General features: G+C 50.7%; 48 protein-coding genes (1 of these 48 only partly in view). 13 read left to right on the top strand and 35 right to left on the bottom strand.

The genetic code is table 11. The features are described from left to right. Positions 1-92: 92 nt before the first annotated feature. The 3 genes from GWK09_RS10410 to GWK09_RS10420 form a co-directional block, all read right to left on the bottom strand. Entirely contained in the window at positions 93-680 is a 588-nt protein-coding gene (locus tag GWK09_RS10410; RefSeq protein WP_163693328.1) for a superoxide dismutase family protein, read from the bottom strand. 75 nt (positions 681-755) lie between these two features. After that, complete coding sequence (locus GWK09_RS10415) at positions 756-1,451, bottom strand: DUF2490 domain-containing protein (RefSeq protein ID WP_163693329.1); 696 nt, start codon at positions 1,449-1,451, stop codon at positions 756-758. 26 nt (positions 1,452-1,477) lie between these two features. Then, on the bottom strand, positions 1,478-4,687 hold the full coding sequence (locus tag GWK09_RS10420; protein WP_163693330.1) for a WD40/YVTN/BNR-like repeat-containing protein: 3,210 nt from the start codon (positions 4,685-4,687) through the stop codon (positions 1,478-1,480). A gap of 120 nt (positions 4,688-4,807) precedes the next feature. Here GWK09_RS10420 and GWK09_RS15090 point away from each other — a divergent pair, with 120 nt between their 5' ends. Then, positions 4,808-5,164 carry an SdpI family protein gene (locus tag GWK09_RS15090; RefSeq protein ID WP_163693331.1) on the top strand — a complete coding sequence of 119 codons (357 nt, stop codon included), beginning with the start codon at positions 4,808-4,810 and terminating at the stop codon, positions 5,162-5,164. Between the two features lie 51 nt (positions 5,165-5,215). On the opposite strand, the gene GWK09_RS10430 is transcribed toward GWK09_RS15090, so the two are convergent. From GWK09_RS10430 to GWK09_RS10475, 10 genes are all read right to left on the bottom strand, one after another. Beyond that, positions 5,216-5,731, bottom strand: coding sequence for a hypothetical protein (locus GWK09_RS10430; RefSeq protein ID WP_163693332.1), 516 nt, complete (start codon positions 5,729-5,731; stop codon positions 5,216-5,218). A gap of 94 nt (positions 5,732-5,825) precedes the next feature. Continuing rightward, positions 5,826-7,106 carry a metal-dependent hydrolase family protein gene (locus tag GWK09_RS10435; RefSeq protein WP_163693333.1) on the bottom strand — a complete coding sequence of 427 codons (1,281 nt, stop codon included), beginning with the start codon at positions 7,104-7,106 and terminating at the stop codon, positions 5,826-5,828. Then, positions 7,107-8,480: an amidohydrolase family protein gene (locus GWK09_RS10440; RefSeq protein ID WP_163693334.1), complete on the bottom strand. Its 1,374-nt coding sequence runs from the start codon at positions 8,478-8,480 to the stop codon at positions 7,107-7,109. 101 nt (positions 8,481-8,581) lie between these two features. Continuing rightward, on the bottom strand, positions 8,582-10,210 hold the full coding sequence (locus GWK09_RS10445; RefSeq protein ID WP_163693335.1) for a M1 family metallopeptidase: 1,629 nt from the start codon (positions 10,208-10,210) through the stop codon (positions 8,582-8,584). 10 nt (positions 10,211-10,220) lie between these two features. Next, positions 10,221-11,546, bottom strand: a complete 1,326-nt coding sequence (locus tag GWK09_RS10450; RefSeq protein ID WP_163693336.1) for a DUF2268 domain-containing protein — start codon at positions 11,544-11,546, stop codon at positions 10,221-10,223. A 9-nt stretch (positions 11,547-11,555) separates the two neighbouring features. Further along, complete coding sequence (locus tag GWK09_RS10455) at positions 11,556-12,890, bottom strand: M28 family metallopeptidase (RefSeq protein WP_163693337.1); 1,335 nt, start codon at positions 12,888-12,890, stop codon at positions 11,556-11,558. Next, a complete protein-coding gene (locus GWK09_RS10460) occupies positions 12,887-13,213 on the bottom strand; it encodes a hypothetical protein (protein ID WP_163693338.1) in 327 nt (108 codons plus the stop codon). The genes GWK09_RS10455 and GWK09_RS10460 overlap by 4 nt, the downstream gene beginning before the upstream one ends. A 21-nt stretch (positions 13,214-13,234) precedes the next feature. Further along, entirely contained in the window at positions 13,235-13,516 is a 282-nt protein-coding gene (locus GWK09_RS10465) for a TMEM175 family protein (protein WP_163693339.1), read from the bottom strand. Continuing rightward, positions 13,513-14,445 carry a TolB-like translocation protein gene (locus GWK09_RS10470; protein WP_163693340.1) on the bottom strand — a complete coding sequence of 311 codons (933 nt, stop codon included), beginning with the start codon at positions 14,443-14,445 and terminating at the stop codon, positions 13,513-13,515. Before GWK09_RS10470 ends, GWK09_RS10465 begins: the two co-directional genes overlap by 4 nt. After that, positions 14,402-16,618 (bottom strand): bifunctional alpha,alpha-trehalose-phosphate synthase (UDP-forming)/trehalose-phosphatase, encoded by a 2,217-nt coding sequence (locus GWK09_RS10475; RefSeq protein WP_163693341.1) that lies wholly within the window; start codon positions 16,616-16,618, stop codon positions 14,402-14,404. The genes GWK09_RS10470 and GWK09_RS10475 overlap by 44 nt, the downstream gene beginning before the upstream one ends. A 101-nt stretch (positions 16,619-16,719) precedes the next feature. Here GWK09_RS10475 and GWK09_RS10480 point away from each other — a divergent pair, with 101 nt between their 5' ends. Next, complete coding sequence (locus tag GWK09_RS10480; RefSeq protein ID WP_163693342.1) at positions 16,720-18,519, top strand: glycoside hydrolase family 15 protein; 1,800 nt, start codon at positions 16,720-16,722, stop codon at positions 18,517-18,519. Here GWK09_RS10480 and GWK09_RS10485 read toward each other — a convergent pair. Continuing rightward, a complete protein-coding gene (locus tag GWK09_RS10485) occupies positions 18,509-19,942 on the bottom strand; it encodes a pyridoxal phosphate-dependent decarboxylase family protein (protein WP_163693343.1) in 1,434 nt (477 codons plus the stop codon). The two genes, GWK09_RS10480 and GWK09_RS10485, sit on opposite strands and share 11 nt — an antisense overlap. 155 nt (positions 19,943-20,097) lie before the next feature. Here GWK09_RS10485 and GWK09_RS10490 point away from each other — a divergent pair, with 155 nt between their 5' ends. After that, complete coding sequence (locus GWK09_RS10490) at positions 20,098-22,119, top strand: dipeptidyl-peptidase 3 family protein (RefSeq protein ID WP_163693344.1); 2,022 nt, start codon at positions 20,098-20,100, stop codon at positions 22,117-22,119. Positions 22,120-22,189: 70 nt separating this feature from the next. On the opposite strand, the gene GWK09_RS10495 is transcribed toward GWK09_RS10490, so the two are convergent. The 7 genes from GWK09_RS10495 to GWK09_RS10525 all read right to left on the bottom strand — a co-directional run bounded on the left by GWK09_RS10495 (position 22,190) and on the right by GWK09_RS10525 (position 35,188). After that, positions 22,190-24,004: an acyl-CoA dehydrogenase family protein gene (locus tag GWK09_RS10495; protein ID WP_163693345.1), complete on the bottom strand. Its 1,815-nt coding sequence runs from the start codon at positions 24,002-24,004 to the stop codon at positions 22,190-22,192. Between the two features lie 24 nt (positions 24,005-24,028). Beyond that, a complete protein-coding gene (locus GWK09_RS10500; protein WP_163693346.1) occupies positions 24,029-25,219 on the bottom strand; it encodes an acetyl-CoA C-acyltransferase in 1,191 nt (396 codons plus the stop codon). Between the two features lie 2 nt (positions 25,220-25,221). Beyond that, complete coding sequence (locus GWK09_RS10505; protein ID WP_163693347.1) at positions 25,222-27,627, bottom strand: 3-hydroxyacyl-CoA dehydrogenase/enoyl-CoA hydratase family protein; 2,406 nt, start codon at positions 27,625-27,627, stop codon at positions 25,222-25,224. Between the two features lie 12 nt (positions 27,628-27,639). Next, on the bottom strand, positions 27,640-28,092 hold the full coding sequence (locus GWK09_RS10510; RefSeq protein WP_163693348.1) for a MarR family winged helix-turn-helix transcriptional regulator: 453 nt from the start codon (positions 28,090-28,092) through the stop codon (positions 27,640-27,642). 163 nt (positions 28,093-28,255) lie between these two features. Next, complete coding sequence (locus tag GWK09_RS10515) at positions 28,256-30,028, bottom strand: AMP-dependent synthetase/ligase (protein ID WP_163693349.1); 1,773 nt, start codon at positions 30,026-30,028, stop codon at positions 28,256-28,258. A 174-nt stretch (positions 30,029-30,202) separates the two neighbouring features. Continuing rightward, positions 30,203-33,856, bottom strand: coding sequence for a phosphoribosylformylglycinamidine synthase (purL, locus tag GWK09_RS10520; protein ID WP_163693350.1), 3,654 nt, complete (start codon positions 33,854-33,856; stop codon positions 30,203-30,205). Between the two features lie 117 nt (positions 33,857-33,973). Beyond that, a complete protein-coding gene (locus GWK09_RS10525; RefSeq protein WP_163693351.1) occupies positions 33,974-35,188 on the bottom strand; it encodes an RsmB/NOP family class I SAM-dependent RNA methyltransferase in 1,215 nt (404 codons plus the stop codon). A gap of 70 nt (positions 35,189-35,258) precedes the next feature. Here GWK09_RS10525 and GWK09_RS10530 point away from each other — a divergent pair, with 70 nt between their 5' ends. After that, on the top strand, positions 35,259-36,287 hold the full coding sequence (locus GWK09_RS10530; RefSeq protein WP_163693352.1) for a WD40/YVTN/BNR-like repeat-containing protein: 1,029 nt from the start codon (positions 35,259-35,261) through the stop codon (positions 36,285-36,287). A 68-nt stretch (positions 36,288-36,355) separates the two neighbouring features. Here the strand turns inward: GWK09_RS10530 and GWK09_RS10535 are convergent, their stop codons facing one another. The 8 genes from GWK09_RS10535 to GWK09_RS10570 form a co-directional block, all read right to left on the bottom strand. Then, positions 36,356-36,703 carry a DUF6515 family protein gene (locus GWK09_RS10535; protein ID WP_163693353.1) on the bottom strand — a complete coding sequence of 116 codons (348 nt, stop codon included), beginning with the start codon at positions 36,701-36,703 and terminating at the stop codon, positions 36,356-36,358. A 107-nt stretch (positions 36,704-36,810) separates the two neighbouring features. Next, the gene (locus tag GWK09_RS10540; protein WP_163693354.1) at positions 36,811-37,251 is read right to left on the bottom strand and encodes a hypothetical protein; all 441 of its coding nucleotides are present in this window, start codon (positions 37,249-37,251) and stop codon (positions 36,811-36,813) included. Then, positions 37,235-37,759, bottom strand: coding sequence for a hypothetical protein (locus tag GWK09_RS10545; RefSeq protein WP_163693355.1), 525 nt, complete (start codon positions 37,757-37,759; stop codon positions 37,235-37,237). Before GWK09_RS10545 ends, GWK09_RS10540 begins: the two co-directional genes overlap by 17 nt. A 33-nt stretch (positions 37,760-37,792) precedes the next feature. After that, the gene (locus GWK09_RS10550) at positions 37,793-38,335 is read right to left on the bottom strand and encodes an RNA polymerase sigma factor (RefSeq protein ID WP_163693356.1); all 543 of its coding nucleotides are present in this window, start codon (positions 38,333-38,335) and stop codon (positions 37,793-37,795) included. Between the two features lie 115 nt (positions 38,336-38,450). After that, a complete protein-coding gene (locus GWK09_RS10555; RefSeq protein WP_163693357.1) occupies positions 38,451-40,274 on the bottom strand; it encodes an ABC transporter ATP-binding protein in 1,824 nt (607 codons plus the stop codon). Further along, the gene (locus GWK09_RS10560) at positions 40,274-41,983 is read right to left on the bottom strand and encodes a phospho-sugar mutase (RefSeq protein WP_163693358.1); all 1,710 of its coding nucleotides are present in this window, start codon (positions 41,981-41,983) and stop codon (positions 40,274-40,276) included. The genes GWK09_RS10555 and GWK09_RS10560 overlap by 1 nt, the downstream gene beginning before the upstream one ends. Before the next feature lie 28 nt (positions 41,984-42,011). Beyond that, entirely contained in the window at positions 42,012-42,986 is a 975-nt protein-coding gene (locus GWK09_RS10565) for a glycosyltransferase family 2 protein (RefSeq protein ID WP_163693359.1), read from the bottom strand. Positions 42,987-43,040: 54 nt separating this feature from the next. Next, positions 43,041-43,547: a DUF4199 domain-containing protein gene (locus GWK09_RS10570; protein WP_163693360.1), complete on the bottom strand. Its 507-nt coding sequence runs from the start codon at positions 43,545-43,547 to the stop codon at positions 43,041-43,043. Between the two features lie 162 nt (positions 43,548-43,709). Between GWK09_RS10570 and GWK09_RS10575 the strand changes: the two genes are divergently transcribed. The 3 genes from GWK09_RS10575 (at position 43,710) to mtaB (ending at position 46,661) form a co-directional block, all read left to right on the top strand. Further along, positions 43,710-43,961 carry a type B 50S ribosomal protein L31 gene (locus tag GWK09_RS10575; RefSeq protein ID WP_163693361.1) on the top strand — a complete coding sequence of 84 codons (252 nt, stop codon included), beginning with the start codon at positions 43,710-43,712 and terminating at the stop codon, positions 43,959-43,961. Positions 43,962-44,071: 110 nt separating this feature from the next. Beyond that, positions 44,072-45,247, top strand: coding sequence for a GlmU family protein (locus tag GWK09_RS10580; RefSeq protein ID WP_163693362.1), 1,176 nt, complete (start codon positions 44,072-44,074; stop codon positions 45,245-45,247). A gap of 85 nt (positions 45,248-45,332) precedes the next feature. Continuing rightward, on the top strand, positions 45,333-46,661 hold the full coding sequence (gene mtaB, locus GWK09_RS10585; protein WP_163693363.1) for a tRNA (N(6)-L-threonylcarbamoyladenosine(37)-C(2))-methylthiotransferase MtaB: 1,329 nt from the start codon (positions 45,333-45,335) through the stop codon (positions 46,659-46,661). Between the two features lie 29 nt (positions 46,662-46,690). On the opposite strand, the gene GWK09_RS10590 is transcribed toward mtaB, so the two are convergent. Next, positions 46,691-46,984 (bottom strand): GNAT family N-acetyltransferase, encoded by a 294-nt coding sequence (locus tag GWK09_RS10590; RefSeq protein ID WP_163693364.1) that lies wholly within the window; start codon positions 46,982-46,984, stop codon positions 46,691-46,693. Between the two features lie 173 nt (positions 46,985-47,157). Here GWK09_RS10590 and GWK09_RS10595 point away from each other — a divergent pair, with 173 nt between their 5' ends. Further along, entirely contained in the window at positions 47,158-47,820 is a 663-nt protein-coding gene (locus GWK09_RS10595; RefSeq protein ID WP_163693365.1) for an alpha/beta fold hydrolase, read from the top strand. Between the two features lie 46 nt (positions 47,821-47,866). Next, entirely contained in the window at positions 47,867-48,826 is a 960-nt protein-coding gene (locus tag GWK09_RS10600; protein WP_163693366.1) for a lytic transglycosylase domain-containing protein, read from the top strand. 2 nt (positions 48,827-48,828) lie between these two features. Here GWK09_RS10600 and GWK09_RS10605 read toward each other — a convergent pair whose 3' ends face one another. Both GWK09_RS10605 and GWK09_RS10610 read right to left on the bottom strand, forming a co-directional pair. Continuing rightward, on the bottom strand, positions 48,829-49,344 hold the full coding sequence (locus GWK09_RS10605; RefSeq protein ID WP_163693367.1) for a DUF2892 domain-containing protein: 516 nt from the start codon (positions 49,342-49,344) through the stop codon (positions 48,829-48,831). A 4-nt stretch (positions 49,345-49,348) separates the two neighbouring features. Further along, a complete protein-coding gene (locus GWK09_RS10610) occupies positions 49,349-50,230 on the bottom strand; it encodes a DUF6263 family protein (RefSeq protein WP_204260423.1) in 882 nt (293 codons plus the stop codon). Positions 50,231-50,385: 155 nt separating this feature from the next. Here GWK09_RS10610 and rpmH point away from each other — a divergent pair, with 155 nt between their 5' ends. Both rpmH and carB read left to right on the top strand, forming a co-directional pair. Continuing rightward, on the top strand, positions 50,386-50,544 hold the full coding sequence (rpmH, locus tag GWK09_RS10615) for a 50S ribosomal protein L34 (protein WP_163693369.1): 159 nt from the start codon (positions 50,386-50,388) through the stop codon (positions 50,542-50,544). A gap of 103 nt (positions 50,545-50,647) precedes the next feature. Further along, positions 50,648-53,500 (top strand): carbamoyl-phosphate synthase large subunit, encoded by a 2,853-nt coding sequence (gene carB, locus GWK09_RS10620; protein WP_163693370.1) that lies wholly within the window; start codon positions 50,648-50,650, stop codon positions 53,498-53,500. A gap of 42 nt (positions 53,501-53,542) precedes the next feature. Here the strand turns inward: carB and GWK09_RS10625 are convergent, their stop codons facing one another. Together GWK09_RS10625 and GWK09_RS10630 are read right to left on the bottom strand one after the other, a co-directional pair. Beyond that, complete coding sequence (locus tag GWK09_RS10625) at positions 53,543-54,082, bottom strand: YceI family protein (RefSeq protein ID WP_163693371.1); 540 nt, start codon at positions 54,080-54,082, stop codon at positions 53,543-53,545. Beyond that, the gene (locus GWK09_RS10630) at positions 54,079-54,450 is read right to left on the bottom strand and encodes a hypothetical protein (RefSeq protein WP_163693372.1); all 372 of its coding nucleotides are present in this window, start codon (positions 54,448-54,450) and stop codon (positions 54,079-54,081) included. Before GWK09_RS10630 ends, GWK09_RS10625 begins: the two co-directional genes overlap by 4 nt. Before the next feature lie 207 nt (positions 54,451-54,657). Here GWK09_RS10630 and GWK09_RS10635 point away from each other — a divergent pair, with 207 nt between their 5' ends. Then, positions 54,658-55,515 (top strand): DUF5777 family beta-barrel protein, encoded by an 858-nt coding sequence (locus GWK09_RS10635; RefSeq protein ID WP_163693373.1) that lies wholly within the window; start codon positions 54,658-54,660, stop codon positions 55,513-55,515. Positions 55,516-55,525: 10 nt separating this feature from the next. On the opposite strand, the gene gndA is transcribed toward GWK09_RS10635, so the two are convergent. Beyond that, entirely contained in the window at positions 55,526-56,938 is a 1,413-nt protein-coding gene (gene gndA, locus GWK09_RS10640; RefSeq protein WP_163693374.1) for an NADP-dependent phosphogluconate dehydrogenase, read from the bottom strand. 176 nt (positions 56,939-57,114) lie between these two features. Here gndA and zwf point away from each other — a divergent pair, with 176 nt between their 5' ends. Next, a protein-coding gene (zwf, locus tag GWK09_RS10645; RefSeq protein ID WP_163693375.1) for a glucose-6-phosphate dehydrogenase crosses the window boundary here: on the top strand, positions 57,115-57,671 show its 5' end (the start). Its footprint extends 976 nt past the window's final position; 557 of the gene's 1,533 nt are visible here — the first part of the coding sequence; the start codon lies at positions 57,115-57,117; its stop codon lies beyond the right edge, outside the window.

Below are 57,671 nucleotides of genomic sequence, written 5' to 3' on the forward strand. Positions count from 1 at the left end.
GTAACTCCATGTGAGTTCACAGGGTCATTCGTTTTACAAGGCATTAAAAAAGCCGTCTGATGACGGCTTTTCTATTTTTTGGGTAAGGTCCTTTATTTGATGATACCTGTACAACTGATCCTGGCTCCTGCCGCCCCGCTGGGCTGTGACACGAAGTCATCCACTCCCTGGTGTACGATCACGGCTTTTCCGGTAATGTTTTTAGTTGTATCCTCACAGCTCAGGCACCAGAGGTCGGTTGTGAACTCCACGGTGGCATTGCCATCGGCATCGGCGGTGAAATTCCCTATATCCCCCCTGTGATAGCCTTCGCTCATTCCCCATTTCCCGTGGGGTTCGGAAGTAGGGTTCCAGTGGCCCCCGGTGGAGGTCCCATCGGCTGCTGAGCAGTCGGCCTTCTCATGGATATGAATGGCGTGCTCCCCGGGAGTGAGACCTGAAAAACTCGCTTTCATCATGACCTTGCCATCTTTTTCAGTAAATGAAACCTCTCCTGCTACCTTGCTGTCGCTCTTGGGTTCCATCTTAAAGGCGATGGTCTCTTCCATCACTTCTTCTTTGACCATTTCCACCGCCTCATCCATTTCTTCAGCGGCTTCACTGGCCTCCTTCTTTGCTTCTTTACAGCCAAATCCGAGGATCAGTAGAAGGCTTAATGCAGATAATTTCAATATTTTCATGGTACGTGTTTTTTAATTCAACTCCTAAAGTTACGTAAAAATAAAGGCGGAGTCAATCTACAACTCCGATCCTTTTCATTTCTTCTTCCTCAGGTCCGGGTTGAAGAAGAGGGCCACCTGGAGTCGGTCGAAATCGATCCTGCTAAAGTGGTTCTTCAGATATCCCACCTGTAAACTGCTGTTTTCTGTGATATGCACTCCTAAGGCAACATAGAGACGGTTTTGATTAAAGATATCATCCTGTAAATTGAGAAACACCTCATCATAGGCGTTGAGGAAAAAGGTATCGGTCAGGGGGAGGGTCACCTGCAGTCGGTACCTCGCCCTGTGTTGCGTATCCGTGAAATCACCAAAATCAATGAACCGCTGTTCCAGGCGATACCGGTGTTCAAAAAGGAACTCCCCGACCTTATTCTTCAAAATGAACTGCTGAAAGATCCTGTGCTCTTTGGAATCTATGTCCCCTTCGAATTCTTCAAACGTATTGTCGGTGAGGATATAGGCGTATCCCAGGGTGGCGATGGCATCGGGATTGATGTGGTAGTTCAGACCGGTCCGCAGCAGGAGCTGGTTAAAATTTCCCTGGGTCTCGAAATACCGGAACTGGGCTTCCGAATGGATACTGAGTTTATCGGAAACCTGATTTGTGCCAAAGTACATATACCAGGCCCCCCAGTTTTCTTCTCCAGTTTCCTGGGCTCCTACCAGTCCGGAAACGAGCAATATGAGGGCAAGGACAATGTACTTTATGGATCTTTTACGTTCACTCATGGTAACGGGTTCTTGGTTCTCACTTATCAATCGAGTGTGAAGCTCGAAGTATCTTTGAACAGGTTCAGGTTCAGGGGTTCTATCGTCTGCCTATAGGTCTTCCAATCCTCATTGAAAAACGCATTGGTCTTATCCAGGGCACTTTTCAGTTCGGCTTCGGCAAAATTCATGAGTTGCGTCTCCGTAGAAGTGATCCCGGTTTTTCTGGAGCTCACATACTGGCTTGCGATCCCTATCCTCCTGGTAACGGTCATCTCGGGATTTCGGGTGATCCCCTGTCGCTTGTCCTCTTTTCCCAGAAAGAGGTCGATGAGTCCGTCGATCTTTTTGACGATCTCTTTGGAGGATTTGATCTCTTCCTTGAACTTTTCCTTGTCGAGGTCGGTGAGATCTTTCTGGTATTTCTCGGCGATCTTCTTGCTCTCCGCAAGCTGTTCTACCGCATCCGCGGCTGTTTGCATGAATCCTTCCAACTTCTTGGCGGCCGTGTAAACCTCCTCGATGGCGTTCCGGGATACTTGAAGTCTGGGGTCTGAGGCGACCGTGATCTCGGTTTCATCCCTGTGATCTCCGAGGGAGACCACTACCCGGTATTTCCCGGGTTTTACGTCAACCCCACCAGACTCCCGGGTTCGCTTGCGCAGGGTACGGGAAGGCCTGTCCGGGCCTTTTTCGTCCATTCTCCAGTAAACCCTGTGAAAGCCGGCTTTTTCAGGAGTTTTGTACTTCAGGGTCCGGATCAGGTCCTCTCCCCTGAAGATCTCTACCACTACGGAATCTTTTGTCTTTTTGGAGGTCTCTGAGTCCTTATCCTCTTCACCTTCCTCAGCAGTATCCTTTCCGTTCTTTTTGGCTTCCTCCTTTTTCCCTTCCTTCAGGAAATAAGTGATCATCGCTCCTTCTTCCCGGTTCTTGGCATTGAAGATGGCATCAGCGCCAAAACGGCTCCCCGAAGGCTGCTGATAGGCTGCCTGATAGGCCACCGGAGGATCAAAGACCGCGATGGGTTTGCTTAGGACCGCGGGGTCTGCGGCTACGGCCCTTAGGGGTCGGATATCATCCAATACCCAGGCAGCACGTCCGAAGGTGCCTATGACGAGGTCCTGTTCACGGGGATGTATCGCCAGGTCCTTGGTGGAAACCGTTGGGAATCCTTCGGTCCATTTTTGCCATGTACCCGCACCATTAAAGGAAACATATAGTCCGTCATCCGTACCCAGGAACATCAGCTCAGGATTTTCGGGGTCTTCTATGATGGAGAGGGTGTAACTCTTGACATCGTTCCCATCGACGATGCGCTCCCAGGTCTTTCCGTAATCCCTTGTCCTGTAGGCGTAGGGGGTATAGTTGAACCTTCGGTAGTCATTGGCGATCAAAAGGGCTTCCCCTTTGTTCTTAGCCGAGGCCCTGATCTGCGCGATCCAGCTGCCCTTAGGCAGGCCTTTTAGATTCTGGGTCACTTCCGTCCAGCTGGATCCCCCGTTCATGGTAATATGCACCCTGCCGTCATCGGTGCCTACCCAGAGCATATCCCTCTCGGCCGGGGAAGGTTCTATAACTAATATAGTACAGTGGTTCTCGGCCCCGGTGGCATCCATGGTGAGTCCGCCGCTCTCGCTCTGTTTGAGTTTCTCCGGATCATTGGTGGTGAGGTCCGGGGAGATCACTTTCCAGGTGAGGCCTTTGTCCGTGCTTTTGTGGACAAACTGGCTGCCGAAATACACAGTGCTGTTGTCAAAAGGATCCTGTCCTATCCCCGCGTTCCAGTTGAAGCGCAATTCAGTCCCGGCATCAGGAGGGGTGGGGCGTACCGTATAATTGTTCCCCGTGATATGGTCATACCGACTGACATTCCCCTGCTGACTCATGGCATACCCGAAACGGGAATCATCCAAGTCGGGGACCACATCGAAACCATCCCCGAATTCGATCTCCTGCCAGTAACTGTTTCGGATGCCCTGGTCTTTCCAGACATAGGCCGGACCCCTCCATGAGCCGTTGTCCTGCATGCCCCCGTAGACGTTGTACGGATATTCGTTGTCTGTGCTGATGTGGTAGAATTGCCCAACGGGAAGGTTGCCGATAAATTGCCAGCTCTCACCCCGGTCACGGGTGATGTTGAGTCCCCCGTCATTTCCGTCGATCATGTAATTCCCATCCTCCGGGTGGATCCACCAGGCGTGATGGTCTGGGTGGACACCATTGTTTACCCTGTAGGCCGGCATCAGCTCAGAAAAGTTCTTTCCACCATCTATAGAGACGTTGACATAGGTAAAGACGGAATACACGCGATTCTCGTTCTGAGGATCTACGTAGATCTCGGAGTAATAGAAGGGCCTGTTTCCGATATCTTCCTTGTCGTTGATCTTTTTCCAGGTAAAACCCCCGTCTTCGGACCTGTAGAGGGCGTTCTTTTTCGCCTCCACCAGGGCATAGACCACATTGGGCCTGCTCCGGGCCACGGCGATCCCGATCCGGCCCAGTTCCCCTTTTGGCAGGCCGTCATCTTCCGTTATCTTCTTCCAGTGTTCCCCTCCGTCGTGGGTCATGTAGAGTCCGCTTCCGGGACCCCCTGATTTAAAGAACCAGGGATCCCTTTTGTGTTCCCACATGGCTGCGAAGATCTTGTTGGGGTTGGTCGGGTCCATGACCATATCGGCCACCCCTGTGCGGTTGTTTACAAAAAGGATCTTATTCCAGGTCTTCCCCCCATCCGTCGTCTTAAAAACCCCTCGTTCCGGATGTTCTCCCCAGGGTGATCCGATGGCGCCCACATAGACCGTATTCGGATCCGTGGGGTCTATGATGATGCGATGTATGTGTCGGGTTTTTTCCAATCCCATCAGGGTCCAGTTCTTACCCCCGTCCAGGGACCGGTATACACCGTATCCGCCATTAAGGCTGTTCCTGGGGTTCCCTTCTCCTGTACCCACCCAGATCACTGAGGGGTTACTTTGCTGAATGGCGACAGCCCCAATGGAAGCGGTGACTTCCTTATCGAATACCGGATCCCATTTGATCCCTCCTGAGGTGGACTTCCACAAGCCGCCCGAAGCGGTTCCCGCAAAGATGATGTCGGGGTCGCTCTGTACCGCATCAATGGCAGTGACCCTGCCACTCATGCCGCCGGGTCCTATATTCCGCGGTTTAAGGTCCTGCACCAGGTCCATCGTAAACTCTTGGGCAATCAGGGAAAGGGATGCCAGGAGCATCAGGGGTAGTAGTGTTCTTTTCATTTGGTGTAACTTATATAGACAAGGGCTAAATATACCAAAAAGGCCCCGGGAAATTCTTAAAGAGTTGTTAATGAAGATCCCGTTTCATTCACCTAATTTTGTACAAAAGACATAGAGATCGTGCAGCCTCTCTTCGGGATGAACCCCATTTTTTTATTTCTGGCCATTACCGGCATCACCTTCGTATTCCTGGGTGCGATCCTGAGAAAGTACCCGCCGAAAAGGATCAACCACTTATACGGATACCGAACCAAAACCTCCATGCAATCTCAGGACCGATGGGACCACGCCCAGGTCTATTCTGCCAATGAAATGATCAAACAGGGTGCGATCATGGGCGTCCTGGGCTTGTCATTGGCAATTATCACGGATATGGATGAGATCACCAGCGTCGTGATCTTTGTCCTTTTACTGGCGATGTGTTGTGTGGCCCTGTTCCTCCGGACCGAGCGTAGTCTGAGGAAAAAATTCAAATAAAAAAGTGCCTTACCGGGTGGTAAAGGCACTGTCTTTAAGGACAATGAAGCCCTAATTTTGCATGAGATACATCATAATTCCTGAGAAATCCCCATAGGCCTGTTGATAAATGATCTTGCCTTCTGGGTTGAAATCAAAGGACTCGTACAATTTGATCCTGCCTGAACGGGCCTCGGTGGAATCCGTGGCGGGGAGGGTCACTTCCCATTCAGAATAATGCCTTACGGACCCGTCCATTTTCCGGGTATCCGAATTCACTCCTGGCAATAAAGTGGGCGGATCGGTTACCAATCGAAAATCAAAGGTGTTCCACATTTCCTTGTCGTACACCTTCATTTCTTCGAGGCTTACGGAATCCTTTTCCGCACCAAATTCGGTACTGAGCATTACAAAATCAGGGGCGTACATAGAGTAGTCCAGGTTCTCGTTCTGCCATCCTTTCAGATTGGCTAATACGGTTTTGGAGTTTGCTTCAAAAGCTTCCTTGGCCGCTTTTTCTTCCTGACTCTCTGCCTGGCAGCTCAAGAGTAGGACACTGAGAAGGGCAATAGCCCAAAGTTTTTTCATTTTACTGGTTATTAATTGGTTATATTGATAAAAGTAGGGAATAATTCCATCACTTCCACATGTATTTCCGGACCCGGATGGGCGAACCGTACGCCTATGGTTTTTTAACCAACATTCCCCCTTTCATGACAAAGGCGACCTCCCTCATCAGGCTGATATCCAAAGTAGGGTCCCCTTTAACCCCAATTATATCGGCCATCATGTCCTTTTTAATCTCGCCCAGTCCTTCCAGGTGGAACACCCCGGCATTTATGCGGGTTGCTGATCTGAGGGCATCCAGGGCAGGCATGCCGTATGCCACCATCAATTCGAGTTCCCGGTAGTTCTCCCCGTGTGCATATACTCCCACATCTCCTCCGAAAGCGATGGTCACTCCGGATTCGAGGGCGATTTGGAAGGACCTTTTCTTATTTATGATCCGTTCGGTGTCCGGATCCCTGAGCGGATCCCATCCCCTGTAGCGTTCAATGGCATGTCCGGCCGCCAGGGTAGGGCAGAGGGCCACTTTTTTCTGTCTCATCAGATCGAATACCTCCCGGGTCCCCCCGTCACCGTGTTCTATGGTCTCCACTCCTGCCATGACCGCTCTTCGCATTCCTTCCGGGGTGCTGGCATGGGCCACGACGTATGATCCGGCGGATGTGGCCGCATCCACCATGGCCTTCAGTTCTTCAGGCAGGAAAGTAGGCTGGGAGGCAGCGCCTGCCTTCCAGCGGTAATCGGCGTATACTTTTATAAAATCCGCCCCGTTCCCCAGTTGACGTCGGACGGCCCTGATAGCCTCGTCCTTTCCACTTACCGCTTCCGCCCCCAATGGGACCACAACCCCATCGTGAAAGCCTTTAGGACCATAGGCCCCCGTAGCGACGATGGCCGGACCTGCCACCAGTAAACGCGGCCCGGGAATGATCCTTTCCTCTATGGTCTTTTTTAAGGCGATATCAGCGTATCCCGCCCCTTCAGAACCCAGATCGCGCATGGTCGTGATCCCGGCCATCAGCGATTTTTCGGCGTGTACACCTCCCCTGATCGCACGTTCAGCAGGTGATTCGACCAACACCTGGTCATTCCAGGAAGTCTCATTGTACGGATGCAGGAGGAGGTGAGAATGGCCTTCTATGAGCCCGGGAAGCAGGGTATACCCCTCCAGGGAGATCTGCTCTGTACCGGGTTTGGCCTTCCAGAGATCTTCCGGTCCGGCGTAGCTGATCCTTTCGCCCTCGATCTCCACAACCCAGCCTGTGTGCAGGGTCTGTCCGTCAAATACGCGGTCTGGCTTTAAGAGGATCTGTCCCACACTGGCCTGTACACAAAAGAATAAAATGGCCAAAAGCCCTGTTTTCTTTAATACACTTAGTAATTTCTCGGTTTTCATCTATCTTTCTTTAGCGCGGGTTGCGATCACATTGAGTTTTTTGTCCAGGGTCTTTCTATCGAGCCACTTTCCCCTGACCATGACGCCCTCTATTTTTTTTAAGGCCTCAAGATCCTGAAGCGGATTCTCCCTAAGGAGGATGAGATCGGCCTCCAGGCCATCCGCAATCCTTCCAAATTTGTCCTCCTCATCAAAGAAAAGGGCAGGGTTTAAGGTCCCGCTTTTCAGGATCTCCTGTTTACTCATCCCCGCAGCCTCCATTCCGCGTATCTCGTGGTGGATGGAAAACCCGGGGACGTTAAACAATTGGGGAGCGTCTGAGCCCAACAGTATACCATATCCGCCATCGCTCAGCGCTTTGATCAGTTGTTGGCGAATAGAATGGAATTTCTCCCATCCCTCTTTAGTGAATCCTGTGGCGGGTGCAGTGGATTGTTCCTTTCGTATCTTCCAATTGGTCAGCGTGGTCACCGGCATGTATTTCATTTCTGGCTCAGCGAGCAGTGCTTCCGCGGATACAGGGGCAAACCATCGCTCAAAAAGGCTTTGTGTGGGTACGATCCATACTTTGTGCTCCCTCGAAAGGTTTACCAGGGAAGGGATAAGAGCCGGATCGGCCAGGGTCGTGAAGTTATATCCAAAGAACCCATTGGCTGTTGGGTCTGCGTTCATATCCTCCGGGACCAAACCCTCCAGGAAACCATCTACATGATCGATAGAGGCATACCCGCTCATTAGGGCGTGTCTGATCCCGACATCCACAGGTACGTGCCCGGCAAAAGGGATCCCGGTCTCACGGGCCGTGGCCACGAGTACATCAAAGACCTCCCTTTTGATCCCCGGGTGTATTTTCAGAAAATCATACCCGTCCTTCTGGTACTGGGTCACTTTTTCCCTTGCCTCTTCCGGAGTTTGAACGGAATTACCGTTGAGGGACGGACTGGAAGTGAAGATCCTGGGCCCCAGGACCTCTCCACTCTCTACTTGTTCTCTGAGTTCCAAATGGGAAGGGTGCCCCAGCATCCCCCTTATGGTCGTGATCCCGTTGGCGAGGTAAAGCAGGAGGGTCTCCTCCACACTTTCCCGGCTGGCGGGAGGAGAGGGGATATGGGCGTGCATCTCTGCCAGGCCGGGCATGAGGAACATCCCACGCCCGTCGATCACGGTTTTGTAGGATGAATCTTCCGGCTTTGAGGTTGTGATCCCGATGATCAACCCGGCATCGATCTCCACGAAGCTATGATCGTGCAGACTGCCATCTGAGGGATCCACCAGGGTCACATCGGCGATCAGGAAATCCTTCTCTGATTTAGGCTTAGGTTCACGGCATCCAAGCGCAAATAGTGCAATAAGGAGGAAGATATTGATTTTCATAGGTTAAGGGTTTTCGATTGCTTCCCCATACCCGGGGTAGCCCAGAAAGGTAAAAAGAATTCCGGACAGCCCTTTCAGAAACCTTTAAAAATCAAACAAAATCAGTCGCGGAGCTCCATAGGAACCACCAAGAAGTTTGGGTCTGTGATCATCTTCTCAATGCCCTCGATCTTTTCCGTTTTCCAGTCGGTTTTGGGGAAGAGCCAGTGAGACTCATCATCTGCATAGACCCGAACAGGCATATCGAATCCGGGAACCACCCGGGTGTAGCGGTAAGTGATCTCCCCTTCTGAAAGGCGGTACTCCAGGACGGGGATCATGGTCGTACGCAGGTATTGTTCAAAGAATTCGGTAAGGTCGATGCCCGATCTGGCACTGATGTAATCCTCAACCTGTTGGGTGGTGACCGTCTGGTGATAGAACTCTTCGTTCAACCCCCGGAGGATACTGCGCCACTTCTCATCATCTTCCAGCAATTGCCGGAGGGTATGAAGCATATTGGCACCTTTGTAATACATATCGCTGGAACCTGTCTTGTTGACTCCATATGGCCCGATCACGGGCCTGTCGTTGCGAATTTTTCTCCTTGTTCCTATTACGTACTCAGCAGAGGCTTGTTTCCCAAAGTGGTAATCCAGGTAGAGGTTTTCCGAATAGGCGGTAAAACCCTCATGAACCCACATGTCTGCTATGTCCTTGTAGGTGATGTTGTTGGCGAACCACTCATGCCCGGCTTCGTGTATGATGATAAAATCGAATTTCAGGCCCCAGCCGGTACCGGAGAGGTCCATCCCGAGGTAGCCGTTCTGGTATTTGTTCCCATAGGTCACCGAACTCTGGTGTTCCATCCCCAGGTAAGGGACCTCCACCAGTTTGAAGCTGTCCTCGTAAAAGGGATAGGGCCCGAACCAGTGTTCGAAGGCCTCCAGCATCATCGGAACCTGTGCAAATTGCCTTTTGGCATCCTCGAGGTTATCGCGAAGGACATAATAGGACAGGTCCAGCTTCCCCTTCTCCCCTTCATATGTGTTCTCAAAGTGCACGTAATCCCCAATATTGACGTTCACCCCGTAATTGTTGATGGGGTTGCTCACATACCATTCATAGGCGATCTGCTCCCCTTTGTTCACAGTATTTTTGAGTCGGCCATTGGCCACACCTATCAATCCTTTGGGCACCGTTACACTGATAGCCATACTGTCTACCTCGTCGTACATATGGTCTTTGTTGGGCCACCATACACTGGCACCCAGGCCCTGGCAGGAGGTCGCGATAAATGGCGTCCCGTTTCTGTCCTCCTTCCATGAAAATCCCCCGTCCCAGGGTGCGTTCACTGCTTCCCTTGGCTTTCCAGAATAGGACACCTCGATTTCTGCCACAGACCCTGCTTCCTGTTTTTCCCTCAGGGTGATAAAATGGGCATTTCCCTTTGAACAATAGTCCAATGGCACTCCATTTTGGGTTATGACCCCTATTTTCAGAGGGGGCTGAAGGTCTATCTGCATGACCTGACTTTCTTCCAGGACTTTGTAGCGGATCCTGTTTTTCCCTTCGATATATTTCTGGGCCGGATCAACGGTCACCTGTAGGTCGTAGAACAACAGGTCCCACCAGGCCCTTTCTGGGGTGATGCTCCCTCTCAGAGTGTCCTGCTGGGTGAAGACCCGACCTTGAGTATACGCGCAGGGAATGGAAACGGCAAGGAGGAGAAGAATTACACACTTTTTCATAGGGTACGATTTATATATCTGGGTCTTCTTCCATTAGGTAGCTGAAATCACTTCCCTTAAGAATGGAGGTCATGTCGTCCGTATTCAGGAGATCTGCCAGGGCACGTCTTTTGTCCGGCGCATTGCGGTAATAGGATCTGGTGATGAGGTAACCCATGGCATATCCCAGATCGGCAGGTCTGTCCTCTATGGAACCTCCGTTGTAAAGCCAAAGAGAGAGGTCATCCGAAAAGAGGTCCTCACGGAGTTGCCAGGCCACCTGTTTGAGGTTTTCCGGCTGACTCAGATAACTCAGTTGGGCTGATTCCACGGGAATTCCGGATGCCAGTTCCCTGAGAAAATCACATACGCCTTCTTCAATAACTTTATAGAGGACTGTGTCTTCGTGAAGCGTATCCGAATAATTCTGCTGATAATGCATGAGTTCATGCAGGATGAGCTGGGGAAGGGAATTGAATTCCATAATAGCCTCCTGCTGCCAGTCGTTCAGCTCATTCACGGGCATGGAGGAAGACCTTCCGAACATGTCGCCCCCTATAAAAAGGCCAATTTCAGAGGCAGTTCCGCCCGAGTTCAAAAGACCCGGCACAACGTAGACCTTGGGAAAGACAGCCTCCGGATACAGGGTCTTGAAGTTCTTCAGGGCTTCCAGGGTCTTGTCGCGTAGGGCCATCAGGCTGTCCCTTTGCATCCTGGTCTTCAGATAGGTATAATACTTTGGAGCCCCATTGATCATCTGGCCGAACATCTGATCTGTGCTGTAATACCGAATCGCATAATAGTCCCTGATCTCAGGTGGACCTTCCAGGATATAGGCTTTGAGGATCTGCCGTGCACTGTCAGGGTGGGCCACGGCTTCCTCAAAATACGGCCAGAAAAGATCCATGGCCCTGGATTCTACATCGAAGTTAGACACGTTCCTAAGGATGGCCCTCAGAGAGTCCAGCCTGGCGTTCAGCCTTTTGTATTCAGGGTTGTCTATCCCTTTCAGCCCCTGGAATTTTCCAAGAATGCCAGGGTTGGCCATGCCGCGGTCAATAGCATTGTGGAGGTGGGAAACAGCAGAATCCTTATTGCCCGAGAGCAGGTAGAGGGAAGCGGCCTCCACAAAGAGTTCGGAAGACTGGAGGTCGGTATTGGCCTCAGTGATCTTTCTGGCCAGCTGGGCGTATTTGCCTTTGTTTTCCAGTTGTTCGTAATCCCTGAAAACGATATTGAGGTCCGGAAGTGCTCCCAGATCTTTTTTCGCGGTCCTGTTTTCCTTTTGCTCCAGGCAACCCAGGAAGGCCAGGGCAGTGATGCCTCCTAATAAAAAACGCCTGGTGTTGAATTTCATCAGGATCTCCTAGTTTCTGAAAATGCCGTTGGGGAAGACCACGGGACTTTCAAAGCCCGTTGCACTTACTGCCGACACTCCAAAGAAATAATTGTCTATTACGATACCATCGAGAGTGAATTCGTTGACATTCCCCACATATCGGGAGTAATCCCAGGTAGGGGAGGTGGTATCCCTCCAGTAGATCTTATATCCGGCAGCACCCTCCGAGGCACTCCATTTTAATTTGGCGGAAGGTTCCACTATACCGCCGATCTGGACCTCCTTGGGTGCGGGCGGTGCCCATGCAAGGGAGGCCAGGTTGATCGCATTGACCGCCGTAAGTTTGGCCGCGTACTCAAAATTGACGTGCTCCAGTACATCCCCATAAGCGATCCCATCCTCAACCCTGATATCCTGGTGTTGCTGGGTGTAATTCTCGTGGGCCTCCATGATCCGGATCCCTGCAAAACCCTGGTCGTTGAAAGGGCGGTGGTGCCCTCCTCTCCCGAACCTGTCGAGGCGGTAGATCATCATGGGATTCATTTCGGGCATATAGGTTTTGGTCGTCTTATGGACGTATCGGGCCAGCTGGCGGGAGATCCCATCCACCTCACCTCCGTAAAACCTCCTGGCGCCGCGCTCCCGGTCTGTTTCCGTAGGCGGAACCGGTTCCGAAAAGATCCTGAAATCCCTGTTGCTCACAACCCCATCGACACCTTTTATATTGCCGATCATGTCATTGTTGAGGATGCCTATGATTTCCCAGCCTTTTTCCTTGGCGTATTCCGCCAGGAATTTGCCCCCGAAGAGCCCTTGTTCTTCTCCCGAAAGTCCGACGTAGATAACGCTGTTCTCAAAACTGTACTTCGATAAGACCCTTGCCGCCTCGATGGTGCCGGCCATGCCACTGGCATTGTCATTGGCCCCCGGGGAGACATCCGTATAATTCGTCGGATCGCTGACCCTGGAATCAATGTCCCCGCTCATGATGATATAACGGTTAGGGTATTTGGTCCCTTTTTGCAGAGCCACCACATTGACCACCATGACGTCTTTCACAATCCGCTGGTTTTCACCCTTTTTCACGAGACCTTTCTGATAGAAAACCTCCAAACAACTATCGCAATCCCCGGAGATCTTTTCAAATTCCCCTTTGATCCATCGGCGGGCTGCTCCGATGCCCCTCGTACTCGAGGTGGTATCGCTCAGCGTATGCCTGGTGCCGAACCCGACCAAGGTCGTTACATCTGCTTCGATCCGATCGACAGAAACTGCATTTACAATGTCGTAGATATCCTTTGAAGATTGGGAAAAAGTTGCGGTTGAGACCAACAGCATCAGGGTAAAAAGGTATTTTCTCATGATATATTTTTTCTGTATTTCTTTTCGAACCAGGTCGCATGTGCAAAACAAAAGGGTCCCAGGACCGCGTAAAAGAAACCCGGAGCTCCAAAGGTAATACCTACTTTTAATATTCCGAGGATCACAGACAAAAATGCAGTGATCACATAGAGGCTGAAATGCTGGGAATAGAATAGGAGATCCAGGGAGGAATTCACGCTCCTGGTTCTTCTGTAGGCCCTGCGGTACATAAGGGCATAACACAGGAAGATCATTGCAAATCCAAGGCCGTACATCACAAAGAGATAAGCGAGTTCATCCCGCGTGATGGCCTGGACCCCCATCCAGGAGATGATCAGGGATTTTTATGGGAAGACATAGTACAGTACGACGAACAGGAGGACGGCGTTGTAAAAAATGATCCAGTCGTCTATATATGATGTCCGTCTGAAGAAGTTGTAGTGAATCTTCCAAAGGATCACCAGGACAAAAAAGCTGACGCCAAAACTGATAAGTCCGGAAGCCTTTGCCCCAAACCATTGAAGGCCGTCATTCATGTCCAGATTGACCACCATCAAAGTGGCCGCGAAGGCAAATACGCCGTCACTAAAGGCCTCTACCCGATTTATATTGTGGGGGAACTTCACGGTTTTTCCTTTGTTTTATCCGGGATCTCCCCTACGATCGCCAGGAGCCCGGAGGAGGGATCACGCGCTATTCTCGTGATACGACAGATCTCTCCTTTGGGAAGGATCCGGAAAATACTCCATGTTTCAGAATTACCCGGTTTGAATTGCAGGATCGTATGGTCAACACCGGCCAAAATGGTTCCATCGCTCAGCCAGCAAACGTCTTCCACACCCGGAGGCAGGTCTGTGATCACCTGGGTGGCACCAGAGACCGGGTCTGTGGATTTCAATTGGCGTTTCCCATCCTCCTTGTTCACAAAGCTCACCAATCCGGAGCCCGGAATGAGGTGGAGGGAACGGCCTACATTTTTCTGGAAGGTATAATTAGTTCCGTCCTTCAAGTTGGAGACAACGAGGTCCATACGGTCTTCTACCAGGACTGAAGAAACCAGTATTTCAGGGCTATACCAGACGTGGTAGCCCACCTTGAGGTCTTTGACCAGAGTTTTGGGTTTTCCTGTATCCCAGTTGTATCGGTACAGACGTTGATGGCCGTCCTCATCGAGCCGAATCGCCGAGAAATCCTCGCTTTCCGGAATTCTTAAAGGGGAGTATTCCCCTCCGCCCGGGGTGTTTGTTTTCCAGGTGAGGCTGCCATCGGATAGGGTGTAAACGGCCACATCCGTCTGTCCATTCCTGTTGGAAGAGAACAGGATCATCCCATTCGAATAAAAGGAAGGCTGATTGTCATAACCGGCATTGTTAGAGAGGTTTATGACCTCACCGGGATTTACCTGCTCTGAGGTTTCGCGGAGGTTCAGGAGGAAGACCTCTGTATCTGCCTGGGGGAAGGTCAGCGCCGGTATGGCCGTAATGAAGGCCAAAAGGCAGAACCTGTTGAGGTCAGACCTTCTTATCGGTAAAACGGGAGAGGAGATCACGGACATTTTTGATGCTGTCTAGATAGTATTTCGCCTGGGTCTTCTGCCGGCCCACTTTTACAGTGACGGCGGAATCGGGCAGTTCCTGAAACATGAATTCATCGGTCCAGTCGTCCCCGATCGCGAAGACAAAATCGTACTCTTCACGGGTAAAAATACGCATTGCCGCCCTTCCTTTGTTCACATTGCTGCTTTTTATCTCCAAAACCTTGTTCCCATTCAGTACACTGAGGTCATCATTGGCGATCAGACTTCTGAGGACGGTATTGAGTTCCGAGGCCCGCTTTTGTCCAAAATCGGGGTCCGTATTCCGGTAATGCCAGGCCAGGGAGTAGTTCTTCTGCTCAATAAAACTCCCCGGAGTTCGGTCCACAAAGGATTCCAGGACGGGATATATCTTCTCCATCCAGTCCTTTTTGACGTTCTCCAGCATCACAAAATCCTCTCCTCCTTCTGAGAGCCATACCCCGTGTTCGACGATCATATTGTATTTCTTTTTCAGGAACCAGCGCCCGAAGGTCTCCTTGTCCCTGCCGCTGATCAGATAGACATCGGTATCCTGTAAGGCGTTCAGTGAATCGAGTAGTCTGAAGAGATCCTCGTCCGGAGATGCTTTTTGGGGATCGTTGTGGAAACCTGCCAGGGTGCCGTCATAGTCCAGGAAAAGAAGTCTTTTCCCGGATCCCCGGTATTCCTTCATGATGGTGTTGGTGAGGTCCACCGAAAGCCTGCGGGTGACGTAGGCCGGGTCCTTGTCGCGCTGATCCGTCAGGGATCGCATAAAATCATTCGCCCACTTTTCCACGTTGTATCGCTCCAGCCTTTTCTGGAGGACCTCATTCCTGTCCTTTTGTTCCTTTACGGGCATTTGTATCGCTTTGTGAATGGTATCTGCGATCTGTTCGAAATTGTTAGGGTTGATGAGCAAAGCTTCATTCATCTCGTTAGCCGAACCAGCCATTTCGCTCAGTATAAGGACTCCGGACCGGTCCGTTCTTGTGGCGATATACTCTTTGGCCACGAGGTTCATGCCGTCCCGAATAGGGGTCAACCAGGCGATATCACAAGACGTATAGAGGTCGATGAGGTTCTCGAAGGGCATTGAGCGGTAGAAATACCATATGGGAGTCCAGCTTACGGTGGCCAGCTCCCCGTTGATCCGTCCCACGAGCTCATCGATCTCCCTTTTGAGGAGCTGGTACTGGGGAACATTGCTCCTGGAGGGCACGGCCAGGATGATGAGGCGCACCTTCTCCTTGTACTGGGGGTATTTGTTTAAAAAGTACTCATACGCATTGAGCCGTTTTGCGATCCCTTTGGAATAGTCGAGCCGGTCTATGGAAAGCAGGAACTTGGCATCCGGAGTGGATTCCTTGTGTTTGTTGAGCCGGCTCTGCAATTCGGATTGCTCCTTTTTGGGCAGGTCCCGGTGCTTTTTTGCCGCCTGGCTGAACTTTGCGTAATCGATCCCCATGGGAAAGGAATCCACCTTCACGATGCGGTCATCGAGGTAGATATCGTTAAAGCTGACCTCCAGCCCGAGGATGCGCCTGATGGAACTCAGGAAATGCCGTTCGTAATCGTAGGTGTGAAAACCGATGAGGTCTGATCCAAGCAATCCCATCAGGACCTCTTCCCTCCAGGGGAGGGTCCGGAAGATCTCAAAAGAAGGGAATGGGATGTGGAGGAAGAAACCAATAGAGGTCTCCGGCCGTTTCTCCCGGACCATCTGAGGTACGAGCATGAGTTGATAGTCGTGTACCCAGATAATATCATCGTCATCGGCCTGTTCCAGAATAGCATCGGCAAACTTCTGATTCACCGCCTTATAGGTCTCCCAGCTGGAGAGTTCGAATTCGGAATATTCCAGGAAATAATGGAAGAGGGGCCAGATGGTGCGATTGCTGAACCCGTAGTAAAAGCCATCCACTTCCGCAGAGGTCAGTTTTACCTTTGAGGATCCGTGCTTTGCCAGGGCAGAATCGATATCCTTTTCAAGCTCCTCCGGGATCTCTTCTTCCGTGAGGCCGCTCCACCCGATCCACAGGCTCTCACCTTCTGAGTGCACTGATTTCATCCCTGTTGCCAGTCCGCCCACACTAGGAATAGCGCTGATGCGTCCGTTGTCAATCTGCAATTGAACAGGCAATCTGTTTGAGATAATGATAGTTTTAGCCATAAATCGAGTGTTTTTGCCCTTTTTTCTTATTAATTTCTCTAAATTTCGGCAAATTGAAGCGTAAATCCAATGAAACCAGGATTTTTACGGGATTCTTATTTATGGACAACTTAGATTACGGAATTATAGGAAATTGCAGGAGCGCCGCCCTGGTATCGAAGACAGCCTCCATCGAATGGTGTTGTCTGCCCGAATTCGACTCCTCCTCGGTGTTTGCCAAACTACTCGACGACAAGATCGGGGGCAGCTTTGGGATACAGGTATCTCCTGAATACAGTATCAAGCAACGCTACAAGAAGCATACGGCCATCCTCATCACCAGATTTGAAGAGGGAGACCACGTTTTTGAGGTACACGATTTTATGCCCAGATACGTCAAAGGACCCTCCCAGTACTACGCACCCCCGGAAATCGTGCGTTTTGTCAAGCACATTTCAGGCAGGCCTAAATTTACGGCACAGTACGAACCCAGGCTGGCCTACGCAATGGGCAGGACGGACACCTATGTTAAGAAGAATTTTGTCGTGAGCCTCACTCAGGGAGAGAAGTTCGAAACGGTATTCCTCTATACCTCATTCAATAAGAATGCGGTGGTGGAAGGCCGGGAGATAGAGGTCTCAGAGGATGGGTACTTCCTGCTGGCTTACAATGAGAAGATCTTCCAGCCCAGCACCAGGAAGACTTACCTCGAACTGGAAAGGACCAAGGTATACTGGCTAAACTGGAGTAATAAGACCCCGAATTACAAAAAATACAACGCACAGATCAACCGAAGTGCCATCACCCTGAAATTGCTCACCTACAACAAGACCGGGGCAGTTCTGGCCGCCGCCACTACGTCTTTGCCGGAGACCATAGGGGAGGTACGGAACTGGGATTACCGTTTCTGCTGGATACGGGATGCCTCCATGGTGATCAAGGTCATGGCGGATCTGGGCCATACCAATGTGGCCAGGAGATACCTTCAATTCATCGTGGACCTGATCCCGGATAAGGACGAAAAGTTGCAGATCATGTACGGGATCAACAAGGAGAAAAAACTCACGGAGAAAACCCTGGATCACCTCAGCGGCTACAAGGGCTCTAAGCCTGTGAGGGTGGGCAATGCAGCGTACCAGCAAAGACAGAATGACATCTACGGTATCCTGATGGATGTGCTCTATGCCCAGTTGAACAAATTCAGCATGGACCTGGAGAACGGGGAAGAATTATGGGGGATCACCAAAGGGATCGTCTGGATCGTCTCCAAGCACTGGAGGGAACCCGACAAGGGGATCTGGGAATTCCGAACAGAGGACCGCCATTTTACTTTTTCCAAGGTGTTATGCTGGGTGGCCATCGACCGCGCCATTAAGGTGGCAAGGATCTTCCGCAAGAACCGAAAGATAGAGAAATGGAATGCCCTGGAACAGGAGATCCGGGAAGACATCCTCACCCATGCGTGGAATGATGAAAAAAAGGCCTTTACCCAATCCTACGGCTCTCCGAACCTGGATGCCTCCGTCCTCCTGATGGAATACTATGGCTTTATCCCGGCGAAGGACCCCAGGTTTATCAGTACGGTAGAGGCCATAGAAAGGGAATTGAGCAATGACGGATTGCTGTATCGTTATAAGAATAAGGACGACTTTGGATTGCCCTCTTCATCCTTCACCATCTGCACCTTTTGGTTTATCAACAGCCTGTTCAAAATAGGGGAGGAGGAGAAGGCACAGGCCCTTTTCGACAAGGTGCTGGGCTACGGCAACCACCTCGGTCTTTTCAGTGAGGATATCGATTTCAAGACCAAACGGCTTCTCGGGAACTTCCCCCAGGCGTATTCTCACCTGGCCCTGATACAATGTGCTATCAACTTTTCCCAGAAGGCCACGGAACAGCGGGTCCTGGAGTCTATGCAGTGATCCTTCTGCCTTTTTCCTTTACCAGGGCCAGCAGGGCTTCCAGGTCACTGGTAGTGGTAAAAGGGTTCATGATGGTACACCTGAGATACTGCACCTTTTTGATCCTGGTCTGAACAATGTAAAATTCACCTTCTTCAAGTAATTCCTTCCTGATCCCTCTGTTGATCTCATCGAGTTCAGCAGCATTGAGACCTTGTTGGGTATAGCGAAAGCAAACGATGTTGGAATGAGGCCTGACGGCCAGTTCGAGCGCCGGATCCGCTTCGATCATCCCGGCCAGTACCCTTCCCAGGTCGTAAAGGGCGGTCACATTCTCGTCAAAGAGTTCTTCCCCATAGGTTTTCCACAGCAGGAACCATTGAAGGCTCATCATGGTCTTGGTGCATTCGAAGGTGCGTTTGGCCAGGTTAAACCAGTCCTCTTCTTCCGAATGCTGCAGGAGGTATTCAGCTTCCTGGCTGAAGGTAGTGTGCGAATGATGCCCCTCCCTGAAGAGGAGGGCAGTGGTGATAGTAGACATCAGCATCATCTTATGCCCGTCGATCACGACGGAGTCTGCGCGATGTATCCCTCTGACCGTCTCTTTGTATTTCCTGGAAAAAACCGCGGCTCCTCCATGGGCGGCATCGACGTGGAACCACATCCCCTTTTCTGAGCAGAAATCGGCGAGGGTATGGAGGTCGTCGTACACACCTGTCGCCGTGGAGGGAGCACTTCCAACCAGGGCAAAAACCTGCAAGCCTTTCTTCCTGGCGTCTTCGTAATAGGCATTCAATACGGAAGTGTCCATGGAAAAATCCGGCCTGACCGGTACTTTGATGATCCCTTCGGAACCGAGCCCCATAATCCTGGCCGCCCGGTCTATGCAGTAGTGCGCTTCCTCTGAGACCATGACCGCGAGCCTGTTTCCATGGCCGTTTAGCCATACATCTTCCTCGAGCTTGGCTTTCCTGGCAGACAGCAGGGCGGTTAAATTGGCCAGTGTTCCCCCGGAGGTCAATAGCCCCCGCGCCTTATCGTCAAATCCTATTTTCTCAGCGAGCAGATCGGTAATGATGCGTTCCATGGCCGAGGGAGCCATCCCCATCTCGTATACGGCCATGCCGTTGTTGAGGAGGGAACTCACGAGCCCGCACAGCGCTGCCTGGGGTGCCGGGGCACAGACCTGGTGCCCGATATATCTGGGATGATGTACATGGGTAGTGCGCTTTAAGACCTGGGGGAAAAAATCGGAACGCGATTGATCCTTGAAGAATTCCATCCAGAAATCCCTTTCGTCTTCAGGCTTTTGGTAATGGATCACCTTTTCTGCCGATCCACTCAGGGTGGCACGCAGGTGATCGGCCATGAGGTCGATCAGTTCATGTCCCTGCTGCCGTAATCTGTTCGGATCGTACACCTTTTGTAAAACAGGAGTCTTCATAAACCGGTAAATCTTGAATTCAGGGATAAAGGTAGACCTAAGGCGTCATTTCAACTTCAAGGAGGTGTGAAATTTTTTAAGAAGACCTCGAAAAAGGCCGGAATTGCTTCCTAAATTTCTACATTTGGGGATCAACGACAAACAGCTATTACATCATGAGATTACCTAGATTAATGATTGCCATACTGGCCATTGGGCTTTTTTGGTCCTGCGCGGATAAAGAAACCCAGGAAACCCCTCAGGGGTTGGAATCCGCCTCATTCGAATACCTGGTAGACCGGTTTGCCGATATCCAGGTCCTGAGATATCAGGTGCCCGGGTTCGACGAACTGAGCTTCAACCAGAAAAAACTCGTGTACGCACTTACCCAGGCCGGACTGGCGGGCCGTGACATCATGTGGGACCAGAACTACAGGCATAACCTCCATATCCGGAGGGCACTGGAGAAGATATACACCTCATTTGACGGGGACCGGTCTTCGGAAGACTGGAAGGCCTTTGAGACCTATTTAAAAAGGGTGTGGTTCTCCAACGGTATCCACCACCACTATTCCAATGACAAGTTGGAACCGGGGTTCTCACCTGAATTTCTGAGCATGTTGCTGAAGGCTACGGGCACGGAATTGAACGGGGAACCCTTTGAGGTGATCTTCAACGATCAGGATGCCAAGAAGGTCAATAAGAAGAAAGGCATTGACAATATAGCGGAATCTGCTGTTAATTTCTACGATCCGGGGATCACCACTGCTCAGGTACAGGCCTTTTATGCCACGGCAGATAAAGGACCGGAAGGACGACCTGTAGAGACGGGCCTGAATTCTAAGCTCGTCCTGCGCGACGGGAAGATCGTGGAAGAGGTGTACAAATCAGGAGGGCTGTACGGCTCGGCCATAGATGAGATGATCAAGTGGTTGGAGATGGCCAAGGGTCTGGCTGAGAACGAGCAGCAGGCCAAAACTTTGGAATTGCTGATTGAATACTACAGGACAGGCAGCCTGGCTACCTGGGATGAATACGCCATATCCTGGGTCAATTCCCGGGAAGGAGATATCGACTGGATCACCGGCTTTGTGGAGGTGTACAACGATCCCCTTGGCTACAAAGGATCTTATGAGACCATCGTACAGATCAAGGATTTTGAGATGTCCAAACAAATGGCGGTACTTTCGGAGAACGCCCAGTGGTTCGAGGACCAGTCGCCCCTGATGGAGGAACACAAAAAGAAAAACGTTGTGGGGATCTCCTATAAGACGGTGAACGTAGCCGGAGAAGCCGGAGATTCTTCCCCCAGCACGCCCATCGGGGTCAACCTGCCCAACAACAACTGGATCAGGCAGGAGCACGGGAGTAAATCGGTCTCCCTGGGGAATATCATCGATGCCTATAACAACGCAGGGGAGGCCGGCAGGTTAAAGGAATTCGCCTTTAATGAGGAAGAGATCGCCCGGGAGGAGAAATATGGGACATCGGCCTCAAAACTCCTGACTGCACTCCACGAGGTAGTAGGACACGCATCCGGCCAGCTGAACGAGGGCGTTGGCCAGCCCAAGGAGACCCTGAAGAACTACGCCTCTACCATGGAAGAGGGGAGGGCCGACCTGGTGGGGCTCTATTACCTGATGGACCCCAAACTACAGGAGCTCGGCCTTACCGATAACTGGGAGGAACTGGGCAAGACCGCCTACGACCGATATATCCGAAATGGGCTGGTCACGCAGCTGATCCGGATCGAACTGGGAGATGATGTGGAGGAAGACCACATGGTAAACCGCCAGTGGGTCTCTGCCTGGGTCTTTGAGAAAGGACAGGCAGACAATGTGGTTGAAAAGGTGGTCAGGGATGGAAAGACCTATTACCACATTAACGATTATGCCAGACTGAGGGAACTGTTTGGCCAGCTGCTGAAGGAAACCCAGAGGATCAAATCGGAAGGGGATTTTAAGGCGGCACAGGATCTGGTAGAGGGCTATGGTGTAAAGGTAGACCAGGAGCTGCACGCAGAAGTACTCCAAAGGAACTCGGCCTTTAAAACGCCTCCCTATAGCGGTTTTGTAAATCCGGGAATCGTTCCGGTAGAGAACACGGAAGAGGACATCGTGGATTTCAAACTCGAATGGCCGGAGACCTTCGAGGAACAGATGCTATCCTATTCAAAGAAATACAGCTTTCTGAAGTAACCTTGGGTTTACTACAAAATAAAACCGCCCTGCTGGGCGGTTTTTTCTTTTCTCATATGGTAGCTCGAAACTATCCGTCAAAGGTGTAGCGATTGTCTGCTGCGACCTTATCTGCGATCTTGTTCCTCAGGGCGACCACGTTGGGGGGATTGGTGTACTTGGTATACCGTTTTAATCCCATGAGCATCATTCGCTGCTCATCCCCTTCAGCAAAGGAAACGATGGCTTCTTTCCCTTTTTTGATCACCAGGTCGACCGCCTCGTATAAGTAAAGCCGCGTCATGGCGATCTGAATCTCCTGGGCCGCCTCACCCTCCCGTTTGGCATTCTTCTCGGTCCTGAGCAGGGTCGATTCGGCCATATAGATTTCGATAAGGATATCCGCTGCGGCCAGAAGCACTTGCTGGTGTGATTCCAGGTCCGGGCCGAATTTTTGTACGGCGCTGCCCGCTACCATCAGGAATACTTTTTTGAGTCGGGCGATCAGATCTTTTTCCTCTGCGAACAACTCCGAAAAATCAGGGGTCTCGAAGGAGGGGATGCCCATGAGTTCTTCCCCGACGGCTGTCGCCGGACCGAGGAGGTCCACATGGCCCTTCATGGCCTTTTTTACGAGCATTCCAACTGCGAGCATACGGTTGATCTCGTTGGTCCCTTCGTATATCCTCGCGATACGAGCATCCCTCCAGGCCTTCTCCATAGGGGTGTCTGCGCTGAAGCCCATCCCCCCGAAGATCTGAATTCCTTCATCCGTCGTGTTCTGAACATCCTCAGAAACGGCTACCTTCAGGATAGAGCATTCGATGGCGTATTCCTCTACGCCCTTGAGTTCTGCTTCCTGGTGGCTATTTCCCTCTGCCACGCGAATGGCGATCCTGTCCTCTATGTTTTTTGCAGCGCGGTAACAGGCAGATTCTCCGGCATAGACATTGATAGACATCTGTGCGATCTTGGCCTTGATGGCCCCGAAATTCACGATGGGTGTTTTGAACTGTATGCGCTCATTTGCATATTTCACCGCTTCCGTGGTGACCCGGCGTTGTGCCTCCAGACATGCCGCAGCCAGCTTGATACGCCCCACGTTTAGTGCATTCATCGCGATCTTGAAGCCGTTGCCCCTTTCTGAGAGCATATTTTCCACGGGTACTTTGGTCTCGTTAAAGAATACCTGGCGGGTAGAGGAGGAGTGTATACCCAGCTTCTTTTCTTCTTCCCCTAGAGAGATCCCGTTCTTGGGGTCGTTCTCTACGATAAACCCGGTTATGTTCTTGTCGTCTTCAATACGCGCAAAGACGATAAAGAGGTTGCAGAACCCGGCATTGGAGATCCACATCTTTTGTCCGGTGATACTGTAATACTTCTTGTCTGCGGAAAGCACTGCCTTAGTCTTGCCTGAATTGGCATCAGACCCGGCTCCCGGCTCTGTAAGGCAGTACGCCCCAAACCACTCACCGGTGGCCAGTTTGGGAACGTATTTTTGCTTTTGTTCTTCCGTTCCGTACAGGGTGATGGGCAGAGTACCTATCCCGGTATGGGCTCCGAAGGCCGTGCTGAAGGACCCCGTAGCCCCCGAGATATAGTCGCATACGAGCATGGTGGAGACAAAGCCCATTCCCATACCGCCATAGGCTTCAGGCACTGCAATGCTCAGGAAGCCCAGTTCTCCTGCTTTTCGCATGCACTCCTCGGTAAAGGCGTAGTCTTTTTTTTCAAAACGCTCCCAATGGGCCCAAATTTCCCTTTCTACGAATTCTTTGGTGCTCTCGCGCATCATCCTTTGTTCCTCGTTGAGGTCCTCGAGGGTGAAAACATCCTCGCACTGGGTTTCTTTGACGAGGAACTGTCCTCCCCTGAGAATATCTTTTTTCAATGTTTCAGTACTCATGGTCGTATATAATTTGAAGGTGTTCTAATTTAAGAATTCAAAGATCCCGGCGGCGCCCTGTCCCGTTCCCACGCACATGGTAACCAGGCCGTGTTTTCCTTTCATCTTCCTTTTGCGCATCTCGTCAAAGAGCTGGACGGATAATTTGGCTCCGGTACATCCCAGCGGATGTCCCAGGGCAATAGCCCCACCGTTGACGTTGACGATTTCAGGGTTCATGTCGAGTTCCCTGATCACGGCGAGCGACTGGGAAGCAAAGGCCTCATTGAGTTCGATGAGCTCGAGCTCGGACTGTTTCATCCCAGCCTGCTTCAGGGCTTTGGGTACGGCTTTGACCGGACCGATCCCCATGATCCTGGGTTCCACCCCGGCAGCGGCGTAATTCACCAGGCGGGCGATGGGTTCCAGGTTGAGTTCCTTTACCATTGCTTCACTCATTACCAGGACAAAGGCGGCACCGTCACTCATCTGTGAAGAATTCCCGGCGGTGACGCTTCCCCCGGCGGCAAATACCGGTTTCAGTTTCGCCAGAACCTCCAGGGACGTATCGGCCCTCGGCCCTTCATCCTCTTTGACGGTGTAGGTGGTACTTTCCTTTTTACCCTTGGCGTTTACAAAGGTGTGTTCCACTTCAATGGACACGATCTGATCTTCGAACTTGCCTTCCTTCTGGGCTTTCAGGGCCTTCATATGGGAATGGTATGCAAATTCATCCTGGTCTTCGCGGGACACCTTAAATTGCTTGGCTACCGCCTCTGCGGTAAGACCCATTCCCCAGTAGTAGTCTTCATTCCCCTCCTTGGCTACCGAATAGTCGGGAGTAGGCTTGTACCCTCCCATCGGGATGTAACTCATGCTTTCGGCTCCCCCGGCTATGATGCAATCAGCCATCCCTGCCTGGATCTTGGCAGTAGCTATCCCTATGGTCTCCAGGCCAGAAGCGCAGTACCGGTTTACGGTGACCCCGGGAACATCCTCGATCTTCAACCCCATCAGGGAGATGAGGCGAGCCATGTTCAACCCCTGTTCTGCCTCGGGCATCGCATTTCCTACGATCACGTCATCGATCCTCTTTTTGTCTAGCTGGGGCACTTCCTTCATCAGGTACTCAATGGTCTCAGCGGCCAGTTCATCAGGGCGCTTAAAGCGGAACAAACCCCTTGGGGCTTTTCCGACGGCTGTGCGGTATGCTTTTACGATATATGCTGTCTTCATGTCTAGTTTCTAAGGGGTTTACCGGTTTTTAACATATGCTGAATCCTCTCCAGGGTCTTTCTTTCCGTGCAGAGCGACAGGAAGGCTTCCCGTTCCAGGTCGAGCAGGTATTGCTCGCTCACGTAACTCGTTTCTGAAAGGTCTCCACCTGCCATCACATAGGCCAGCTTGTCAGCGATCTTTTTGTCATGCTCTGATATATAGTGTCCGGCCTCCATGGAATCCGTCCCTACCAGGAACATACCCAGGGCCTGTTTCCCCAGGACTTTTACATCTGTCCTTCGGATGGGCTGGGTGTATCCGGCTTCGGCCATAAGCTTGGCATAGGCCTTAGCGGTAGCGATCTGCCGGTCCTTGTTAACCACGACGACATCCTTTCCTTTTTGCAGGATACCCAGGTCATAGGCCTCATAAGCAGAAGTACTTACCTTGGCCATCCCTATGGTCAGGAAGTATTCCTGAAGGACGTTGAGTTCCACATCGTTCTTGCGGAACGTGTCAGAGGCCCTCAGTGCCATTTCCTTGGACCCCCCACCTCCCGGGATCACTCCAACACCGAATTCCACGAGTCCGATATAGGTCTCAGCCGCAGCCACTACTTTGTCTGCGTGAAGGGAGAGCTCACACCCTCCGCCCAGGCACATACCGTGGGGCGCTGCCACAGTGGGGATGGAGGAGTACCGCATGCGCATCATGGTATCCTGGAACATTTTTATAGCCATGTTGAGCTCGTCGTATTCCTGCTCGACCGCCATCATGAAGATCATTCCTATGTTCGCTCCCACGGAGAAATTGGCGGCCTGGTTTCCGACCACCAGCCCCTGGAAATCTTTTTCGGCCAGGTCGATCCCCTTGTTGAGACCGGCCAGCACGTCCCCTCCTATGGTGTTCATCTTGGACTGGAACTCCACATTGAGGATACCGTCGCCGAGGTCTTCGATGACCACCCCGCTGTTGCGGAAGACCTCTTTGGTTTTGCGTATGTTGTCCAGGATGATAAAGGCGTCCTGTCCGGGCACCTTTTCCATAGCTTTTTTCTGAATGTCGTAATAGTAAGTGGCGCCTTCCTTTACGGAGTAGAAGGAAGAGATACCGGCCGACTTCATCTCATTTACCCAGGGGGCCGCTTTCTGACCTTCCGCCTTAATGAGTTCGAGTCCTTTGTCCAGGCCTATGGCGTCCCATATCTGGAAGGGTCCGTGTTCCCAGCCAAACCCTGCTTTCATGGCGTCATCGATCTTGTACAGCTCATCGGAGATCTCGGGGATCCTGTGGGTCACGTATGCGAACAACACCCCGAAACTCTTCCTGTAGAAGTCCCCAGCCTTATCTTTCCCCCCGACGAGGATCTTAAACCGGTCGATCACCTTATCCACCGTCTTGGTCAGCTCCAGAGTGGCGAACTTTGCACTCTTTTTGGAACGGTATTCCATGGTGTTCAGGTCCAGGGTCAGGATCTCACTGCCCCCTTTGGGATCGTTCACTTTTTTGTAAAATCCCTGGCCCGACTTACTCCCATACCACTTATTGTCTGCCATGGTCTTAATGAATTCGGGGAGCTTGAACAACTCATGGCGTTCATCTTTCGGGCAGTTGTCATAGATGCCATTGGCCACGTGCACCAGGGTGTCGAGACCTACCACATCCACAGTACGGAAAGTAGCCGATTTCGGCCTGCCGATCACCGGACCCGTCAGCTTGTCGACCTCCTCAACGGTAAGGTCGAGTTCCTTTACCGCGTGGAACAGGCTCATGATACTGAAAATACCGATGCGGTTCCCGATGAATGCCGGAGTGTCTTTAGCTACCACAGAAGTTTTTCCGAGGAACTGTTCTCCGTATCCATTGAGGAATTCCAACACCTCTGGTTTGGTCTTTGGACCTGGAATGATCTCGAAGAGTTTCAGATACCTCGCGGGGTTAAAAAAGTGCGTGCCGCAGAAATGCTGTTGGAAATCCTCAGACCGGCCCTCACTCATAAAATGTATGGGGATACCGGAAGTGTTGGAGGTGATAAGTGTCCCGGGTTTGCGGTACTTTTCGAGGTTTTCGAACACTTGTTTCTTGATGTCGAGTCGCTCTACCACCACCTCTATGATCCAGTCTACCTGACCCACTTTAGCGATGTCGTCTTCCAGGTTACCTGTAGTGATCCTTTTCGCAAAATCCTGGTTGTAAATAGGAGAAGGTTTGGATTTCAGGGCCGCTGTGAGGGAGTCGTTCACCAGCCGATTGCGTACCGACGGGTCTTTCAGGGTGAGTCCTTTGGCTTTTTCCCTGTCATTCAGTTCGCGGGGTACGATGTCCAGCAAAAGGACCTCCACGCCTATATTGGCAAAATGGCAGGCGATACCGCTGCCCATGATGCCCGATCCGATGACTGCTACTTTTTTGATATGCTTATTCATCCATTCGTTGAGTTAGTTCGTCGTTGATTCGTTTTTAAAGATCTTCTTCTCAGAGACCACCTGGTTGATAGTTTCCATGACCTCAAAGAAAGCTATGAGTTGATCCGCCGATAATTGCTCCCTCACCACTTCGTTAAACCGGAGTACTACATCTTTGGAATCTTTCCTTTTTTCGAGGCCGAAAGGAGTGAGGTAAATGAGTACCCCTCGTCCGTCGTCCGGATTGGGCCTGCGTTCGATCAGCCCTTTCTCCTCCATACTTTTCAGGATTCGAGATAAACTGGTCGCTTCCATTCCCATTTTGGGCCCCAGAGAGGTAGAGGGGGTTCCTTTTTTGGGATCAATGCTCAGGAGGGCAAACCCCACTGCCATGGTCGATCCGAATTTTTTGGCCTCCTCGTTGTACATCCGGGCCACTGACTGCCATGTGGCCCTGAGGGCGTAATCAATTGTTGTCTCTTGCATTAGGTCACGATCTCCTACAAATATACACAAATTTATTATGCACGCATAATAAATTTGTGAAAATAAAGAGAGGTTTCAGGGCTGCTCAGTAGGGATCAACCCGACTGGATGACCTTAAAGACAGGATTGTATGCCGGAGGGGAATACCGCAGATCTTAATGGGCTAGTTATGGCCGTAGATATCGTTATAGAGGGCGATGTATTTCTCCTTGATGATCTTTCGCCTGAGCTTCATGGTGGGGGTGAGGTGCCCGCCTTCAACGGTCCATGGTTCTTTGGTAAGTTTGAAGGCTTTCACTTTTTCCCATTTCGCAAAGTGTTCATTCGCTTCGTCTACCTCTTTCTGAATCCTTTCCTGAACCGCAGGGTCATTTACCAGGTCTGCCGGATTAGAATACTTTTTATTGTGCCTTTTAGCCCATTCACCCAGGAATTCGAAGTTGGGCTGTATCAGTGCGGCGGGCATTTTTTCGCCTTCGCCCACGACCATGACCTGTTCGATGAACCTGCTTTGCTTCAGTCGGTTCTCGAGCAGTTGCGGAGCCACGTATTTCCCGCCTGAGGTCTTGAACATTTCCTTTTTCCGGTCGGTGATCCTCAGGAATCCATCCTCGTCGATCTCTCCTATGTCCCCGGTGTGGAAGTACCCGTCCCTGATCACCTCACCTGTCATTTTGGGATCTTTGTAATACCCCATCATCACATTGGGTCCTTTACAGAGGATTTCCCCGTCTTCGGCTATTTTCACTTCCACCCCTTCGATGATCCGGCCCACGGTGCCGATCTTCCAGCCACCATTCCTCTCGTCGTTCACGGATACCACCGGTGAGGTCTCGGTAAGGCCATAGCCTTCCATCACGGGTATCCCCACGGCGCCAAAGATTCGCGCCAGGCGGGGTTGCAAGGCCGCGCTTCCGGAGACCATCGTTTTGAGGTTCCCCCCGAGCCCTTCCTTCCATTTGCTGAAGATCAATTTCCTCGCAATGCCAAGCCTTTTTTCATACCACCACCCATTGGCCTCATAAGGTTGATATTTCAGGCCCAATTCAACAGCCCAGAAGAAAAGTTTTTTCTTGATACCGGTAAGCTCCGCCCCCTTGGCGATGATCTTGTCATAGACCTTTTCCAACAACCTGGGTACCACGGTCATTACATCGGGTTTGATCTCTTTCAGGTTGTCACTGATCTTTTCCAAATTTTCAGCAAAATAGACATTGATCCCACAATACTGATAGAGGTACAGGATCATCCGTTCAAAAATATGGCAAACCGGCAAAAAGCTCAAGGCCACACCGCCCTGTTCAAAAGGCACCCTGGGTTGACTTGCCAGCAGGTTCGAAACAATATTGTGATGTGTGAGCATGACACCCTTAGGCCTTCCCGTGGTTCCTGAGGTGTAGATCAGGGTGGCGAGGTCCTCCGGCTTTACCTTGCTCTTTCTCAATTCCACCTCCTCCTGCAATACGGTGTCTTCCCCCAGGGATAGCAACTCAGACCAGTGTTTGCATCCGGGAAGTTTGTCGAAGGAATAGATCCCTTTTAGTGAAGGGACCTGATCTTTGATGCTTTGTACTTTGTCCAGTACCTCGGCACAGGAGACAAAACAATAGGTCGATTCCGAGTGGTTCAGGATATAGGCATAATCCTCTTCCGAAATGGTAGGGTATATAGGTACATTCTGGGCCCCAAGCTGCAGGACGGCAATATCCATGATGTTCCATTCCGTCCTGTTGGTCATGGAGATCACCGCGATCTTGTCATTGGCCTCAACCCCGAGCTTGATCAGGGCCCTGCTCACGGTGTTTGCCTGCCGGATGTAACTCTCGGTGGAGGTAGGTGTCCATTCCCCCTCATATTTGGTCACAAAGCAGTTTTCCGATGGAAAATTCTCAAGTTGGTAATATGGGATGTCGAAGAGTCGGGTAATGCTTTGCATAGAGAGACTTTAATGATCTTTGCAAAGTAATAAAAGGGAGCGGGATTTTAAAGTGGGATCGACAAAATCGGGGCCTATAAATCGCCAAATTCTCAAATAGTTGTGATTATGGCCCGTTTCTCCGGTCAGATACTTTCGAAAAAAAGGTGTATTTGAGGTTGGAAATAGGTCGACTTACTGCTTCAACAACCAATTTCTAGCATTTACAAAAGCTTCCAGCCAGGGAGATACCTCATCATCCCTGTCGGGATAATGCGCCCAGTTCCAGGGAAAAATACTCCTCTCAATATGGGGCATGGTAACCAGGTGCCTGCCTGAGGGATCGCAAAGCATAGCCGTGTTATAGTCGCTTCCGTTGGGATTGGCAGGGTATTGGGCATATCCATAAGTGGCCACGATCCCGTACCGGTCTGCGGGATAGGGGAGAGAAAACTTACCCTCTCCGTGAGAGATCCATACTCCAAGGGTGGTACCCGCCAGGGCGGATAGCATGACCGAGTTGTTTTTTTCAATGCGTACCGAGGTAAAACCGCTTTCGTGTTTGTGGGAATCGTTATAGGTCATCTTACCGTGAAGGTCGTGTTCCGGGTTGATGAGTTCTAGCTCCATAAACAACTGGCAACCATTACAGATGCCCACTGATAGGGTATCGGGCCTCGAGAAGAAATCCTCCAGGGCCTGCCTGGCCTTTTCATTGTACTTAAAAGCACCGGCCCAACCTTTTGCACTGCCCAGGACATCGGAATTTGAGAACCCTCCTACGGCCCCGATAAACTGGATATCTTCCAGGGTTTCCCTCCCGGCGATCAGGTCGGTCATGTGAACGTCCTTTACGTCAAAACCTGCGAGGTACATGGCATTGGCCATTTCCCTTTCTGAATTGCTCCCCTTTTCCCTGAGGATGGCCGCCTTGGGCCTGCTGCCGTTATTCAGGGGCCGTTTGCCGTCAAATCGGTCGGGAAAACGGTAGATCAGGGGTTGGCGTTGAAAATTTTCGTACCGCTCTTTGGCCAGGTCGCCCGCGGTCTGCCTGGCATCGAGCAGATAGGAGGTCTTGTACCAGGTCCTTCGCTCTTTGTACACATCCAGTTGGAGGATATCTTTCCCGTTGCTGATACTGAGTTCCGGTTTCCGGATCACCGATCCCAGTCGGTGGCATGTAATACCTTGTTTTTCCAGGAATTTTGCAGCCTTTTTACTCCTGGCCTGGAAGACCACACCTGCGGTTTCCGCAAAAAGCAATTTGGTGGTGTCTGTTTCACCCAAAGAAGAAAGGTCGAGTTCCGCTCCGATCTGGTTATCTGCAAAGCACATTTCGAGCAGGGTAGTGATGAGTCCGCCCGAAGCCACGTCGTGTCCCGCCAGGATTTCACCATCACTGATGAGTTCCTGAAGGGCGTTGAAGGCCTTTCGGAAATAGGTGGCATCTTGTATGGTGGGCGACTCCTGACCCACCTTGTTGAGGCTCTGTGCAAAGGAGGAACCCCCCAGGGCAAAGCCATCCTTGCTGAGATTGAGGTAATAGAGATCCCCGCCTTTGGCTTGCAGGACCGGTTCCACTACCTTCCGGATATCGCTGCAGTGTGCTACCGCCGAGATGATCACCGTACCCGGGGCCAGCACTTCCATGTCCTCGTATTTCTGTTTCATGGAGAGGGAGTCCTTTCCCGTGGGCACATTGATCCCGAGGGCGATGGCAAAGTCTGAGACCGCCTGTACGGCTTCGTAAAGCCTGGCGTCCTCCCCGGGATTGCGGCACGGCCACATCCAGTTGGCTGAAAGGGATACGGAATCGAGTCCGTTTTCAAGGGGTGCCCAGACCAAATTGGTCAAGGCTTCTGCTATGCTGTTCCGACTCCCGGCCACAGGATCGATAAGCGCCGAGACGGGAGAATGCCCGATGGAGGTGGCAACACCCTCTATCCCTTTGTAATCCAGTGCCATCACCCCCACGTTGTTCAGGGGAAGCTGGAGGGGGCCGGTACATTGCTGTACGGCAACCCGACCTCCCACACACCGGTCTACCTTATTTGTGAGCCAGTCCTTGCAGGCCACCGCTTCCAGTTGGAGGACATTGGTCAGGTATTCTTTGAAATTCCCAAAATCGTAAGTTGGGTCGCTGTAATTCCGGATCAGGGTCTCATCCGTCATAACGGTCTTTGGGGAACTCCCGAACATGTCGGCCAGTTCCAGATCCATGGGTTTTTCCTTTCTCTTTGCCGAAGTGAAGGTGAACCTGCGGTCACCGGTGGCCACACCTACCTGGTACATGGGGGCGCGTTCCCTCTGTGCGATACGTTCCAGAAAGCTGCAATCCTTTTCTCCTATCACAAGGCCCATCCGTTCCTGTGATTCGTTTCCTATAATCTCTTTGGCGGAAAGGGTCGGGTCTCCGATGGGGAGTTGGTCCATATCGATGAGTCCGCCTGTTTCCTCCACCAGCTCTGAGAGGCAGTTCAGATGCCCCCCGGCTCCATGGTCGTGAATGGAGACCACCGGGTTGGTGTCGTTCTCCACCAGCCCCCGGATGGCATTGGCCGCCCTTTTCTGCATTTCAGGGTTTGATCGTTGTACGGCATTCAGTTCAATGGCGGAACTGAATTCCCCTGTATCCGCGCTCGAAACTGCGGCTCCTCCCATCCCGATCCGGTAGTTATCGCCACCGAGGATCACGATCTTATCGCCTTTTTTCGGTTTCCCTTTAATGGCCTGTGAAGCCTTCCCATAGCCTATTCCTCCGGCCAGCATGATGACCTTGTCGAATGCCAGGACCCTGTCGTGTTCCTCGTGCTCGAAGGTCAGCAATGACCCTGCGATCAGGGGCTGTCCGAATTTGTTCCCGAAGTCGGATGCCCCGTTAGACGCCTTGATCAATATGTCCATAGGCGTCTGGTACAGCCAGCGTCTGGCTTTCACTCCTTTCTCCCATTCCCGTCCCTCTTCCAGGCGGGAATAGGAGGTCATATACACGGCTGTTCCGGCAAGTGGGAGGGAACCTTTTCCTCCTGCAAGTCGGTCCCTGATCTCTCCTCCTGATCCTGTAGCAGCCCCGTTGAAAGGCTCCACGGTGGTCGGGAAATTATGGGTCTCGGCTTTCAGAGAAAGCACGGACTGAAAGGTGGATTCCCGGTAGAAGTCGGGTTTATCCGGCGCCGCAGGGGCGAACTGCACGACCTCGGGACCTTTGACAAAGGCCACGTTGTCCTTGTAAGCAGAGACGATTCCGTTGGGGTGCTTTTCGGATGTTTTTTTTATGAGTTTGAAAAGGGAAGAGGGTTTCTCTTTCCCGTCAATGACGAATACCCCATTAAAGATCTTGTGACGGCAATGCTCGGAATTCACCTGACTGAATCCGAAAACCTCTGAATCCGTAAGTGGCCTGCCCAGTTTTTTAGAGAGATTTTCCAGGTATTCGATCTCCTCATCGCTCAGGGCGAGGCCTTCAGAGGCGTTGTAGGCCGAAATGTCTACAATGGGACGTATGGGTTCCACCTCGACAGCTATCGTGAAGACCTCCTGGGTAAGTCCGTCGTACTTCTGGGAAAGCATGGGATCATAGTCCTTGAAATCCTTCTTAACCGCGTTGAATTCCTCTATCCTTCGGATCCCTTCAATACCCATATTCTGGGTGATCTCCGTGGCATTCGTGCTCCAGGGAGTGACCATCGCAGCCCTGGGACCCACAAAAAAAGCGTCGAGGGACGCCGTTTTCAAAAGAGGCTGATCTCCAAAGAGCCAGCTCAGTTTTTCCGTATCGAGGTCACTTAATTCCCTCTGGACTTCCAACGCGTATACCTTGTGTGCGGGATCCCCGAAAAAATAGATCATGTATGAGGTTTAAACAGGATGATTTGAAGCGACAAATTTACATTAAATCTGCGTGCTTTTGAGCTCCCCTTCTAACAGTTTTCAAGGGAGATTGTTCATTACTTTGAAAGGCGCGCCCTATCCTTTCTTCTGCAGGAGTGCGATGTAGAATCCGTCAAAGCCGGAGGTATGGGCGAAAATGTGCTTTTCTTTCTCCAGGTCGAAGTCGGCTCCCTCGGCACTTTTCAGGAAATGGACTACCTGCTCGGAATTCTCAGCAGGAAGTATGGAACAGGTGGCATAGACCATTTTACCTCCCGGTTTGACCATCTTGCTGTAGTCTGAGAGGAGCTGCCTTTGGGTGTCTGTAATGGTCCCGAGATCCTCCTGCCGCAATTTCCACTTGGCATCAGGATTCCTCCTCAACACTCCCAAACCCGTGCAGGGGGCGTCAATGAGGACCCTGTCTGCGGTTCCGTGAAGTTTTTTGATCGTCTTTGTGGATTCGATGAGCCTGGTCTCCAAATTGTGCACCCCATTTCTGCGGGCACGCCTCTTTAGCTCATGTAACTTCTGGGGGTAGATATCCAGCCCGATGAGTTGCCCTTTATTCTCCATAAGGGCAGCCAGGTGCAGGGATTTACCTCCCGCCCCCGCACAGGCATCGATGACCCGCATACCGGGGGCCACATCCAGCATGGGAGCTACCAGTTGGGAGGAAGCGTCCTGTACTTCAAAAAGTCCTTCCTTGAAGGCCTCGGATGTAAAAACGTTGCTTCGCTCTTTCAACACAAGGGCATTGGGATATCCGGGAACAGGGTCGGATGCTATGCCCTCATCTACCAGGTGCCTCCTCAGGAATGGCAGGCTGGTCTTTAGGGTATTGGTCCTGAGGACCACGGGCGCAGGTTCATTGAGGGCGTGGATCTCCTTCTCCCAAAAAGCTTCCCCAAAGGCTTCCAGCCCCAGAGTATCTAACCAATCGGGGATGGACTCCCGGTACTTTCTGATCTTTGAGAGTTCGTCGAATCGACCCTTGATCCTCCTGGCAGGGGTTTCTTCCAATTGCTTCCAGGAGGGCAGGGGAATACCCCTGAGTACGGCCCATACCGCAAAAAGTCGAAAAAAATTGGCCCGGTCAAAAGGTTCCCTCACTTCTGCGATCTCGGCATACAATCGCTTCCAGCGCACGATGTCATACAGGGTCTCGGCGATAAAACTCCGGTCTCTCGAGCCCCATCTTTTATCTCTTTTCAGGATCTGTTCTACAGCTTTTGACGCATAGACCCCTTCGTTGAAGATCAGGTTCAACCCGTCAACTACTGCAAAGACCAGATTTCTGTGTAAGCGCATGGAAAAAATTTAGACCGCAAAGGTATCGTTTTGGGGAGGAATCCCTTTATTTTTGGTAAAATTATATCGTATGCGCGCCTTCCTCACCTTGTCTCTGGCCATGATGATCATCGGTTGTTCCCAGACCGTCCCCTCAAAACCTTTCAGCAAGGTGGAGATACAGGATCTCTTCAAGGATTCTGTCAGTATCCGCGCTCTGGAAGTCATGGAGGGAAGTGTGGCCTTTGCCGGGACCGGTGGATTTTTTGGGACGGTGGACCTTCATACCGGCCAGATCAGGGCCAAACAGCAGCGCTATGACACCCTCAATCCTGAATTCCGGGCAGTAGGCCACACCGCTTCAGACTTCTTTATGCTGTCTGCAGGGAGGCCGGCCCTACTTTTTAAAACAGGGAATCGTGGCCTCATGGAGTTGGTCTATAAGGAAGATGAAGAAGGTGTTTTTTACGATGCCATGGCGTTCTGGAATGAAAAGGAAGGTCTGGCCGCCGGAGATGAGATGGGGGGATGTTTGTCCCTCCTTATTACCAGGGATGGTGGATCTTCCTGGAAGAAGATTGCCTGTGCAGACCTTCCTGATGCGATCCCGGGGGAAGGAGCCTTTGCCGCCAGTAACACCAACATTGCAATTGTGGGAGACAAGGCCTGGATAGGTACTACGGAAGGGCGAATCTGGTTCACCCCGGACAGAGGCAGGAACTGGGAGGTGTTCACCACGCCTGTTCTCAGTACAGAACCCACTCAAGGGATCTATACCCTGGATTTTTACTCGGATCAATTAGGGGTCGCCATGGGAGGCGATTACACCTTGCCGGACGGCATGGATGCAAACAAGGCACTGACGGAAGACGGGGGCAGGACCTGGAAACTAATCTCGGATGGGAACCTTCCCGGGTATACGAGTTGTGTCCGATTCGTTCCTGGAAGTGAAGGGAATGGAATTGTTGCTGTGTCCTATAATGGGATAGCCTATTCGGCGGACAAGGGAGAGCACTGGAAGAAACTTTCGGATGAACCATTTTATACCCTCAGGTTCGTCAGTGATACGGTCGCCTATGCCGCCGGGAAGTTCAGGATCTCCAGGGTATCCTTCCAATAAAAAAAGGGCAGACAACGTCCGCCCTTTTCCGACTAACAAACGACTCCTAAAAGTCAACCCAAATCTAATTATACGTATACAACCTTGTACGTTCTCCCGAACCTCTGGTAATGAACCCCTTTATAGGCGTAGTATCTCCGTCCCTTTACATAGACCACCCTGTGCCCTTTTGGGAGGGTATTGATGACGATCCCCCGGGGTGCCGCGCAGACAATGTAATTCCTTCCTCTCGCCTTGTACCATACACCGGCCGCAAGGTGATAGCGGATCCCTTTATGGATCACCAGCCTGGGATTGTGGATCGTGGTCACCACGGTTCCGTGTCTGGGATATACCTTTACTACTCGTTGAGCATTTGCGGCACTAAGGGTACCGAATAAGGCTGCGATGATCAAAATAATTCTAAGCTTTTTCATAACGGTTTTTTTAATGGGTTATATCTCTAAGACTGAAGAAGTGGCCCTGGGTTTAATAGAAAAAGGGGCTGATCGCCCCTTTTTTCCTGCTTTTTATCGAATCGGGTTTACTGCCCTCTCTGACGGATCTGTTGCAGCAACCTTTTCTTGAAATCGTCCTCGGCCTTGATCAGCAGGAAGGTCTTCCTGGCCGAGATCAGATTCGCCATCCTCTTCAGGAAGGCTGTGTTCTTGCGGTTGCGTTCCTCCTGTAATTCGAGGTAGTCATCCATCAGATTTTGTATCTGCTGGTCAGACATGCTCCGGAAGTTCTGAAGCTTGTTGCGTATCTCGTCCCTTTCTCTTAGCCTAAGGGCTTCCAGGGCATCTTCGTGTTCGTTGTACACAGGCCAGAATACGGCAGCCTCATCGCTGGTCAGGCTAAGCCTTTCGGTGATAAAGGCGATCTTCAGGGATTTGATCTTGTCCATACCCGACCCGCTCTGGGCAAAGGCCAGGCCGCCACAGAGGAGTAGGACCACTGTTATGAGTTTACTGAAATTCTTCATGTGTGTCGATATTTAATTCTTCCAAATCGTCAATGGTATCTTCGAGGTAATCGAGTATCTCCTGGTTTTCCACCCCTGACTCCATGAAATCACCTATTTCAAGCTCTGTGACCGGTAATACTTCGGCGATCTCATAGGTACTGAGTTCCAGATCGCGTGATTCTATGTATCGCGTGATCTCAGCCTGCGCCAGATCGTCAAAAGAGAGATCGGGATCGGTATTCCTGACCAGGCCTATGACTAGCACGAAGAGGACGGCTATGGCCGCCGCTGCGTACAGATAAGGTCTATAGCCTCTCAGGGGGATAACACGGGCTTCCTTTTGCAGGGTTTTATCCAGGATCTCCTTTTCCACCTTTTCGAAATAACCATCAGGCACCTTAAACCCTTCCTGCTCAGGCATCACGGCCTTATCCTCTTCATCCAATTTATTAAGGATGCGGTCAGACAGGCCCTCGAAGTATCCCGGGGGTGTTTTAAAACTGTTCTTTTTAGGTATCTCTTTCATGGTTCAGGTATCACAATGTGTTCTGTCTGTGTTTTAATCGGCCTTTAAAAAGGCCTCTATCTTTTTCGTGGCCAGGTGGTAGGAAGCTTTCAGGCCTCCTATAGAGGTGTCCAGAATTTCAGCGATCTCTTCGTACTTCATTTCTTCGTAATACTTCATATTAAAGACCAGTTTTTGTTTCTCAGGCAGTCTGGCTATGGCCTGCTGCAACTTCAACTGAATGGCATCCCCTTCAAAATAGACATCCGCCTGAAGGTTATCCGCCTTTCGCTCGATCAGTTCATCACTGCTAACCCCCAGTTTCCTTGATTTGTTCTTGAGGAAACTCAGCGCCTCGTTGGTGCCTATCCGGTACATCCAGGAGTACAATTTGCTGTCTCCCTTGAATTTCTCGATATTCCTGAAGACCTTGATAAAGGTATTCTGCAAGACGTCATCGGCATCGTCGTGGTCCAGGACTATCCTCCGGATGTGCCAGTACAGGCGTTCCTTATAGGTGTTGATAAGCACCTCAAAAGCCTTTGCCTGGGTCTCCTTTTGCTTTAGTTCTCGAACTAAGGTTTCTTCAGCGATCAAAGTTAGTCTGTTATTTCCCTAAGACGGTTTTTTGCGGCAATGGTTTAATCTGCAGCTCGTTCAACGATAAAATTAACCATTTTAATTCCGATTTCGCGGATGTTCGCGCCTATCCTCAATCAAAGGATTGCATAGCCACCAGTTTGTGGTAGATCCCTTTTCGGGCCATGAGCGTTTCATGAGTACCAGTCTCCAGGATCTCTCCTTTCTCCAAGACCACAATGGTATCCGCTTTCTGTATGGTGGAGAGCCTGTGGGCGATGACCAGAGAAGTCCTGTTGGCCATCAGTTTTTCCAGGGCATCCTGTACCAGGCGTTCACTTTCTGTGTCGAGTGCAGAGGTAGCCTCGTCCAGGATCATAATAGGCGGATTCTTCAATACGGCGCGTGCGATGGAGAGCCTTTGTTTCTGTCCCCCGCTCAGTTTGTTCCCGCTGTCCCCTATATTGGTGTCATATCCCATGGGCAGCTGGGTGATGAATTCATGGGCATTGGCGATCCTGGCTGCCTCTGCGATCTCTTCGTCCGTAGCATTTTCCTTACCCAGGGCGATGTTGTTGCGCACCGTATCATTGAACAGGATGGATTCCTGGGTCACGAGTCCCATAAGACCCCTGAGCACTTTTTTGGACAGCTGTTTGATATTGACCCCGTCTATGCGGATCTCCCCTTTATCCACATCGTAAAAACGGGTGACCAGGTTGGCGATCGTACTTTTTCCACTTCCCGATTGCCCTACCAGGGCCACGGTCTTCCCCTTGGGTACTTCCAGGCTGAAATCCCGAAGGACCCAATCCTCTTCGTACTTAAAGGAGATATTTTCCAGGGTGATGGCCGATTGGAATTCGAGTTCCTGAACGGCGTTTTCGGCATCCCTGATGGGGTTTTCCGTTTCCAGGATCTCCAGGACACGCTCTGCGGCAGCATTCCCTTTTTTTACCCCATAGGACGCCTTGCTGATAGCCTTGGCCGGGGTGAGGATGTTATAGGCCAGTCCCATGTAGGCGATAAAGGAGGATGCATCCAGGGTCTTGTCTACCAGCACCATCTTCCCCCCGAACCACAAGAGCACACCAATTACCACAATCCCTAAGAACTCACTGCTTGGGGAGGCTAGGTTTTGTCTGTTCAGAAGGGTATTTGAAAATCGGAAAAAGCGTTCCGTAGACGCGCTGAATACTTTATAGAACCGGGACTCTGCGTTAAAGGCCTTGATCACCCTCAGCCCCCCCAGGGTCTCTTCCACGATCGAGAGGAATTCGCCCTGTTCCTTTTGTACCCGGTCCGATTTCTTTTTCAGGGATTTCCCGATGCGGGAGATGATCATCCCTGCTACAGGTATGAAGATAAATACGAAGATGGTCAGTTTCGCACTGAGGGAGAACATGAAAATAATCGTAAACAGGATGGTGAGGGGTTCTCTGACCAGCAGTTCCAGGATGGAGAGGAAGGAGTGCTGTATTTCCAGTACATCCGAGGTGATCCGGGCAATCACATCCCCTTTGCGTTTTTCTGAATAAAAGGCGATGGGCAGGTCGGTGATCTTCCTGTACATCGTATTCCGGATATCCTTCAGCACTCCATTCCTCAAAAAGGTGATAAAGTACATGGCCAGGTAATTGAATAGGTTCTTCAACAGGAAAAGTACCAGCACGAGGCCGATCACAATTACCAGGGCCTGCATTTTGTCCGATTCTGCATAGGCGGTAAGGCGGTAGCTCAGGTAGTCATTAAAGTATTCCTTGATACTCCCGAGCCCGGTGTAGACCGGTTCACGATATACCTTGTCGGTTTGCTCGAAAAGCACATTCAGCATGGGTATCAAAGCCACAAAAGAAAGGGCACTGAACAGGGCATACAGGATGTTAAAAAAGATATTGAGAAATGCATATCTCTTATAAGGCTCGGCAAAGCGCAGGATCTTTCTGAAGTAGTTCATCAATCCAGGTTCAGTTCTTGCAGGATGCGGGACAATTTCTGGTCCAGAGCTTCATTGACCTTTTTGAAATCCCCTGCTTTATTAAGTTTGGCATTTACGGAAAAATAGAATTTGATCTTGGGTTCCGTACCGCTGGGCCTTGCTGCCATGCGGGTGCCGTCTGCTGTAGTGTAGATCAGCACGTTCGACTTCGGCAGGTCTATGGCCGTTACCTTTCCCGATCTCAGGTCAGTGGAGGTGGAAGTATTGTAATCATCGACCGTGATCACCTCAGATCCGTCCAGGGATTTGACAGGGTTCTCCTTGTAGTCCTGCATCATTTGCCTGATCTCTTCGGCCCCTGAGATCCCTTTTTTGGTAAGAGAGACCAGTTTTTCCTTGTAAAACCCGAAGTCGACATAGCAATTGATCAGTTCCTCGTAAAAGGAACTACCGCCTGCCTTGGCCATGGCGCCAATTTCACAGGCCAGGAGGGTGGAGGTCACGGCATCCTTGTCGCGAACAAAATCCCCTACCATAAACCCAAAGCTTTCCTCACCCCCGCCAATAAAATGCTGGTCGGGGAAATCAACGATCATTTTGGCGATCCATTTAAAGCCGGTCAGGGAGACCTTACATTCCACCCCATAGGTTGCAGCCAGATCCTGCATCATGGGCGTGGATACGATGGTGGAGGCGATGAACTCATTTCCCCGGAACCCATTTTTCTTGTGCTGATCCAGCAGGAATTTGGTCATCAACAGCATGGTCTGGTTCCCGTTCAGCAATTCCATATCGCCTTCCAGGTTCCTAACGGCGATCCCGAGCCGGTCACTGTCCGGGTCGGTCCCCACCACCATATCGGCCCCGATCTCCTCAGCCTTCTTCATGGCCAGGGTGAGGGCCTCAGGTTCCTCCGGGTTAGGGGAGACCACGGTAGGGAAATCCCCATCCGGTTTGGCCTGCTCTTCAATGATAGTCACTTTTTTATACCCGGCTCTCTCGAGTACTTCGGGTATGGCCGTGATGGACGTACCGTGCAGGGAGGTAAAGACGATAGAGAAATCATCCTTTCCCGGGGCGTTGTAGCTCCCGTTCTTTACGGAAGCTTTTATGAAGGCCGCATCGACCTCCTTATCGATCAGTTCAATATAGGTCTCATCCGCCTCGAACTTCACATCTTCTATCGTGAGTCGGTTGATCTCCCCAATGATCTCCTTGTCCTGAGGGGGGACGATCTGCCCGCCATCGGTCCAATACACCTTGTATCCATTGTATTCCGGCGGGTTGTGGGAGGCTGTAAGCACAACCCCGGCATGGCATCCCAAATGACGCACGGCAAAGGAAAGTTCAGGGGTGGTCCTGAGCTCTGAGAAGAGATATACCTTAATCTTATTGGCTGAAAATACTTCGGCAACGGTCCGGGCGAGGGTATCGCTGTTGTGACGGCAATCATAGGCGATCACCACTTTCAATACCTCCCCGGGATACACCTTGTGTAGGTAGTTGCTCAGGCCTTGAGTGCTCTTGCCCAGGGTGTATTTGTTGATCCTGTTGGTTCCTGCTCCCATGATCCCGCGCATGCCCCCTGTACCGAATTCCATATTCTTGTAGAAGCGATCCTTGAGTTCCTCGGGATCGTTCTCAATAAGGTGCTGAATCTCTTTCTTTACGGCCGGATCGAAAAAGTCGGTCAGCCATGTCTTGGCGGTTGAGAGGATATCATTCATGGAAACTGCGTTGGATAACCGTGTAAATTTAAGAAGAATATTCCTGAACCTTTGGGGCGAGGTTGATTTCCCCGGAAATCGTATACCTGGGTTCGTTCTTTCTGGACCGCACCATGATCTCGCCCAGGAAACCTGCAAGGAAGAACTGGGTGCCAATGATCATAGAAGTAAGGGCTATGTAGAATTGAGGCCTCTCGCTCAGCAACCGTCCTGTGGGGTTTATAAAGAGCTTATCGATCCCCAGGTAGAGGGCAAATCCGGAGCCAATAATGAACATAAGGACCCCCAGTGCTCCGAAAAGGTGCATGGGCCTTTTCCCGAATTTGGAGACGAACCAGATGGTGATCAGGTCCAGGAATCCGTTGATAAAGCGGTCTGCCCCAAATTTGGTCTTTCCGAATTTACGGGCCTGGTGTTGCACCACCTTTTCGCCTATTTTCGAAAATCCGGCATTCTTTGCCAGTACCGGGATATAGCGGTGCATTTCCCCGCTCACTTCAATGGTCTTGATAACCTCCCGGCGGAAGGCTTTGAGCCCGCAATTGAAATCGTGGAGATTTACCCCAGACGTCTTTCGGGCCGCCCAGTTGAAGAGTTTTGAGGGGATGTTTTTGGTAAGGGCATGATCATAGCGTTTCTTTTTCCAGCCGGATACCAGGTCGTACGGTCCCTCTTCGATCAGCCTCACTAGTTCGGGGATCTCTTCGGGGTTGTCCTGGAGGTCGGCGTCCATGGTGATCACGATATCACCCGTAGCCTGCCTGAAACCCGCGTGCAGTGCCTGGGACTTTCCGAAGTTCTTCAGGAAGCGGATACCTTTTACCTGTTCGTGTTCGGCCGCCAGGCGGGTTATGGTCTCCCAGGACCCGTCCGTACTGCCGTCATCTATAAAGATGATCTCGTATAAAAAACGATTGGATTGCATCACCGATGCAATCCAATCGTGTAATTCCTCGAGGGACTCTTGTTCGTTCAGTAAAGGAATGACAATGGATAAGCTCATGGAGTATCGTTGCTTCTTCCTTTCAAAAATACAACAATCCTTTTAATGGAGGATCTAGGATTTTTTAAGGATCAGACCACCTATCAACCCGATTATAAGACCCTGGATCACGCTTGCGATCAGGATAAAGGGATAGGAGATCCAGAAATAGTCGATCGTACCTTGGTATTGTTGTTCTATCTGGGCTGCTGTCATCACCCCGGCTTCCTCTGCGGCTGCTTTCGTGTTCTCGGCTATTTTTGTAATAAAATCAGTATCCAGGACATTGGCCAGTAAGATCAGGTATACAATATAGATTACACCGGATACCAGGCAAATACCGATCCCCATTTTGATGGCCTGCCCCAGGGATAGCAATCCTCCATTGGCCTTTCTGAAATTGATCAAAGCCCAGATAACAATGGCTACTGCCAGTACGATTCCGATCACGGTATTGCTCGTGTCCTGGGAAGTATGGGCATCCATAGAATAGAGCATTAGGCCGAAAACCACACTAACGGCACCCAGGATCAGGCCGTAATTGAGTGAGAATTTTCCAATTTTAGGTTGAGTTTGTTCCATTTCGCTGATTGTTTTAATGGTTAATTGACTAGTTAGTGGATAAAAATAGCATTTTGTTACACCTCCAAGGTACAATTTTTAAGAAGGATTTTGTGCTTCTTTTTGCGCTATGCTAAAAAAAATAATTACATTTGCAGCCTGAAAATTGAAGACCGTATTGCGATGAAAAAAGGTATACATCCGGAAAATTACAGAATGGTAGCATTCAAGGACATGTCTAATGAGGATGTGTTCATCACCAAATCGACCGCCGAGACGAAAGAAACCCTCGAGGTGGACGGGGTTGAATACCCCCTGATAAAGCTGGAGATCTCCAGAACGTCCCACCCGTTCTACACCGGGAAGGCCAAACTGGTCGACACCGCAGGTAGGATCGACAAGTTCAAGAACAAGTACCAGAAATTCAAGAAGTAATTCCGGGAAATCGCACTCTTGTCCGAAAAAACAGGAGTTCATCATAAACAAACGCCTCCGATCCTTATCGGGGGCGTTATTTTTTTACTTTTGAATTAAAATTCACAGGCATGAATTACGTACTGTTCGACAGTGAAGTAAGAACCTCCCTCCTCCCATTTACCTTTACCAGGCCGGTGGGGGAAATCCGGATCGGGATCCTCACCCTGAGGGAGAAATGGGAAAGACACCTTCGTTCCGAAACTTCTTACCTGGCAGAGGAATACCTTCAAATCAAGTATCCCTTAAAGAGCGGTACAGACAACCTTATTATAGATCCGTCATTTTTACCTTCCGCAGAACTGGTGTCTGCCCTTGGGAATCTCCCACCCGAAACGGCCCTGTTCCGGGAGAAAGCCCTGGTGGCGTACCGGTCTGCAGCGCCCAGATCCAATGATGAAATACAGAAACTGCGGGCGATATCCTGCGAAGTGGAACCCATCAGGATCACGCATACCTGGGATATCTTTTCCCTCAATGGAATAGCCCTGCAACAGGATTTCGACCTGATCACAAAAGGGAGGAAAAGCGCTCCTATCCCTGCCTCTAACCGGGTGATCCGGCCTGATAATATTTTCCTGGAGGAAGGGGCCAGGGTAGAATTTAGTATCCTCAACGCCACCGAAGGCCCGATCTACCTCGGAAAGGATTCTGAGATCATGGAAGGGAATATGATTCGGGGAGCTTTCGCCCTCTGTGAACACGCCGTTGTAAAAATGGGTGCCAAGATCTACGGGGCAACGACCGTAGGACCCTATGGGAAGGTCTGTGGGGAGATCAACAACTCCGTCATCTTCGGGTATTCGAGCAAGGGGCATGACGGGTACCTCGGGAACTCCGTGCTCGGGGAATGGTGCAATATTGGGGCGGATTCCAACAACTCCAACCTCAAGAACAACTATGCGAAAGTGAGACTTTGGAATTACGCTACGGAGCGGTTCGACCAGACCGGCCTGCAGTTCTGTGGCCTGATGATGGGCGACCACAGCAAGACCGCCATCAATACCATGTTCAATACGGGAACGGTGATAGGGGTGAACTGTAATATCTACACCCCGGGTTTCCCGCGGAATTTTGTGCCCAGTTTCAGCTGGGGTGGAGCCACCGGGTTTTCAACCTATCAGACCTCGAAAGCCTTTGAAGCTGCCAAAGTGATGATGGCCCGGAGGGGACGTACCTTTGATGAAAAGGAGGCGGCTATCCTGGAACACGTTTTTGAGATCACTAAAAAGTGGCGTAAGTATTAGGTGCTGAGTGCACTACAGCCGTACTTTTTTTTCAGACCGGAAACAAAACTGTATCTTTGCCACCCGTTGTTCAGGCATGGCGATCATGAAAAAGAAAGTTGGTTTTTACACCCTGGGATGTAAGCTCAATTACTCGGAAACCTCCACCATTGCGCGGAGTTTCACCAGTTCGGGCTATGAACAGGTCGATTTCGAGGAGCGGGCAGACATCTACGTGATCAACACCTGTTCGGTTACGGAAAACGCCGACAAGCGTTTTAAGACCATAGTGAAGAAAGCCCAGAATCTCAATCCGCATGCCTTCCTGATCGCTATAGGCTGTTATGCTCAGCTCAAGCCCGAAGAACTGGCGGCTGTGGATGGGGTAGACCTGGTCCTCGGTGCCACGGAAAAGTTTAAGATCACTGATTACCTTACGGATCTGAGTAAGAATGACCGGGGGGAGGTACATTCCTGCGAGATTCAGGAAGCTGATTTTTACGTTGGCAGTTATTCCCTGGGCGACCGCACCAGGGCCTTCCTGAAAGTGCAGGACGGTTGTGATTACAAGTGCAGCTACTGTACCATCCCACTGGCCAGGGGGATCTCCAGAAGTGATACCCTGGAGAATGTACTGAAAAACGCTGGGGAGATCGCTGCCCAGGGCGTAAAGGAGATCGTCCTTACAGGGGTGAACATCGGAGATTACGGGAAGGGAGAATACGGCAATAAGAAACACGAACACACATTTTACGAACTTGTCCAGGCGCTCGACAGGGTGGAGGGGGTAGAGCGATTGCGCATTTCCTCTATCGAGCCCAACCTTTTAAAGGATGAGACCATAATCTTCGTGGCCGGTTCCCGGACCTTTGTACCCCATTTCCACATTCCATTGCAGAGCGGGAGCAATGCCGTGCTGAAGCGAATGAGACGCAGATATCTGCGCGAACTATACGAGGAGCGTGTGGCAACGGTCAGAAGGACCATGCCTCATGCCTGTATCGGAGTGGATGTCATCGTGGGATTTCCCGGTGAAACCGAGGAGGAATTCCTGGAGACCTATCATTTTCTAAACGAACTCGACATCTCCTACCTCCATGTGTTTACCTATTCGGAACGGGCCCATACCGAAGCCGAAAAGATGCCGGATCCGGTACCTGCAAAGGTCCGGAACAAGAGAAGCAAGATGTTGAGAGGCCTATCCGTTAAAAAAAGGAGGGCGTTTTATGAGAGTCAGCTTGGCACCTGCCGAACCGTACTCTTCGAGGGGGAGAACAAGGAGGGGTATATCCACGGGTTCACGGAGAACTACGTAAAGGTAAAGACTCCGTGGGATCCAGCCCTGGTAAATACCCTGCACCGGGTAGAACTCACCCGCATTGACGAGGATGGGCTGGTGAGGTTTGATTTTGTTTCCGAAAAGGTAACGGCATAAAAAAACCCCCGGTGTGGAGGTTTATGCTTTCAGATCCGGATGCCGACCGGCAACATTTCCTTATACTGCCTGTTCTTTCTCAGAAAACCGGCGATCTGCGGACTGGTAGGTACCACCCTCAGGTTCTTCTCCTGAATATGGTGCAGCACTGACTTTATGAATTCCTCGTGGAACCCATCCGAGGAGATTTCCTCTGGTATAACCAGCTTGGTAAGGAAAACCTTTCTTTCCTGTGACGAATATTCGATCTTTGCCAGATGACCGTCAACCCTTGTCTCGAATTGTCGCAAGAAACTGTTGTCGTTAATGACTATTTGATTCATATAGTTAGTTTTATTATGGTTTCAGACAAAAAAATTACGAGTAATTCGTAATCTGTTTAAGCTGCAATAAAAGAAGGCAAATGAGTTTTGGAATACCCATTTCCAAAAAAGACGGACAACAAAAGTAGTGAAAAAAATGCTAAATTCCTAAGAAATATGATGTTCGGTATAAGATGAGGGAGCGCAAGATACATGTATACATGATGCCAGGAATGGCTGCTAATAAAAGTATCTTCAAGAATATAAGCCTGCCGGAGGATCGGTTTCAGGTTCACCTGCTCGAATGGTTTGTCCCGGAGAAAGGAATGTCCCTGCAAGAGTACGCCTGTAAGATGAACGAACAGATAGGGGAAAAGGATCCCGTCCTGATCGGCGTTTCCTTTGGAGGGATGCTCGTGCAGGAGATGGCCAGGCATATGCCGGTAAAAAAGGTAATCATCATCTCCAGTGTTAAAATGAAATCAGAAATGCCCAGGCGTCTTGTTTTTGCGAAGTATACGCGCATCCATAAACTCCTCCCTACCGGCCTGGTGAACAACCTCGATCTCCTGGCCAAATACGCCTTTGGGGAAACGGTTTCGAAGCGACTCGACCTGTACAGGGAATACCTGGAGGTGAAGGACAAATACTATCTGGACTGGTCCATTGACCAGATCGTAAACTGGTCACAGACCTCATTCGATCCTTCGGTCATACACATACACGGGGAAAAGGATGCGGTCTTCCCCAGACAGTATATCAAGGACTGCATACCCGTCAAAAATGGCACCCATACCATGATCATTCACAGGTATAAATGGTTCAATGAACGTTTACCTGCAATTATTTTGGCTTGAGGAAGTTCTTTATTTATACCTTTGGGTAGCTTCAAAAAACAAAACCATGAAAATCATAAAATCTATCCTGATGATATTCGGTGTGCTCTTTATAGGCAGCACCCTGATCTTTGCCGTACAACAGGGACATCTTTCCTATACCCCTGAGAAACCGGATGCCGTAGTTGTGAATTCCGATAAAAGCGTTGCAGAGGAGTACCGGATAACGGCGATAGAGATCCCGTCCGACCTTAATTTTGCAGGGGAGAAAGTTCCTCAGGACGATCCCGAGATCATGGAAAGGATAGACCGGGAGTTTCTGGTGAACACCTACTGGCAGTCCAATGCGGTGCTGTTGTTGAAGCGGGCCAACAAATACTTTCCCGTCATAGAGCCCATCCTGGCAAAGAATGGCATCCCGGACGATTTCAAATACCTCGCAGTAGCCGAGAGCGGGTTGCAGAACGTGGTTTCACCTGCGGGTGCCGCCGGGTTCTGGCAGATCATGAAGGCAACCGGGAAGGAATACGGTTTGGAGGTGAATGCTAACGTAGATGAGCGTTACCACCTGGGGATGGCTACTCAACTGGCCTGTGAGTACCTCAAGCGGAACAAGGAGAAATTCGGCAGCTGGACCCTGGCTGCAGCCTCCTACAATGCCGGTGCCGGGGCGATCGACAAATATATGGGCATCCAACAGGAAACCGATTATTACGACTTACTGCTCGGGGATGAGACGGGGCGTTATGTCTTTCGCATCCTGGCGATCAAGGAGATCCTGACCCATCCTGAAAAATATGGCTTTGAACTGGGGAAGGAAGATCTGTATGAAACCGTTCCCACTTTTGACGTAAAGGTGAATAAACCCGTGGAGGATTTTGCCACTTTCGCCAAAGAGTACAACATCAACTACAAGATTTTGAAGCGTCATAATCCCTGGCTGAGGGAACCGCACCTGAACAATGCCTCAGGAAAAGAATATACCATTGAGATCCCAGAGAAGGGGTATTATTCCGTGTCCCGCTAAGGTCAGATCTTTTTCATCTGCTGCTGCATCATCTTGATCTGTTCGGCCAGCATATTGTTCTTGTCCAGTTTCTTGGCTTCCTGCAGGAGGGTAGTAGCCTCCCTTTTTCTGCGCTTTTGCATGGCGATACCCGCCAGGCTCAATTTGGCCATGGCCAGATCATAGTCCATGTTGAGTCCCAGTTTCAGTGCCTTGCGGAAGTATTTTTCGGCCTGGGTGAGATTCTTTTGTGAATAGATGATACCGAACAGGTAATGGTAATACCCTTGTTGTTTTGTCGTCAGGGCTGCCTCCGGGTTTTTGATCTTCTCCAACCACTTTTCTGTCCCGTCCATATCCTGTTTCCTCATCCTCAGGAAAGCCAGCAGGATGATTTCGTTCCTGAAATACAGAAAGACAAAGATCAGGGAAAGCAGGATGAGAAAGATCCCATTCCCTATATACCCTTCCACAAATTGGTAGATGGCATATGCCACGATGGCGGCCGTGATGACCAGCTTGATATTTTTATTGAACATAGAGCTATTGGATTAATTCATAGGTTATGGTTGAAGTGATGGTCGTGGGGATCTTCTGATCTCCCATCTGTGCCAGGGTGGAATATCCCCTGGTGACCCCATTCACTCTCATCTTCAGTATAAATCCGGATTTCTTATCCGTGGTGACCCGCGTGTTTTGTGTGCCGTCCAGAACCATAGTAGTAGCAGGCTCCTCTATCTTCACCAGGATATTTGCGATTCCGCTGATGGATACATTTTTAGTGTTTACGGAATCCAGCTTCCAGAGGGTCTCGGCCTTTAGTTTGCCGCTGTAAGAATTCTTCCAGGTGTCGCCCACTTTGATGTTCCTGTCCGGATATATAAATGTCATTTGCTCGTAGCTTTCGGACATAGCCTTTGATCCAAATTCATTCTTAAGGGAAGACCGTAGCATGTTTACCGCAAAGGCTTCCTGCAATCCTGAAGCCCTGACCATCTTGGCGACAATACTGTCGCCTCCTTTGACCTCGAGGATGTCACCGTTGGACTTCATCACGAGGTGGACAGGTTCGTTGAGCAGGCTGTGAAAGATACGGGACTGCACGTTCTCCGGGTCGAGTTCACGGGCATTGACATTGAGGACCTCTCCCTGCATACTGGAAGTCATCTTCATCCAGAGGTCGCGAAAGGTGATGTCGATAGCATAGATATCTTCTGTCTTGCCGGTTACCTTGAATTCCAGGGTCCCGCTAATATCATTGGTCACCTCGTGAGAGGCGCCGTCGATCTCCTGCACAATGTCTTGCCTGGCCACCTGTCTGATCTGAAAGACATCACCCTTCTTAAGGTTGTACTGTAGTTTTTCCTGCCCGTTGCAAAAAGGCATGAATCCCAAAAGAAGGATGGAAAATATGAAGGTTTTCAAGTGCATGTATCCTCTGTTCTCTCTTGCGGCAAAAGTACTAAAAACTATCCTAAATATTTTTCAAATCGATTTGGCAAAGAAAAAACTCTTCGTATATTTGCGCCCAGATTTTGAGAAGGAGCGGAGTCTCGTACTCTGCACAAAAAAAGACAAGCATGAAAAGGACATTTCAACCGTCAAAGCGCAAGCGAAGGAACAAACACGGATTCAGGGAGCGTATGGCATCAGCCAACGGAAGGAAGGTTCTTGCCAGCCGGAGAGCGAAGGGAAGAAAGAAATTAACCGTATCCTCTGAGCCCCGTCACAAAAAGTAAATGATTGAAAACTAGCGATATAAAGGTGTTACTTTTTTAAAGTAGCACCTTTTTTTTGCGCGATAAAATCAGAGTAAAACCACGCACAAATCAAAAGAACACTATGCCAAAAAGAGAAGATCTCAAATCGATATTGATCATTGGTTCCGGTCCCATCATCATCGGACAGGCCTGCGAATTTGACTACTCCGGATCACAGGCGCTCAGGTCGCTCAGAGAGGACGGGATTGAGACCATCCTCATCAACAGCAACCCGGCCACCATCATGACTGATCCTTCTATGGCCGATCATATCTATCTTCTCCCCCTGACTACAAAATCCATCATCGAGGTCCTGAAGAAACACCCCAATGTCGATGCCGTGCTGCCGACCATGGGTGGGCAGACCGCCCTGAACCTCTGCATCGAGGCCGGGGACAAAGGAATATGGGATGATTTCGGCGTGGAGATCATCGGAGTAGACATCGATGCGATCAACATTACCGAGGACCGGGAAAAGTTCCGAAAACTCATGGAACAAATAGGGGTGGGAATGGCCCCTCAAGCCACGGCCACTTCCTTCCTCAAGGGAAAAGAGATCGCACAGAAATTCGGCTTCCCACTCGTGATCAGGGCCTCTTATACCCTGGGAGGGGCCGGAGCCTCCATAGTGTACAAGCCGGAGAATTTTGACGAATTGCTCAGCCGGGGCCTGGAAGTATCCCCCATTCACGAGGTCATGATCGACAAGGCGCTGATGGGGTGGAAGGAATACGAACTGGAACTCCTGCGCGACAAGAATGACAATGTCGTCATCATCTGTACTATAGAGAACATGGACCCCATGGGGATCCATACCGGGGATTCCATTACCGTGGCCCCAGCGATGACCTTATCTGACCGTACCTTCCAGCGCATGCGCGACATGGCCATCAAGATGATGAGAAGCATTGGTGATTTTGCGGGAGGATGCAATGTTCAGTTCGCTGTGAGCCCGGATGAGAAAGAAGACATCATCGCCATAGAGATCAACCCGAGGGTTTCGAGATCCTCTGCCCTGGCATCCAAGGCTACCGGTTATCCGATCGCAAAGGTGGCCGCAAAGCTGGCCATTGGGTACTCCCTCGATGAATTGGAGAACCAGATCACCAAGTCGACCTCCGCCCTTTTCGAACCCACCCTGGACTATGTCATCGTAAAGATCCCGAGATGGAACTTCGACAAGTTTGAGGGATCAGACCGTACGCTGGGTCTGCAGATGAAGTCGGTCGGGGAGGTCATGGGAATCGGACGGTCCTTCCAGGAAGCACTGCACAAAGCTACCCAGTCCCTTGAGATCAAGAGAAACGGTCTGGGGGCAGACGGAAAGGGGTATACGAACTATGACCAGATCATCAGCAAGCTTACCATTCCCAGCTGGGATCGCGTCTTTGTCATCTATGACGCCATACAGCTCGGAATCCCGCTGAGCAGGATACACGAAATCACCAAGATCGATATGTGGTTCCTCAAACAATACGAAGAGCTGCATTTCCTGGAACAGGAGATCTCAAAACACAATATCGAAAGCCTGCCCAAAGACCTCCTGCTGGAGGCCAAACAGAAAGGGTTTGCCGACCGTCAGATCGCGCATATGCTCGACTGCTATGAGAGTGAGGTTCATAAGAAGAGAAGCCTGCTCGGGATCAACCGGGTTTACAAACTGGTAGACACCTGCGCGGCAGAGTTCAAGGCCATGACACCCTACTATTACTCCACTTTTGAAGAGGAGGTGGAGACCCCAGAAGGCGAACGCTATGTGACCAATGACAGTGAAGTGACCGACCGCAAGAAGATCGTGGTGCTGGGATCCGGACCCAACCGGATCGGCCAGGGTATTGAATTCGATTACTGCTGCGTACACGGGGTGCTGGCCGCTGCAGAATGTGGATATGAAACCATCATGATCAACTGTAACCCGGAAACGGTTTCCACGGATTTCGATACGGCAGACAAGCTGTATTTCGAGCCTGTCTTCTGGGAGCATATCTATGACATCATCCTGCACGAGAAACCGGAAGGGGTGATCGTACAACTGGGAGGTCAGACCGCCCTTAAACTGGCGGAAAAACTAGACAAGTACGGTATCAAGATCATGGGGACCAGCTTTAAGTCGCTCGACCTTGCGGAAGACCGCGGCAGCTTTTCCCGCCTGCTGAAAGACAACAATATACCTTACCCGCAATTCGGGGTGGCAGAGAGCGCAGACGAGGCCTTGGAGTTGTCTAAAGAACTCAATTTCCCACTTCTGGTGAGGCCTTCATACGTCCTCGGAGGGCAGGGAATGAAGATTGTGATCAACAAGGAGGAACTCGAAGAGCACGTCGTGGACCTCCTGCAAAAGATTCCGAATAATAAATTGCTGCTAGACCATTATCTCGATGGAGCCATAGAAGCAGAGGCAGACGCCATCTGTGATGGAAAGGACGTGTACATCATCGGTATAATGGAACACATAGAACCCTGCGGGATCCACTCGGGCGACTCCAATGCGACCCTCCCTCCCTTCAACTTGGGAGAGTTCGTCATGCAGCAGATCAAGGACCACACCAAAAAGATCGCCCTGGCCCTGAATACCGTAGGGCTTATCAACATCCAATTTGCGATCAAGGACGATCTTGTTTATATCATCGAAGCAAACCCAAGGGCTTCGCGGACGGTGCCCTTTATTTCGAAAGCCTACGGTGAACCCTATGTGAATTACGCCACCAAGATCATGCTGGGGGAAAAGAAACTGAAGGACTTCACATTTAACCCCAAGCTCGAAGGCTTCGCCATTAAACAACCCGTATTCTCATTCAACAAGTTCCCCAATGTGAACAAAAACCTGGGGCCGGAAATGAAAAGCACGGGCGAAAGCATCCTCTTTATCGACAGTCTTAAGGACGATGAGTTTTACAATCTCTACACTAGGAGGAAGATGTACCTCAGCAAATAAGGGACAGGAAGAAGGGACCTTTACCATTGCAGTGATGTGATCTCAGGACCGGTTGAGTCGGGCTGAGACCTCCACTTGTATCTCCTCTGCTATTTTTTTAAACAGGAGTCTGGGTACCTTGATTTTGTAATCTTCGGTTCGCACGATAAATGTGGTTTCCATGAGCAGGGCTTCCCCTTCTTTATTCACCTTTACGCTCGCAGTAATCGGCCTGGTGACCCCGTGCATGGTGAGGTCACCGCTCAGTTCAAAAGTCCTGGGAGATTCCGTGATCTGATCAAGGTCAAAGGAAGCAATCTTTCCAATGAAATAGGCCTTGGGATATTTGTCTGATTCGATGTAATTTTCGTTGAAATGTTCCTGCATCAACTTCTTTTTGAAGTCGAATTCCCTGACCAGGAGCAGGGAGGCTATCTCCCCATTGTCCTGGATCACCGTGTTCACCTTCCTGTTTACCGCATGGATATCCTCCAGGGGCGTGGAGGCGTCGAAGGTGATCACTGCCGCCTCGGTGCGGTAGGTGTCCTGTCCAGTGATCAGGTTGCAGCAGCAAAATAAAAGGATCAAGAGGGTGGCTCTCATTCGGGAAATCCTTGATTAGCCCATTCTGCGATCAGGGTCCTGGCATTCTGGGCCATCAGGCCATCAGGCGGCATGGGATTAGTGGTACTGTTGATACGGGATATTAATCCCCTGGTTTCGATAGCATTTCTCACCAGTGTCAGGGAGGTCAGGGACATAGGCGCATTATTCGTTGGGGGGTTGCCGTGGCAAGATACACAATTCGACTGTATAATAGGGCGGATGTCATTTTGGTAGGTCAATGCCGTGGGGTCTGGATTTTGGTTGTTCGGTTCATCCGCAGGAGTACCCTCGGAATTATCGCTTTTTGAACAGCCCAGTGCGAGCGCCAATGCTCCGGTTATCATAATGATTCTTACTTTTTTCATAGCTGTAGTGATTTTGTTGGTTGTTGATATCCAAGTGTTTAAAGATAGGATGGGAAAAATTCCATCCGGTTGCGTCTGTACACCGGTGGGTAGATCCGATGCCGGATAAGCGCGGGCAGCCACAGAGGCCTAATTGTGAAATAATTTGTAAGTTTAGAAGAAAAGGACGGGACTTTATCAAAGTCTCTTTATCTAAATCTAACCGCTATGAAAAGATTATGTGTTACCCTGTGGGTAATCCTGTTACCCTTATTCATGACTGCCCAGAACGACCTTTTGTCTTCCATTGACAAAACGGACTCCACTACTATTGCAGAAGCAGCCTTTAAAGGCCTGAAGATCGTGAATTTCGAGTCGACCAAAATGGTGAACCGGAATGAGTTCTACTTTATCGTCTTCCACAGGTTTGGAAGTATAAAGACCGGCCTGGACGGATTTTTTGGCCTGGACTTCGCCAACACCCGCCTGCATTTTATCTACGGATTCACCGATGGCTTCAACCTGTCCGTCTCCCGAAACTCCTTTAACAAGACCTATGACGTCTCCGGCAAATACCGTTTTGTGCAACAAAGTGAAGACTTTCCGGTAACGATTGCAGGATATAGCCAGGTTGCATTCAATACACTCCTGGACGAACCTGTACTGCAACGGGAGGTAGAGCTTGGCGACAGGACCTCTTTTACACAGCAACTCCTGATCAGCCGGAAGGTGAGTGAAAGAGTATCCCTTCAGCTTATGCCTACCTATTTTTACGAGGGGTATGTGGATTATGCTCCCCAGGACAACTCCCAGTTTGCTCTGGGCTTTGGCGGACGGGTAAAACTCTCCAAACGCTTCAGCCTGAATATGGATTACGGCTGGCATCTCAACCGGGCAGATGGGTCCCCCTTTGTGAACCCGCTTTCCATTGGGGTCGACATAGAGACGGGCGGACATGTGTTCCAGCTGCATTTTACCAATGCCCAGCCTACATTTGAGAGTGGCTTCCTAGGCAATGCTATAGGCGATTGGGGAGATGGGAATATCTATTTCGGCTTCAACCTGAGTCGAGTATTCAATTTCTGATTTAAGTGGATCACTCCTCCCATTCCGTGTGGAAAATACCTTCCTTGTCTGTGCGCTCGTAGGTATGTGAACCGAAGTAATCCCGTTGGGCCTGTATCAGGTTCAGGGGGAGCCTGCCTGAGGTATAAGCATCAAAATAGGTGAGGGAGTTCGAAAGGCCCGGTAAGGGTATACCGTGGGTCGCCCCAAAGGCCACCAGGGTCCTTGCGGAAGGCAGGGTGCCCTTTATTTTTTTAGCAAAGTCGGCATCCAGGAGCAGGTTCGGGAGATCGGGATCCTTCTGGTAGGCCACGGTGATATCCGCCAGGAGTCCGGCCCGGATAATACATCCCGCCCTCCAGATCTTGGCGATGGTACCCAGGTCCAGGTCATAACCGTATTCTGCGGACGCCTCGGCCAGTTGGTGCAATCCCTGGGCATAGGTAATGATAAAGGAGAAGTAAAGGGCTTCTTCAGCCACTTTTTCCAGGTCCTTTTTCCCGACGACTTCGGGCTGGGGTCTGCCGTACAGTTTTTCGGCTTTTGTCCGATCCGCTTTAAGGGCCGAAATTTCACGCATACTTACGGCTATATCTATACTCGGGACGGGTATACCCAGGTCCATGGCGTTCTGGGAGGTCCATTTCCCTGTGCCTTTTTGCTTGGCCTTATCCAGGATCTTGTCGACCAGTTGCCCGGAGCCCTGATCGTCCTCCCTGGTGAGGATGTCTGCCGTGATCTCAACCAGGAAGGATTGTAGCCTTCCTTTGTTCCATCGATCGAATATCCGGTGCATCTCCTCATTGTTCATCATTCCTGCCTTGCTGAGCAGGTCATAGATCTCCGAGGTGAGTTGCATCAGCCCGTATTCTATCCCGTTATGCACCATTTTGACGTAATTCCCGGCTGATTTGGGTCCGAGGTAGGCCACACAAGGTTCCCCTTCGTATTTGGCGGCTACAGCCTCGAAGATGGGCTTTACCTCTTTGTAAGCATCGCGGGACCCGCCAGGCATGATGCTGGGGCCTTTTCGCGCGCCTTTTGCACCCCCGGAAACCCCTGCACCGAAGAAATGAATGCCTTTATTGCGGAGGTAGGATTCCCTGCGATCCGTGTCTGTAAAAAGCGAATTGCCCCCGTCTATGATCAGGTCGCCTTCGTCAATATGAGGCAGAAGGTCTTCGATCACGCGGTCCACGATCTTTCCGGCAGGGACCAGCAGCATGATCTTCCTGGGTTTCTGGAGAGAGGAGAGGAAGGTATCCAGGTCCTCGCTGGCGTTCACGCGCTCGAGATCTCCGCCTTCTTCCTTCAGGGCGCTTACTTTATCGGGATCGAGATCATAGCCGTATGCCTTAAATCCTTTGTCGGCAACATTGAGGATGAAATTTCTTCCCATGACCCCCAGGCCAATCAAACCAAAATCGTACTTGTGTTCTGCCATAGTGCTTGTTTTTCGCTTCGGATCGTGTCTTACATGGTCCGGATAGCCCCGTGATTCCCAATGAATATGGGAGGCGGGGTCCCTTTCGATCAAAAGTAATTGAAATTATTAACTTTTAGTACGTACTTTGGACCCTTCTTGGGGAAGAGATCCCCATTGACTTATACAACCAGGAAATGGAAAGAACCGAAAGCCAAATGCTGATCATCTTCGGGGCCTCCGGCGACCTCACGGCCAGGAAACTGATCCCCGCCCTGTTCCATCTGCATTGCGGGAAATACCTCCCCAAGAATTTCCTGGTACTGGGGGTAAGCCGTTCCGAATTTTCGGATGAGGAGTTCAGGGAAAAGGTGGTCTACAAGAGCAGCTACCTGGAAGGGGATATCAAGGAAAAGGGATCAAAAATTGCGGAGGAGTTTGCGGATAAACTTTTTTACCACGATCTGGGGGCCAGTTACGAAGCTTCCTACGTGGCTCTTTCGAAGCGGATAGCCACCCTGAATGAGAAGTATCAAACACGGGACAACTTCATATTCTACCTGTCTACTCCGCCCAACATTTACGAGGTGATCGCCAAAAACCTCTCGGAACAGGGGCTTACGCATCAGGAAAACGGATGGAAAAGGTTGATCGTCGAAAAGCCCTTTGGGTACGACCTGGCTTCCGCCAAAGACCTGAATCACGGCTTGCACAGGTTCTTCAACGAAGACCAGATCTTCAGGATAGACCACTA

The sequence above is a fragment of the Muriicola jejuensis genome (genome assembly GCF_010671595.1).
Taxonomy (GTDB): Bacteria; Bacteroidota; Bacteroidia; order Flavobacteriales; family Flavobacteriaceae; genus Muriicola; species Muriicola jejuensis.

Bases quoted from the DNA above. Each gene is read 5' to 3' on its own strand.
- GWK09_RS10410 (WP_163693328.1), bottom strand. From the start codon at position 680: ATGAAAATATTGAAATTATCTGCATTAAGCCTTCTACTGATCCTCGGA.
- GWK09_RS10415 (WP_163693329.1), bottom strand. From the start codon at position 1,451: ATGAGTGAACGTAAAAGATCCATAAAGTACATTGTCCTTGCCCTCATA.
- GWK09_RS10420 (WP_163693330.1), bottom strand. From the start codon at position 4,687: ATGAAAAGAACACTACTACCCCTGATGCTCCTGGCATCCCTTTCCCTG.
- GWK09_RS10430 (WP_163693332.1), bottom strand. From the start codon at position 5,731: ATGAAAAAACTTTGGGCTATTGCCCTTCTCAGTGTCCTACTCTTGAGC.
- GWK09_RS10435 (WP_163693333.1), bottom strand. From the start codon at position 7,106: ATGAAAACCGAGAAATTACTAAGTGTATTAAAGAAAACAGGGCTTTTG.
- GWK09_RS10440 (WP_163693334.1), bottom strand. From the start codon at position 8,480: ATGAAAATCAATATCTTCCTCCTTATTGCACTATTTGCGCTTGGATGC.
- GWK09_RS10445 (WP_163693335.1), bottom strand. From the start codon at position 10,210: ATGAAAAAGTGTGTAATTCTTCTCCTCCTTGCCGTTTCCATTCCCTGC.
- GWK09_RS10450 (WP_163693336.1), bottom strand. From the start codon at position 11,546: ATGAAATTCAACACCAGGCGTTTTTTATTAGGAGGCATCACTGCCCTG.
- GWK09_RS10455 (WP_163693337.1), bottom strand. From the start codon at position 12,890: ATGAGAAAATACCTTTTTACCCTGATGCTGTTGGTCTCAACCGCAACT.
- GWK09_RS10460 (WP_163693338.1), bottom strand. From the start codon at position 13,213: ATGGGGGTCCAGGCCATCACGCGGGATGAACTCGCTTATCTCTTTGTG.
- GWK09_RS10470 (WP_163693340.1), bottom strand. From the start codon at position 14,445: ATGTCCGTGATCTCCTCTCCCGTTTTACCGATAAGAAGGTCTGACCTC.
- GWK09_RS10475 (WP_163693341.1), bottom strand. From the start codon at position 16,618: ATGGCTAAAACTATCATTATCTCAAACAGATTGCCTGTTCAATTGCAG.
- GWK09_RS10480 (WP_163693342.1), top strand. From the start codon at position 16,720: ATGGACAACTTAGATTACGGAATTATAGGAAATTGCAGGAGCGCCGCC.
- GWK09_RS10485 (WP_163693343.1), bottom strand. From the start codon at position 19,942: ATGAAGACTCCTGTTTTACAAAAGGTGTACGATCCGAACAGATTACGG.
- GWK09_RS10490 (WP_163693344.1), top strand. From the start codon at position 20,098: ATGAGATTACCTAGATTAATGATTGCCATACTGGCCATTGGGCTTTTT.
- GWK09_RS10495 (WP_163693345.1), bottom strand. From the start codon at position 24,004: ATGAGTACTGAAACATTGAAAAAAGATATTCTCAGGGGAGGACAGTTC.
- GWK09_RS10500 (WP_163693346.1), bottom strand. From the start codon at position 25,219: ATGAAGACAGCATATATCGTAAAAGCATACCGCACAGCCGTCGGAAAA.
- GWK09_RS10505 (WP_163693347.1), bottom strand. From the start codon at position 27,627: ATGAATAAGCATATCAAAAAAGTAGCAGTCATCGGATCGGGCATCATG.
- GWK09_RS10510 (WP_163693348.1), bottom strand. From the start codon at position 28,092: ATGCAAGAGACAACAATTGATTACGCCCTCAGGGCCACATGGCAGTCA.
- GWK09_RS10515 (WP_163693349.1), bottom strand. From the start codon at position 30,028: ATGCAAAGCATTACCCGACTCTTCGACATCCCATATTACCAACTTGAG.
- purL (WP_163693350.1), bottom strand. From the start codon at position 33,856: ATGATCTATTTTTTCGGGGATCCCGCACACAAGGTATACGCGTTGGAA.
- GWK09_RS10525 (WP_163693351.1), bottom strand. From the start codon at position 35,188: ATGCGCTTACACAGAAATCTGGTCTTTGCAGTAGTTGACGGGTTGAAC.
- GWK09_RS10530 (WP_163693352.1), top strand. From the start codon at position 35,259: ATGCGCGCCTTCCTCACCTTGTCTCTGGCCATGATGATCATCGGTTGT.
- GWK09_RS10535 (WP_163693353.1), bottom strand. From the start codon at position 36,703: ATGAAAAAGCTTAGAATTATTTTGATCATCGCAGCCTTATTCGGTACC.
- GWK09_RS10540 (WP_163693354.1), bottom strand. From the start codon at position 37,251: ATGAAGAATTTCAGTAAACTCATAACAGTGGTCCTACTCCTCTGTGGC.
- GWK09_RS10545 (WP_163693355.1), bottom strand. From the start codon at position 37,759: ATGAAAGAGATACCTAAAAAGAACAGTTTTAAAACACCCCCGGGATAC.
- GWK09_RS10555 (WP_163693357.1), bottom strand. From the start codon at position 40,274: ATGAACTACTTCAGAAAGATCCTGCGCTTTGCCGAGCCTTATAAGAGA.
- GWK09_RS10560 (WP_163693358.1), bottom strand. From the start codon at position 41,983: ATGAATGATATCCTCTCAACCGCCAAGACATGGCTGACCGACTTTTTC.
- GWK09_RS10565 (WP_163693359.1), bottom strand. From the start codon at position 42,986: ATGAGCTTATCCATTGTCATTCCTTTACTGAACGAACAAGAGTCCCTC.
- GWK09_RS10570 (WP_163693360.1), bottom strand. From the start codon at position 43,547: ATGGAACAAACTCAACCTAAAATTGGAAAATTCTCACTCAATTACGGC.
- GWK09_RS10575 (WP_163693361.1), top strand. From the start codon at position 43,710: ATGAAAAAAGGTATACATCCGGAAAATTACAGAATGGTAGCATTCAAG.
- GWK09_RS10580 (WP_163693362.1), top strand. From the start codon at position 44,072: ATGAATTACGTACTGTTCGACAGTGAAGTAAGAACCTCCCTCCTCCCA.
- mtaB (WP_163693363.1), top strand. From the start codon at position 45,333: ATGAAAAAGAAAGTTGGTTTTTACACCCTGGGATGTAAGCTCAATTAC.
- GWK09_RS10590 (WP_163693364.1), bottom strand. From the start codon at position 46,984: ATGAATCAAATAGTCATTAACGACAACAGTTTCTTGCGACAATTCGAG.
- GWK09_RS10595 (WP_163693365.1), top strand. From the start codon at position 47,158: ATGAGGGAGCGCAAGATACATGTATACATGATGCCAGGAATGGCTGCT.
- GWK09_RS10600 (WP_163693366.1), top strand. From the start codon at position 47,867: ATGAAAATCATAAAATCTATCCTGATGATATTCGGTGTGCTCTTTATA.
- GWK09_RS10605 (WP_163693367.1), bottom strand. From the start codon at position 49,344: ATGTTCAATAAAAATATCAAGCTGGTCATCACGGCCGCCATCGTGGCA.
- rpmH (WP_163693369.1), top strand. From the start codon at position 50,386: ATGAAAAGGACATTTCAACCGTCAAAGCGCAAGCGAAGGAACAAACAC.
- carB (WP_163693370.1), top strand. From the start codon at position 50,648: ATGCCAAAAAGAGAAGATCTCAAATCGATATTGATCATTGGTTCCGGT.
- GWK09_RS10625 (WP_163693371.1), bottom strand. From the start codon at position 54,082: ATGAGAGCCACCCTCTTGATCCTTTTATTTTGCTGCTGCAACCTGATC.
- GWK09_RS10630 (WP_163693372.1), bottom strand. From the start codon at position 54,450: ATGAAAAAAGTAAGAATCATTATGATAACCGGAGCATTGGCGCTCGCA.
- GWK09_RS10635 (WP_163693373.1), top strand. From the start codon at position 54,658: ATGAAAAGATTATGTGTTACCCTGTGGGTAATCCTGTTACCCTTATTC.
- gndA (WP_163693374.1), bottom strand. From the start codon at position 56,938: ATGGCAGAACACAAGTACGATTTTGGTTTGATTGGCCTGGGGGTCATG.